This is a genomic window from Streptomyces sp. NPDC005496 (assembly GCF_042872045.1).
Taxonomy (GTDB): Bacteria; Actinomycetota; Actinomycetes; order Streptomycetales; family Streptomycetaceae; genus Streptomyces.
On record NZ_JBIAJQ010000001.1, the window covers coordinates 710,764 to 767,795 of the forward strand.

Annotated in this window: 50 protein-coding genes and 1 pseudogene (2 of these 51 only partly in view); 30 read left to right on the forward strand and 21 right to left on the reverse strand. The window is 73.8% G+C overall.

Annotated features, from left to right (window positions below; all coding sequences use genetic code 11):
* On the reverse strand, positions 1-269 hold the beginning of the coding sequence (locus tag ACFYQQ_RS03285; RefSeq protein WP_355791809.1) for a DUF1707 and FHA domain-containing protein. Its footprint begins 283 nt before the window's first position; the window shows 269 of its 552 coding nt (coding positions 1-269); the start codon lies at positions 267-269; its stop codon lies beyond the left edge, outside the window.
* Positions 270-440: 171 nt separating this feature from the next.
* On the opposite strand from ACFYQQ_RS03285, the gene treZ reads away from it, so the two are divergent.
* Positions 441-2,198 carry a malto-oligosyltrehalose trehalohydrolase gene (gene treZ, locus ACFYQQ_RS03290; protein ID WP_356175701.1) on the forward strand — a complete coding sequence of 586 codons (1,758 nt, stop codon included), beginning with the start codon at positions 441-443 and terminating at the stop codon, positions 2,196-2,198.
* A gap of 181 nt (positions 2,199-2,379) precedes the next feature.
* On the opposite strand, the gene ACFYQQ_RS03295 is transcribed toward treZ, so the two are convergent.
* The 4 genes from ACFYQQ_RS03295 to ACFYQQ_RS03310 all read right to left on the reverse strand — a co-directional run bounded on the left by ACFYQQ_RS03295 (position 2,380) and on the right by ACFYQQ_RS03310 (position 6,470).
* Complete coding sequence (locus ACFYQQ_RS03295) at positions 2,380-3,357, reverse strand: aminoglycoside phosphotransferase family protein (protein WP_356175699.1); 978 nt, start codon at positions 3,355-3,357, stop codon at positions 2,380-2,382.
* Between the two features lie 54 nt (positions 3,358-3,411).
* Positions 3,412-4,533: an aminopeptidase P family protein gene (locus tag ACFYQQ_RS03300; protein WP_355794383.1), complete on the reverse strand. Its 1,122-nt coding sequence runs from the start codon at positions 4,531-4,533 to the stop codon at positions 3,412-3,414.
* Between the two features lie 292 nt (positions 4,534-4,825).
* Positions 4,826-5,536, reverse strand: a complete 711-nt coding sequence (locus ACFYQQ_RS03305; RefSeq protein ID WP_388903161.1) for a PDZ domain-containing protein — start codon at positions 5,534-5,536, stop codon at positions 4,826-4,828.
* Between the two features lie 67 nt (positions 5,537-5,603).
* The gene (locus ACFYQQ_RS03310; RefSeq protein WP_355785558.1) at positions 5,604-6,470 is read right to left on the reverse strand and encodes a LysR family transcriptional regulator; all 867 of its coding nucleotides are present in this window, start codon (positions 6,468-6,470) and stop codon (positions 5,604-5,606) included.
* A gap of 95 nt (positions 6,471-6,565) precedes the next feature.
* Here ACFYQQ_RS03310 and ACFYQQ_RS03315 point away from each other — a divergent pair, with 95 nt between their 5' ends.
* Positions 6,566-7,417 (forward strand): hypothetical protein, encoded by an 852-nt coding sequence (locus ACFYQQ_RS03315; RefSeq protein WP_355785555.1) that lies wholly within the window; start codon positions 6,566-6,568, stop codon positions 7,415-7,417.
* A gap of 61 nt (positions 7,418-7,478) precedes the next feature.
* Here ACFYQQ_RS03315 and cyc2 read toward each other — a convergent pair whose 3' ends face one another.
* Positions 7,479-9,659 carry a germacradienol/geosmin synthase Cyc2 gene (gene cyc2 / locus ACFYQQ_RS03320; protein WP_356237782.1) on the reverse strand — a complete coding sequence of 727 codons (2,181 nt, stop codon included), beginning with the start codon at positions 9,657-9,659 and terminating at the stop codon, positions 7,479-7,481.
* A gap of 257 nt (positions 9,660-9,916) precedes the next feature.
* Here cyc2 and ACFYQQ_RS03325 point away from each other — a divergent pair.
* Positions 9,917-10,687 (forward strand): annotated as a pseudogene (locus ACFYQQ_RS03325) (alpha/beta fold hydrolase); the annotation flags it as partial.
* A 146-nt stretch (positions 10,688-10,833) separates the two neighbouring features.
* On the forward strand, positions 10,834-12,096 hold the full coding sequence (locus ACFYQQ_RS03330) for a cytochrome P450 (RefSeq protein ID WP_355786370.1): 1,263 nt from the start codon (positions 10,834-10,836) through the stop codon (positions 12,094-12,096).
* Positions 12,097-12,141: 45 nt separating this feature from the next.
* Here ACFYQQ_RS03330 and ACFYQQ_RS03335 read toward each other — a convergent pair whose 3' ends face one another.
* Both ACFYQQ_RS03335 and ACFYQQ_RS03340 read right to left on the reverse strand, forming a co-directional pair.
* The gene (locus tag ACFYQQ_RS03335; RefSeq protein WP_355786373.1) at positions 12,142-13,296 is read right to left on the reverse strand and encodes a damage-control phosphatase ARMT1 family protein; all 1,155 of its coding nucleotides are present in this window, start codon (positions 13,294-13,296) and stop codon (positions 12,142-12,144) included.
* A 189-nt stretch (positions 13,297-13,485) separates the two neighbouring features.
* The gene (locus ACFYQQ_RS03340; RefSeq protein ID WP_355786376.1) at positions 13,486-15,288 is read right to left on the reverse strand and encodes a S8 family serine peptidase; all 1,803 of its coding nucleotides are present in this window, start codon (positions 15,286-15,288) and stop codon (positions 13,486-13,488) included.
* A 420-nt stretch (positions 15,289-15,708) separates the two neighbouring features.
* Here ACFYQQ_RS03340 and ACFYQQ_RS03345 point away from each other — a divergent pair, with 420 nt between their 5' ends.
* Positions 15,709-16,659 (forward strand): lytic polysaccharide monooxygenase, encoded by a 951-nt coding sequence (locus tag ACFYQQ_RS03345; RefSeq protein WP_355795270.1) that lies wholly within the window; start codon positions 15,709-15,711, stop codon positions 16,657-16,659.
* A gap of 258 nt (positions 16,660-16,917) precedes the next feature.
* Positions 16,918-18,174 carry a cytochrome P450 gene (locus ACFYQQ_RS03350; protein ID WP_356175673.1) on the forward strand — a complete coding sequence of 419 codons (1,257 nt, stop codon included), beginning with the start codon at positions 16,918-16,920 and terminating at the stop codon, positions 18,172-18,174.
* A gap of 3 nt (positions 18,175-18,177) precedes the next feature.
* Here ACFYQQ_RS03350 and ACFYQQ_RS03355 read toward each other — a convergent pair whose 3' ends face one another.
* From ACFYQQ_RS03355 to ACFYQQ_RS03385, 7 genes are all read right to left on the reverse strand, one after another.
* The gene (locus ACFYQQ_RS03355; protein WP_355794847.1) at positions 18,178-18,537 is read right to left on the reverse strand and encodes a DUF742 domain-containing protein; all 360 of its coding nucleotides are present in this window, start codon (positions 18,535-18,537) and stop codon (positions 18,178-18,180) included.
* Positions 18,534-20,237, reverse strand: a complete 1,704-nt coding sequence (locus ACFYQQ_RS03360) for an ATP-binding protein (protein ID WP_356175670.1) — start codon at positions 20,235-20,237, stop codon at positions 18,534-18,536. Before ACFYQQ_RS03360 ends, ACFYQQ_RS03355 begins: the two co-directional genes overlap by 4 nt.
* A 103-nt stretch (positions 20,238-20,340) precedes the next feature.
* Positions 20,341-21,141, reverse strand: a complete 801-nt coding sequence (locus tag ACFYQQ_RS03365; protein WP_355787677.1) for a VOC family protein — start codon at positions 21,139-21,141, stop codon at positions 20,341-20,343.
* 243 nt (positions 21,142-21,384) lie between these two features.
* On the reverse strand, positions 21,385-21,792 hold the full coding sequence (gene msrB, locus ACFYQQ_RS03370; protein ID WP_355787674.1) for a peptide-methionine (R)-S-oxide reductase MsrB: 408 nt from the start codon (positions 21,790-21,792) through the stop codon (positions 21,385-21,387).
* A 28-nt stretch (positions 21,793-21,820) separates the two neighbouring features.
* Positions 21,821-23,212, reverse strand: a complete 1,392-nt coding sequence (gene murC / locus ACFYQQ_RS03375; RefSeq protein WP_356175667.1) for a UDP-N-acetylmuramate--L-alanine ligase — start codon at positions 23,210-23,212, stop codon at positions 21,821-21,823.
* Positions 23,213-23,298: 86 nt separating this feature from the next.
* Positions 23,299-23,772, reverse strand: coding sequence for an indole-3-glycerol phosphate synthase (locus tag ACFYQQ_RS03380; RefSeq protein WP_355787668.1), 474 nt, complete (start codon positions 23,770-23,772; stop codon positions 23,299-23,301).
* Positions 23,773-23,959: 187 nt separating this feature from the next.
* On the reverse strand, positions 23,960-24,763 hold the full coding sequence (locus ACFYQQ_RS03385) for a pyrimidine reductase family protein (protein ID WP_355787665.1): 804 nt from the start codon (positions 24,761-24,763) through the stop codon (positions 23,960-23,962).
* A 37-nt stretch (positions 24,764-24,800) separates the two neighbouring features.
* On the opposite strand from ACFYQQ_RS03385, the gene zapE reads away from it, so the two are divergent.
* The 15 genes from zapE (at position 24,801) to ACFYQQ_RS03460 (ending at position 40,654) form a co-directional block, all read left to right on the forward strand.
* Complete coding sequence (zapE, locus tag ACFYQQ_RS03390) at positions 24,801-25,928, forward strand: cell division protein ZapE (protein ID WP_388903174.1); 1,128 nt, start codon at positions 24,801-24,803, stop codon at positions 25,926-25,928.
* Positions 25,929-26,075: 147 nt separating this feature from the next.
* Positions 26,076-26,411: a hypothetical protein gene (locus tag ACFYQQ_RS03395; protein ID WP_356175661.1), complete on the forward strand. Its 336-nt coding sequence runs from the start codon at positions 26,076-26,078 to the stop codon at positions 26,409-26,411.
* Between the two features lie 71 nt (positions 26,412-26,482).
* A complete protein-coding gene (locus ACFYQQ_RS03400) occupies positions 26,483-27,061 on the forward strand; it encodes a carbonic anhydrase (RefSeq protein ID WP_356175658.1) in 579 nt (192 codons plus the stop codon).
* On the forward strand, positions 27,058-28,548 hold the full coding sequence (locus tag ACFYQQ_RS03405) for a SulP family inorganic anion transporter (RefSeq protein WP_356237775.1): 1,491 nt from the start codon (positions 27,058-27,060) through the stop codon (positions 28,546-28,548). Before ACFYQQ_RS03400 ends, ACFYQQ_RS03405 begins: the two co-directional genes overlap by 4 nt.
* 137 nt (positions 28,549-28,685) lie before the next feature.
* Entirely contained in the window at positions 28,686-29,516 is an 831-nt protein-coding gene (locus ACFYQQ_RS03410) for a slipin family protein (RefSeq protein WP_355794071.1), read from the forward strand.
* An 88-nt stretch (positions 29,517-29,604) separates the two neighbouring features.
* Entirely contained in the window at positions 29,605-30,987 is a 1,383-nt protein-coding gene (locus ACFYQQ_RS03415; RefSeq protein ID WP_355794070.1) for a PhoX family protein, read from the forward strand.
* A 321-nt stretch (positions 30,988-31,308) separates the two neighbouring features.
* The gene (locus ACFYQQ_RS03420) at positions 31,309-32,145 is read left to right on the forward strand and encodes a PPK2 family polyphosphate kinase (RefSeq protein WP_355795686.1); all 837 of its coding nucleotides are present in this window, start codon (positions 31,309-31,311) and stop codon (positions 32,143-32,145) included.
* A gap of 104 nt (positions 32,146-32,249) precedes the next feature.
* Entirely contained in the window at positions 32,250-33,107 is an 858-nt protein-coding gene (locus ACFYQQ_RS03425; RefSeq protein ID WP_356174501.1) for a polysaccharide deacetylase family protein, read from the forward strand.
* Positions 33,108-33,153: 46 nt separating this feature from the next.
* Complete coding sequence (locus ACFYQQ_RS03430) at positions 33,154-33,351, forward strand: hypothetical protein (RefSeq protein ID WP_356174498.1); 198 nt, start codon at positions 33,154-33,156, stop codon at positions 33,349-33,351.
* Positions 33,352-33,604: 253 nt separating this feature from the next.
* Entirely contained in the window at positions 33,605-34,339 is a 735-nt protein-coding gene (locus ACFYQQ_RS03435) for an aminoacyl-tRNA hydrolase (RefSeq protein ID WP_356174495.1), read from the forward strand.
* A 120-nt stretch (positions 34,340-34,459) separates the two neighbouring features.
* Entirely contained in the window at positions 34,460-35,251 is a 792-nt protein-coding gene (locus tag ACFYQQ_RS03440; RefSeq protein WP_355785826.1) for a DUF4142 domain-containing protein, read from the forward strand.
* A 197-nt stretch (positions 35,252-35,448) separates the two neighbouring features.
* Complete coding sequence (locus ACFYQQ_RS03445) at positions 35,449-36,993, forward strand: DUF692 family multinuclear iron-containing protein (protein WP_388903184.1); 1,545 nt, start codon at positions 35,449-35,451, stop codon at positions 36,991-36,993.
* A gap of 238 nt (positions 36,994-37,231) precedes the next feature.
* A complete protein-coding gene (locus tag ACFYQQ_RS03450; protein WP_355786012.1) occupies positions 37,232-38,023 on the forward strand; it encodes a DUF4142 domain-containing protein in 792 nt (263 codons plus the stop codon).
* Between the two features lie 43 nt (positions 38,024-38,066).
* Positions 38,067-38,837 (forward strand): TIGR04222 domain-containing membrane protein, encoded by a 771-nt coding sequence (locus tag ACFYQQ_RS03455; RefSeq protein ID WP_356174490.1) that lies wholly within the window; start codon positions 38,067-38,069, stop codon positions 38,835-38,837.
* A 122-nt stretch (positions 38,838-38,959) separates the two neighbouring features.
* Positions 38,960-40,654, forward strand: a complete 1,695-nt coding sequence (locus tag ACFYQQ_RS03460) for an alpha/beta hydrolase (RefSeq protein ID WP_388903188.1) — start codon at positions 38,960-38,962, stop codon at positions 40,652-40,654.
* Here ACFYQQ_RS03460 and hemQ read toward each other — a convergent pair.
* Positions 40,603-41,322: a hydrogen peroxide-dependent heme synthase gene (gene hemQ / locus ACFYQQ_RS03465; protein ID WP_355794162.1), complete on the reverse strand. Its 720-nt coding sequence runs from the start codon at positions 41,320-41,322 to the stop codon at positions 40,603-40,605. The genes ACFYQQ_RS03460 and hemQ overlap by 52 nt on opposite strands.
* 4 nt (positions 41,323-41,326) lie before the next feature.
* Positions 41,327-42,802, reverse strand: a complete 1,476-nt coding sequence (hemG, locus tag ACFYQQ_RS03470; protein ID WP_356241957.1) for a protoporphyrinogen oxidase — start codon at positions 42,800-42,802, stop codon at positions 41,327-41,329.
* A 161-nt stretch (positions 42,803-42,963) separates the two neighbouring features.
* On the opposite strand from hemG, the gene ACFYQQ_RS03475 reads away from it, so the two are divergent.
* Positions 42,964-43,974, forward strand: coding sequence for a DUF4349 domain-containing protein (locus ACFYQQ_RS03475; RefSeq protein WP_355792950.1), 1,011 nt, complete (start codon positions 42,964-42,966; stop codon positions 43,972-43,974).
* Between the two features lie 27 nt (positions 43,975-44,001).
* The gene (locus tag ACFYQQ_RS03480; RefSeq protein WP_355792948.1) at positions 44,002-45,411 is read left to right on the forward strand and encodes an FAD-dependent oxidoreductase; all 1,410 of its coding nucleotides are present in this window, start codon (positions 44,002-44,004) and stop codon (positions 45,409-45,411) included.
* 48 nt (positions 45,412-45,459) lie between these two features.
* On the opposite strand, the gene ACFYQQ_RS03485 is transcribed toward ACFYQQ_RS03480, so the two are convergent.
* Complete coding sequence (locus tag ACFYQQ_RS03485) at positions 45,460-45,795, reverse strand: hypothetical protein (protein WP_355786585.1); 336 nt, start codon at positions 45,793-45,795, stop codon at positions 45,460-45,462.
* Positions 45,796-45,919: 124 nt separating this feature from the next.
* On the opposite strand from ACFYQQ_RS03485, the gene ACFYQQ_RS03490 reads away from it, so the two are divergent.
* Positions 45,920-46,735, forward strand: coding sequence for a rhomboid family intramembrane serine protease (locus ACFYQQ_RS03490; RefSeq protein WP_355786587.1), 816 nt, complete (start codon positions 45,920-45,922; stop codon positions 46,733-46,735).
* A gap of 7 nt (positions 46,736-46,742) precedes the next feature.
* On the opposite strand, the gene hemE is transcribed toward ACFYQQ_RS03490, so the two are convergent.
* A complete protein-coding gene (hemE, locus tag ACFYQQ_RS03495; RefSeq protein ID WP_355786589.1) occupies positions 46,743-47,813 on the reverse strand; it encodes a uroporphyrinogen decarboxylase in 1,071 nt (356 codons plus the stop codon).
* Between the two features lie 192 nt (positions 47,814-48,005).
* Between hemE and ACFYQQ_RS03500 the strand changes: the two genes are divergently transcribed.
* From ACFYQQ_RS03500 to ACFYQQ_RS03520, 5 genes are all read left to right on the forward strand, one after another.
* On the forward strand, positions 48,006-48,632 hold the full coding sequence (locus ACFYQQ_RS03500) for a DUF3000 domain-containing protein (protein WP_388903399.1): 627 nt from the start codon (positions 48,006-48,008) through the stop codon (positions 48,630-48,632).
* A 367-nt stretch (positions 48,633-48,999) separates the two neighbouring features.
* Positions 49,000-49,659 carry a response regulator transcription factor gene (locus ACFYQQ_RS03505; RefSeq protein WP_356174473.1) on the forward strand — a complete coding sequence of 220 codons (660 nt, stop codon included), beginning with the start codon at positions 49,000-49,002 and terminating at the stop codon, positions 49,657-49,659.
* A 128-nt stretch (positions 49,660-49,787) separates the two neighbouring features.
* Positions 49,788-51,071, forward strand: a complete 1,284-nt coding sequence (locus tag ACFYQQ_RS03510) for a ribonuclease D (protein ID WP_356241965.1) — start codon at positions 49,788-49,790, stop codon at positions 51,069-51,071.
* A 445-nt stretch (positions 51,072-51,516) separates the two neighbouring features.
* Positions 51,517-52,743, forward strand: coding sequence for an acetyl-CoA C-acyltransferase (locus ACFYQQ_RS03515; RefSeq protein WP_355783915.1), 1,227 nt, complete (start codon positions 51,517-51,519; stop codon positions 52,741-52,743).
* Positions 52,740-54,866 carry a 3-hydroxyacyl-CoA dehydrogenase NAD-binding domain-containing protein gene (locus tag ACFYQQ_RS03520; RefSeq protein WP_355783912.1) on the forward strand — a complete coding sequence of 709 codons (2,127 nt, stop codon included), beginning with the start codon at positions 52,740-52,742 and terminating at the stop codon, positions 54,864-54,866. The genes ACFYQQ_RS03515 and ACFYQQ_RS03520 overlap by 4 nt, the downstream gene beginning before the upstream one ends.
* Positions 54,867-54,964: 98 nt before the next feature.
* Here the strand turns inward: ACFYQQ_RS03520 and ACFYQQ_RS03525 are convergent, their stop codons facing one another.
* On the reverse strand, positions 54,965-55,978 hold the full coding sequence (locus ACFYQQ_RS03525; RefSeq protein ID WP_355783917.1) for a hypothetical protein: 1,014 nt from the start codon (positions 55,976-55,978) through the stop codon (positions 54,965-54,967).
* Between the two features lie 90 nt (positions 55,979-56,068).
* Between ACFYQQ_RS03525 and ACFYQQ_RS03530 the strand changes: the two genes are divergently transcribed.
* Complete coding sequence (locus ACFYQQ_RS03530; RefSeq protein WP_355783910.1) at positions 56,069-56,452, forward strand: NTP pyrophosphohydrolase; 384 nt, start codon at positions 56,069-56,071, stop codon at positions 56,450-56,452.
* On the opposite strand, the gene ACFYQQ_RS03535 is transcribed toward ACFYQQ_RS03530, so the two are convergent.
* On the reverse strand, positions 56,443-57,032 hold the 3' portion of the coding sequence (locus ACFYQQ_RS03535) for a glycosyltransferase family 39 protein (protein ID WP_355783908.1). Its footprint extends 877 nt past the window's final position; the window shows 590 of its 1,467 coding nt (coding positions 878-1,467); its start codon lies beyond the right edge, outside the window; the stop codon is at positions 56,443-56,445. The genes ACFYQQ_RS03530 and ACFYQQ_RS03535 overlap by 10 nt on opposite strands.

The following is a 57,032-nucleotide window of genomic DNA, read 5'->3' on the forward strand; positions in this document are numbered from 1 at the left end:
GCCCTGCGCAGCCGGAGGGGGAAGCCGGACACCGCCTCGACGGTGCCGAACACCAGCCGCGACCAGCGGCTTTCGGTGGACAGGTCGGCGGTGAGCACGGCGAGGTCCTCGGAACGCCGGGCGGCGAGCGCCAGTTCCATGCGCCGGATGAACGTGTCGTGCGAGAGCCGCCCCAGCGCGACACCGTCACGGAGCACCTGCAACGCCCTGTCGCGCTCGGCGTCCGAAGGCCGCGCGGGGTACGTATGGAACTCGAAAGACGACGTCACGCTCGTGATTGTCGGACAGCGGGAGCGGGGTGTCCAGAAAACAGGGGAAAGGAACGCGGCGGCCGGCGGAAGGTCCGGAGCGGCAAAAGGGTCGATCCAAAAGCGAATTGATCTCGCGTGACGCACCATGGACGGACTACGTCACGCTGAGCAGACGAGGGAGAACCGTCCGTGCAGTTCGAGGTGTGGGCACCACAGGCCGACCGGGTCACGCTCCAGTGCGGCGACTCCACGCGCGCGTTGGCGCGCGATCCCGACCGCCCCGGCTGGTGGACGGGAGAGGCCGAAGCGCAGGACGGCACGCGGTACGGCTTCGCCGTGGACGACGGGCCCGTACGGCCCGATCCGCGCTCCCGGCGCCAGCCGGACGGCCCGGACGGGCTGAGCGCGGTCGTCGACCAGGGGCGCTACGTATGGCGCCGGGACTGGGCGGGACGCGGTCTGCCGGGTGCGGTGCTGTACGAGCTGCACGTGGGCACCTACACGCGCGAAGGCACCCTGGACGCGGCCGCCGACCGGCTCGGGCACCTGGCGGAACTGGGGATCACGCACGTCGAGCTGATGCCGCTGTGCCCCTTCCCCGGCCGGCACGGATGGGGGTACGAGGGCGTCTCACTGTGGGCCGTGCACGAGCCGTACGGCGGGCCAGAGGCACTGAAACGGTTCGTCGACCGCGCCCACGAGCTGGGCCTCGGCGTCGTCCTCGACGTCGTGCACAACCACCTGGGCCCCTCCGGGAACTACCTCCCGGCGTTCGGGCCGTACTTCACCGACACCCACCAGACGCCCTGGGGCTCCGCGGTGAACCTGGACGCGCCCGGCTCGGACGAGGTTCGCGCCTTCCTCGTCGACAGCGCGCTGGCCTGGCTGCGGGACTACCGCCTCGACGGGCTGCGCCTGGACGCGGTGCACGCCCTGGTGGACACGCGCGCGCTCCACTTCCTGGAGGAACTGTCGACGGCCGTGGACGACCTCGCCGCCGACCTCGGCCGCCCGCTGTTCCTCATCGCGGAGTCCGACCTGAACGACCCGCGGCTCATCCGCACCCGCAAGGAGGGCGGCCTCGGACTGCACGCGCAGTGGAACGACGACTTCCACCACGCCCTGCACACCACCCTGACCGGCGAGGGCCAGGGCTACTACGCCGACTTCGCGCGGGCCCCGCTCGCGGCGCTCGCGAAGACGCTCACGTCCGGCTACTTCCACGACGGCACCTACTCCAGCTTCCGAGGGCGCCGTCATGGCCGCCCGCTGGACCGCACGCAGGTGTCGGCGCACCGGCTGCTGGGTTACTCCCAGACCCACGACCAGATCGGCAACCGCGCCCTGGGAGACCGGCTCTCCGCCGCCCTCTCCCCCGGCCTCCTCGCCTGCGGGGCCGCGCTGACGCTGACCGGGCCCCTCACCCCGATGCTGTTCATGGGCGAGGAGTGGGCGGCCGGCACCCCCTGGCAGTTCTTCACCGACCACACGGACCCCGAGCTCGCGGACGCCGTACGCCGGGGCAGGCGCCGCGAGTTCGCCGCCCACGGCTGGGCCGAGGAGGAGGTGCCCGACCCCCAGGACCCGGCGACCCGGGAACGCTCGTGCCTCGACTGGTCCGAACTGGAGCCGGGCCCCGACAACGCAGTCCACACGCGCGTGCTTGCCTGGTACCGGGAGCTGATCGCCCTGCGGCACCGCCAGGCCGACCTCACCGACCCCGACCTCGCGGCGGTCAAGGTGGCCTACGACGAACAGGCCCGCTGGCTCGCCCTCGGCCGCGGTGACGTACGGGTGGCCGTGAACCTCGGCAAGGATCCGGCGGTGATCCCCCTGGGTCTGCGCCGCGCCCGCGTACTGGCCGCCTGGGAGCCGGTCACGACCCCGGGCCCGGACGGCCTGCTGAACCTGCCGGGCGAGTCGTGCGTGGTGCTCACGCAGGCGTGAGGGCCGGCGGGGCCGGCGGAGGCGGTGGGAGCACCGGTGGGGGCGCCGGTGGAGACGGTGGGGCCAGTCGGACCGGTTCGACCGGCCCGACCGGCCAGCCCGGTTGGACCCGTCAGCACGTAAGGCTGGTGAGCCCGCCCTCCCCGCCCGCCGCCCCACCCGAGCCCGACACCGAGCCCCCCTACTCCGCCCCCTCCCCCAGATCCGTGACCCGCTCCAGCAGGATCGGCTCCCACGCCCGGTGCAGCCGCGTACGCGACAGCGACGGCGACTCGCCGGAGACCGCATCGGCGGCGCCGCCCCGGAGCCGGGCGGCGAGGCGGATCACGGCGTCGCAGCGGGCCAGCCAGAGGCCGCGCAGGCACGGGCGCGCCCCGTACCCGGCGAGCGTCGCGGCGCGTACGGCGGCCGGGGCGCCGACGGCTACGGCGAGTCCGGCGATGTCCTCGGCGGGGTCGCCGGTCACGGCCCCGCTCCAGCCGAGGACGCCGCGCACGCGCCCGTCGGCGCTGACCACGAGGTGCTCGCCGCCGAGCGCGTGATGGACGAGGACCGCGGCCCCCGGCTGGGCGGCCAGTTGGACCGCGGCGGACCCGGTGAGCCGGCTGAGCGCGGCGGGGTCGAACTCGTCGACGGCCGCGAGCTGCCCGGCGGCCTCCTCGGCGGCGGTGCGCAGCGCGTCCAGTGAGCGCGGCGTCTCCCGGGGGACGCCGAGTGTCTCGGCCTGCCGCACCGGGACGTCGCGCAGTCCGGTCAGCAGTCCCGCGAGGTCGGTCTCGCCGACCGCCGAGACGGTGTGCCCCTCGGCGCTCCCGCCGGGAAGCCTCGCGTCGAGCGTGCAGGTCAGACCGGGTGCCCACTCCCCCTGGGCGACGCTCACCGGAACCGGGACGGGAAGGTGCGGCCGTACGAGGTCGCGCAGGCGCAGTTCGCGGCGCTGCCGTGTGGACGCGTCACGGTCGGGGGCGAGCCGCAGCACATGCCGGGTGCCGACCCACCAGGTGTGTCCCTCCCCGCCCTCGGCGACGGGCCGGACGTCCGGTACGGCTCCGGCGGGCCCCCCGCGCGCCGCCGCACCACCCCCCGCTCCGCCGTCGGTGAGCAGGGAGCGGACCACAGAGCGGACGGTTTCCGCGGTCGGTGTCGATGCCTGGGTCATGGACGCGCCATTGCCGTTCGGGACGTGGACGTGGTGGGGCCTGCCGGGATCCGGTCAGCCGACGATCATCAGTTCGCGGTCGGTGGTGTTGAGACGGCGTCCGCCGTCCTCGGTCACCGTCACGATGTCCTCGATGCGTACCCCGAACCGGCCCGGCAGGTAGATGCCGGGCTCCACGGAGAAGCACATCCCGGGGACGAGGGGCTGTTCCTCGCCTTCGATCATGTAGGGCGGTTCGTGGGTGGTGACGCCGATGCCGTGGCCGGTGCGGTGGATGAAGCGGTCGCCGTATCCGGCGTCGGTGATGACCGCGCGGGCGGCCCGGTCGACGTCCTGGCAGGCGGCTCCCGGCCTGACCGCCCGTACGCCCTCCTCCTGGGCGGCGCGCACGATGTCGTGCACCTTGCGCTCCTCCTCGCCGGGCTCGCCGACGTGCACGGTGCGGGAGGTGTCCGAGCCGTAGCCGTGCTTGAGACCGCCGAAGTCGAGGACGACCATGTCGCCGTGTTCGATGACGCGGTCGCCTGCCTCGTGGTGCGGGTTGGCGCCGTTCGGGCCCGAGCCGACGACGGTGAAGTCGACCTGCGAGTGCCCGTGCTGCCGCAGCAGGGCGGCGAGATCCGCGGCGACGTCCGTCTCCCTGCGCCCGGCGAAGGGGACCTTGAGGATCTCCTCGTACGTGGCGTCCGCGGCCGCGCCGGCGGCGGCCAGCCGTTCGATCTCCGCGGCGTCCTTGACCGCGCGCAGCATCGGCAGGGCTTCGGTGAGGGAGGCGTAGCGGGTCTCCGGCAGGCGTTGCTGGAGGCCGAGCAGGTGCATGGCCCAGGCGTTGTCGCTGACGCCGAAACGGCCGGTGCGGTCGAGGAGGGCGACCGCCGCCTCGTACGGGTCGGTGCCGTCGGTCCAGTCGCGGAGCGTCAGGGCGGGGGCAGCCGCGGCGGCCGCCGCGTCCGGTGCCTCCAGGGTCGGCACGACCAGGACGGGGTCCTCTCCGGGCCTGAGGACGAGCAGGGTGAGCCGTTCGGTCTCGACGGGCCGGTACCCGGTGAGCCAGACCAGGTCGGGTCCGGGTGCGATCAGTACGCCGTCGAGTCCGGCGTCGGCGGCGGTGCTCGCCGCCCTGCGCATCCTCGCCGCGTAGTCGTCCGCGGTGAAGGGCGCGGGTGTGCCGGTCATCCTTTGTCTCCGTTCGTCCGGAGTTCCCCCAGGGGCCTACGGGCAGCATCCTGCCCCTCCGTCGCGGCGGGCGCGAGCCGATCGGGCGCGCGGGATCCGTGTCCGCGGTGCGCGGTCCCCCGGGTGGCGACACCCGAGGTCACCGTGCGCCCCCGCAGACCGCCACCCGCGGCACGCTCAAGGTGACTGCGGAACCGACGCGCGCACTTGCCGCCGCCCGCACGCCGCACCGACGCTCCCGCCACCCGCCACCCGCCACCCGCCCTTGGACGCGCCCCCACGGCCCCCGCCCTCACGTCACGACCCCCGGCCTCGCCGTGAGCCGCTGCTGACCCCCGCCCGCGCGCCGCACGGTCAGGGTGACGGCGGAGCCGGGGCGCGCGTCGGCCACCGCCCGCGCGAGGGCGTCGGCCGAGGCGACCCGGGTCGCCCCGAGCGCCGTGAGCACGTCGCCGCGCACGAGGCCCGCGGAGTATCCGGGACCGGGCACATGGACGCCGACGACGAGCGCGCCCGCGCCACCGGGTGCGTCGACGGCCTCGACACCGAGAGTGGCCCGCGCCGGCTTCTCGGCGGGAGGCGGACTCCCTCTGCCCGCGAGCGATTCCCCGGTCGACATGGACCCCACGGACGGGTCCCGCCCGGTGGACTTGCCCGGCCCGCCCGGGTGTTCATCCGAAGCCGAGGGACCTGCCGACGGACCTCCGGACGGTCCGGACGCTCCCGGCGCACCCGCACCGGCACCGGCCTGCTTCTGCAGCGCGGCCAGTTTGCTCATGCCGATCACCGTGGCGCCCACGGTGCCGAGGCCCACGCCCGACAGCACCAGGGCCGTCCCGACGAACAGGCCGAAGAACAGGGTCATGAGCCGCCTGCCACGGCGCCGGGCGGCGTGCGGGCGGTGGGGCGCACGGCCGCACGGCTTCCCCGCCCCCTCCGTCGGGGGGTCGTCACCCGGCTCCCGGCCCGGCATCGGCTTCGGACGCAACGCAGTCTGTTCCATGGCTCGCCTCCGGCAGATGCTCTACCCAAGGCCTCGGCGCGCGACGATTCACCAACGAGTGAGACTTTCAGCGACGTTCGAGAAGTTTGTCCGCCATGGCCGCCGCGGCTCCCCGCAGCGACGCCCCGTGCACGAGTTCCGTGCGGTGCACGACGCGCGGGTCCAGGAGTGGCACGGCCACCGCGTCCGGGACGCCGGCTGTCGCGGTCCGGGGCAGCAGGGCCAGTCCGTGCCCGGCCGCGGCGAGGGCGACGAGGCAGCGGACGTCGGTGCCCTCGTAGCGCAGGGACGGGCGGAAGCCTTCCCCGCCGTGTGCCGCGCGGAGCTGGGACAGCGGCAGGGCCGCACCGGGGGCGTCCAGCCAGCGGGCGTCGACGAGATCGCCGAGGCGCAGCGCGTCCCGGGCGGCGAGCGGATGCGTCCGCGGCAGCAGTACGCAGACGGGTTCCTCCGCGACGCCGTGGGTCGTCAGCGGGGCGACGTCGGGCAGCCGGAGGGGGTCGCTCGGCGCGGCCAGACCGTCGACCAGACCCAGGTCGGCGCCGCCCGTCGCGACCGCCGTGGGGATCTCGTCCCGGCTCAGGACCCGCAGGGTCACGCCCGCCGGAGGCAGCGCCGCGAGCACCCGGGGGACGAATGCGGTGGGCGAGACCGCGAGCGTCAGGCCGGGTTCGGGAGCCCCCGCCATACGTACGACGTCGGCCCGGGCGGCGTCCAGGCGCAGCAGGAGCGGCTCCGCGTGTTCGAGGAGCCGCTCCCCCACGGCGGTCACGGCGACCGGGCGCCGGGTGAGCAGCGGAGCCCCGAGGTCCTGCTCCAGGGCGGCGATGTGCTGGGACACCGCGGACTGGGTGTAGCCCAACTCCCGCGCGGCCGCCGAGAAGGAGGCGAGTCGGGCCACGGCGACGTACGTACGCAGGAGATGCGGGTCCATGACCCCCAGCATCCCGTACGACATCAGTGACGCTTATCGAGGGTGCGCGGATCATCGTTGGACGTGAACCGGGCGTCCCGCCCAGGATGAACGGCATGACGAACCCCGCAGCCAGCCACCCTCACCCGCCCGCGTCGTCCACTCGGCAGGTCCCCTCCGCTCCGCTCGCCCCGCCCACTTCACCCGCTCCGACCGCCGGGTCGCCCTCGGCCGCTCCGACCGCTCCGACCGCCCGGATCGCGCTCGTGGGCGACCGCTCCCGGAACGTCGTCTCGCACACCCGCCTGCCGCTGCTCCTGGACGCCCTGGCCGACCGCGACCGGCTGGTCCTGGACGCCTACTGGATCTCGTCCGAGGACGCCGAACTGCCGGGAGCCGTCAGCGGTTTCGACGCGGTGTGGGTGGTGCCCGGCAGCCCCTACCGCAGTGAGGCGGGGGTCCTCGCCGCGGTCCGGACCGCCCGCGAGGAGGGCATTCCGTTCCTCGGCACGTGCGGCGGGTTCCAGCACGCTCTGCTGGAGTTCGCCCGCGACGTCTGTGGGCTCACCCGGGTCGCCCACGCCGAGAACGACCCCGGTGCCGACGACTTCCTCATCGAGCCGCTCGCCTGCTCGCTGGTGGGCCACGAGGCGGCCGTCACCGTGGATGCGGGATCACTCGCGCACTCCCTGATCGGTTCGGGGAGGACGGTGGAGCGGTACTTCTGCGCGTACGGCCCCTCCCGCCACCTCGACACCCTGCGCGCGCACGGCCTGCGGTTCAGCGGGCACGACGAGGACGGGAACGTACGGGTGGCCGAACTTCCCGGCCATCCCTTCTTCCTGGCCACCCTCTTCCAGCCGGAACTCGCGGGCGACGGCTCGCAGCCGCACCCGATCGTCCGGGCACTGGCGCGAGCCGCCGTGACGCACGCGGCGACGGTCACCCGGGCCGGTCGGTCCGCCTGACCGGCCGAGCACACCCCGGCGCCCCCGGCGAGGCGCCCGGGAACCCCGACCCTCCCGTGGCTCAAACGGAGATCGGCACCGCGGGCGCCCCCCAGGTGAACGGCAGGGCGGGCACCTGGTCGGGGACGAAGCCGTGGGCGCGGCGGGCCAGGTCCGCGGCGCCGTAGCGGCGGCAGTCCTGGTGCCACTTCAGGATGCCGGCCAGCCAGTTCTCCAGGTCCGTCACGTAGCCGCGCATGATGTCGCGGGCTTCCTCGGAGAGCTTGAAGTCGTCGTACAGGATGGGCAGTTCGTGGGCGGCGACGTGCTGGAACTGCTCCATGCGCTGGGTCATCAGGTCGTGGACGACGCCGAGTGCGGTCGGGTAGTCGCAGCCGAAGAAGTTCTGCACGACGAGGATGCCGTTGTGCACCTCGCCCTCGTACTCGATCTCCTTCTGGTACGAGAAGACGTCGTTGAGCAGCATCGCGTAGTCCATCGCCGCGTTCTCCAGCGAGCGGACCGGGCCGCTGCGGTAGACCTCCGGGGGGACCTGCGGGCCGTGGCCGAGCCGGCATAGGTTCATGGTCAGCTCGGAGCCGAAGGTGGCGCGCCGCATCTCCAGGTAGTCGACCGGGTCCGGGATGCGGTTCTGGATCTGGTTGGCCAGCTCCCACAGCCAGCTCTCCGTCATCACGTCGACGGCGGACTTCAGGGTGCGCCGCGCCTCCGGGGTCATCCCGGCCGTCGTCCGCGTCCACAGGTCGACGAGTCCGCGCTCCATGCCGTTGGTGGGGACGAGGGGCTCCTCGCCGTCCACGGGCATGCAGGCGGAGAGGCGCGCGGTGCACACCCTGGCCGTCGCGAGGTCGCGACGGTGGCCGAAGACGAGGGGGTAGTAGTCGTCGCCGTAGGTGCCCCAGGCGAGCCACTGGGAGGCCAGGTCGAGGCCCTCCTCGGTGGCGTCCGGATGGATGCCGGCGGCACACAACGGCAGGTCGTACGCGGCGAGTTTGTCCTCGTCCCAGACGCCCTCGCGCAGGATGCCCGTCGCGTGCGCCCAGTCGGCGATACGGCGGCGCGCCCCGTCGAGGTGGGGGCTGAGCCGCACCTGGAAGGGCATGTGGAAGTCGGGCAGTTGCGACGGGCCGACCTTCTGGTAGGGGACGTGGGTGAACGAGCGCAGCCGCTCCGCCCCGGCGCCGGACAGCAGGGCGCCGACGTCGGCGGCGGAGGTGCCGGGGCCGGAGGCGCCGTAGGGGTCGGTCGCGAGGGCGCCCTCGTTCATGTACCGGCTGGAGCGCAGGTGCCACTCGTGGCCGCCCGACTGCCAGTCCTGGAGTCCGCGTGTGTACGCGGCGACGGCGGCGACCTCGTCCGGGGCGAGCCCCTGTTCCAGGGCGACCGCGGGCACCTCGGTGAGCGCCGTGTGCTCGAACTGGTGCAGCCGTGAGGTGAGCACGTCGTTGACGATCTCGGCGGCCTCCTGCGTCGTGCAGCCGAAGAAGGTCTCCAGGACGAGGACGCCGTTGCTGAGTTCGCCCTCCTCCTCGACCTCCCGCTGGTAGGAGAAGAGGTCGTTGCGCAGGTGCACACCGTCGGAGAACGTCTCCATGAGGACCCGCAGCGGCCGCGACCCGGCGACGCGGGCGGGTACTTCGGCGGTCGCGTACTCCACGAGGCCCGCCGACCAGGGGGCGCCGCCCACCTTGCGGCGCATCTCGATGTACTCGACGGGGTTGGCGACGCGGCCCTCGTTGATGTTCGACAGTTCCCAGAGCGACTCGTTCAGAAGATGCTCCGTGGAGACGGCGAACCGCCTGCGCCAGTCCAGGGACATCGACGGGACCGTGCGCGCCCACAGGTCGGCGAGGCCCGCCTCCACCGGGTTCTCCGGCTCCGGTACGGGGGTGGCGAGGTCGAGGGGCATGAACAGCGGCAGCCGGTCCAGGTACGCCTTGCCGCCCTCGCGGTCCTGACTGCGTTTGAAGGTCTCCAGGAAGTGGTCGTCGAAGAAGAAGACCCACACGTACCAGTCGGTGATGAGCGAGAGCGCGGGCCCGTCGCAGTCGGGGTGGGTGTAGGCGCACAACAGCCCGTAGTCGTGCGCGTCCAGGTCGGACTGCTCCCAGATGCCGGAGCCCTCCAGCATGCCCATGCCGCGCGCCCACTCGGTCGTGTGGGCGCGGGCCTCGTCGACGTGCGGATTGAGCCGCGCGGCGTACGGCATGTAGAAGTGCGGGAGTTCGAACGGCTGCGTCATGGCCGGGCCCTACCCACGCCCTCGCTGGGGCATCCCCGGGCCCGGACATGATCACACCATCGCGTGAATCGGAGCCGAACAGGCCCGCGCCGGGAACTCCGGAGGCTCCCCCGCCCGCCAGCCGCAACGCCGGGTCCCCGCATGCCCTGAGCGCTCGGCGTACGGCCGGACTCCGGGCAGGGGGCACGCGCCGCCGGTCCGCGTGCGCTCGCGTGCGCGCCCTTGTCCGGCGGCGGCGCGCGGGCCACCGTATGGCCATGACCTCCTTCGTGCTGCCCCATGAACTGCACGGCGACGGCGCCCACAAGGTGTTCGCGGTGCACGGCTGGTTCGCCGACCGGAGCGCGTACGCGCCGGTGCTCGCGGACCTCGACCGCACGGCGTTCCAGTACGCGCTGGTGGACCTGCGCGGATACGGCGCGGCCCGGGACGCGGCGGGCGCGTACACGACCGCCGAGGCAGCCGCGGACCTGGTGGACCTCGCCGACCGCCTCGGCTGGGAGCGGTTCTCCGTCGTCGGGCACTCGATGGGCGGCAGCGTCGCGCAGCGGCTGCTGGCCCTGGCGCCGTGGCGGCTGCGCCGGATCGTCGGGGTCTCGCCGGTGCCTGCCTCGGGGCTGCCGCTGCCCGGGGAGCAGTGGGACCTGTTCGCGGACGCGGCGCACAGCGCGGACAACCGGCGCGCCATCATCGACTTCACGACCGGGAGCCGGCGCCCCGCGGCCTGGCTCGACCGGATGGTGGCACGTTCGTTCGCGGTGAGCGACGCGAAAGCGTTCCGTGCGTGGCTGGACTCGTGGGCCGGGGAGGACTTCCACGCCGAGGTCCAGGGCGCGACGGTGCCGGCGCTGGCCGTGACGGGCGCGCTGGACCCCGCCCTGTCGGCGGCGCTGATGGCGCAGACCTGGATGGGCTGGTATCCGCACGGCTCGCACCACGAACTGGCCTCGGCAGGGCACTACGCGATGGACGAGTCACCGCTCGACCTGCTCGCCGTGGCCGAGGGGTTCCTGCGCGAGGACGGCGCGGGCACGGGCGGCGACACGGGCACGGCCCGGGTGGAGGGGAGCGGGACCGGGGTCGTGTCCGGCGCCGCGACCCGGCCGTCGGAAGGAGGCGTGCCCCGTCCCGCCAGCGAGGGCGGGCACCGTCTCGCGGCCGAGGGCGAGTCCGTGTGAGCGTGCGGGAGGCGCCGCAGGTCCCCGACGTCTTCGATCCGCGGCGGTACGGCGACGGGGTCCCCCACGCCGCCTACCGCGTCCTGCGCGATCACCACCCGGTCGCCCGGCAGGCCGAGCCCGAGGTGCTGGGGTGGCCCGCCGGGCCGGGGTTCTGGGCGGTGACCCGGCACGCGGACGTCGTCCGGGTGCTGAAGGACGCTGCGGTCTTCTCCTCGTGTCTCGGGGCGACCCAGATCCGCGACCCGGACCCGGCCGACCTGCCGTTCATCCGCCGCATGATGCTCAACCAGGACCCGCCGGAGCACGGCAGGCTCCGGCGGCTGGTCAGCCGCGCGTTCACGCCGCACCGCACGGACCGCTTCGAGGCGTCGGCACGCGAGCGGGCGCGCACACTGCTCGCGGGCGCGCTCGAGACGGCCCGCGCGGGTGACGGCACCTGCGACGTGGTCGCCGCGGCCACCGACGACTACGCCCTGCTGAACCTCGCGGACCTGCTCGGCGTACCCGCGGGCGACCGGGGGCTGTTGCTGCACTGGACGCGGCGGGTCATCGGTTACCAGGACCCGGAGGAGGCGGGCGAACAGCTGCTCGACGCACGGGGCAGACCGGTGAACCCGCGTTCCCCCGGCGCGCTGCGGGACATGTTCGCGTACGCCCGGGACCTGGCCGCCCACAAGCGGCGCAATCCGGCCGACGACGTCATGTCCACCCTCGCCGCCGACCCCGAACTCACCGTCCCCGAGCTGGAGATGTTCTTCTTCCTGCTCACGGTCGCGGGCAACGACACCGTGCGCAGCGCCGCGCCCGGGGGCCTCGGAGCGCTCGCGGAACACCCCCGGGTGTACGAGGGCCTGCGCGCCGGTCGACACGAACTCCGGCTCACCATGGAGGAGTTGCTGCGCATGCATCCTCCGGTCCTCAGTTTCCGGCGTACCGCGGTCTCCGACGTGACGCTGGCCGGGCAGCGTGTCCGCGCGGGCGACAAGGTGGTCGTCTTCCACGCCTCCGCCAATCACGACGAGCGGGTCTTCACCGAACCGCACCGCCTGGACCCGGGCCGGGACCCGAACCCGCACGTCTCGTTCGGGGACGGTCCACACGTCTGTCTCGGCGCCCACTTCGCACGGCTTCAGCTGCGCGTGCTGTACGAGGAGACGCTGCGGGCGGTGCCCGAGCTCCGGGTCGCCGGGCCGCCCGTCCGGCTCGTGTCCAACTTCATCAACGGGGTCAAGTCCCTGCCGTTGCGGTTGATGTGAGCACCCGCGCCCGACCCCGGAACCGGCTGGGCCGACGGGGTCCGGTCAGGGCCTGGCCTGGATCAACGCGTGCGTGCCGCTCGTCCGCCAGCGCTGCCCCTCGGCGGCGACGAGATCGGACTCGGCCGACGCGTCGAGGCCGACGACGACGTCGGACTTCAGGGTGCGCAGGGCGGCGACCGGGCCGGGGAAGTACGCCGTGGCCGCGGCGAAGGAGGTGGTGGGCGGCCACAGCCGGTCACCCACCAGGCGGCGGTAGTTGAGGTCGCCCTTGAGGATGGTCAGGTCGGCCCGCGCGAACTCGTCGGCGAGGTCGTCGGGCATGTCGGCGTACGGCAGCGGGGCGCAGGAGAAGGGGTGGGCGCGGATCACGAGGCGCCCGTCGGTCAGCGCGGACCACAGGCGCCGTCCCGACTCGGCGGCGGCCCCGAGTGCCCCGGTCAGCCGGCGCAGGGCGTCGAGCAGGTCGGCGGTCGTGGCGTCGGAGACGTAGTACGGGTACGGCTTCAGGTGCAGCACGGCCCGGTCCGCGCGGCCGTGGCGCAGCAGGTGGTCGACGAGGAGCAGGTCGGGGATCAGCTCCCGGCCCGCGTTGTCCGCGACGACGCACACGGTGCCCCCGGCCGGCAGCGACCGGAGCAACGCGCTTTCGTCGGCGACGAGTTGGCTGTCGCCGGACGGGTCACCGGCGTCGGAGAGACGGAAGCCCAGGTCTGCGCGGTTGCCCCAGAGCGAGCCGTGCAGGAGGGACTGCGCCTGGTCCTCGGCCGACAGGGAGGACAGCTCGTCGAGCGCGGCGAGTTCGGCGTCGGCCTCGGGGGTGTCGAGTTCGGCGAGCTTGAAGGGGCGGAAGGGGTCGACGCCTTGCCACGCTCCGGGACCGAAGTAGCCCACGGCGTCGAGGAGTCGGCGGTAGAAGTAGCTCTCCGCCCAGAGGAAGGGGACGTCGAACCAGGAGCGGCCGGCGTGGGCTCGCAAGCCCCAGTCGTCCCACTGGGCCCGGTCCGCGGCGCCCGGCGCGAGCGGTTCCACGACGCCCTCGGTGGCGCTCCGGAGCAGTGCGTCGAGTGCCCGCCGCTCCTCCGGCCCGTGGGGGAAGGCCTCCCGCACCTTGCGGATGAGGGCGGGGTGCCGCTCGGCCAGCACGCTGTGCGGGAAGGAGCGCGGGTCGCTGCTGACGATCACGGGGGCGTCGGACATGGTGGTGCGTTCCTCCGGGCCGGGGCGGGGGCGGGGCCTCGGGAGGCACAGTAGCGTTCCGGGCCGGGCGCCCCGGGGCGCCCGGCCGGGCATCCGCATCGGATCCGGGGTGCGGTTCCGGGACCGGGGCAGGGCCGGCCGGCCGGCGCCCGTTCGCGCCGGCCGGCCTCCCGTCCGTGAGGGCAGCGGTCAGAAGGTCAGCTTCCAGCTGTTGAGCGTGCCGGTGTCCTGCGCGGCGACGTCCTGCACGCGCAGCTTCCACGTGCCGTTGGCGCCCTCGCTCGACGCGTCGACGGTGTACGTGGTGTTCACGTTGTCGGCGGAGTCCGAGCCGCTGGAGGACTTCAGGCGGTACGCCGAGCCGTCCGGGGCGATCAGGTCGACGACGAGGTCGCCGCGGTAGGTGTGGGTGATGTCGACCCCGACCTTGAGAGTGGACGGCGCGTTGCCGCTGCGGCCGCTGACGGTGATCGGCGACTCGACGGCGGAGCCCGCGTCCGGGACGGCGAGGGGCGAGGTGCTGGTGAAGGTGGTGCCGGTCGAACCGCCGGTGCCGCTCACCGCCTGCACGGTCCTGGTCGCGTCGGCGAGACCGGCGCCGCAGCCGCCCGAGCAGGTGCCGGGCAGGGCACGGGCGTTGGCCTTGAGCGCGGACTCGATCTGGGCCGGCGTGAGCGAGGGGTTCGCCGACTTCATGAGCGCGACCAGGCCCGCGATGTGGGGCGTGGCCATGCTGGTGCCCTGGTAGTAGGCGTACGACTCGGTGCCGGGTGTCTTCGTGCCGGAGTTCAGCGTGGACAGGATGCCGCCCGCGGTCCCGGTGCTGGTCTGGCCGCCGGGCGCCGAGATGTCCACTAGCGTGCCGTAGTTGGAGTACGAGGCGCGGGAGCCGGTCCGGTTGGTCGCGGCGACGTTGACGACGTTGCCGCAACTCGACGGGGAGAAGCCGGAGGTGTTGGAGTTCTCGTTGCCGGCGGCCACGACCACGGTCGTCCCGCGGTTCACGGCGGCGGTGATGGCGCTCTGGGTGGCGGAGGTGCAGGCGCCCGCGCCGCCGAGGCTCATGTTGACGACCTTGGCGACGTTGGTGTTGGCGGGGACGCCGGCGACGGTGCCGCCGGACGCCCAGGTGATGGCGTCGATGATGTCGGAGTCGTAGCCGCCGCACTTGCTGAGGACCCGCAGCGGCGAGATCTTCGCCCCGTACGCGATGCCGGCGACGCCCTTGCCGTTGCCCGTGACCGCCGCGATGGTGCCGGCCACGTGCGTGCCGTGCCAGGAGGAGTTGCCGGCTCCCGTGCCCGCTCCGCACGCGTCGGTGGCGTACCAGTCGCCCGGGTCGGCCGGGTCGGCGTCGCGTCCGTCGCCGTCGACCGAGACCGCGGGGTCGGAGATGAAGTCGTACCCGGCGACGATGTTGGCGGCGAGGTCGGAGTGCGTGACGTAGCCGGTGTCGATGACGGCGACGGTCACGCCGCTGCCGGTCGAGGTGGACCAGGCACCGGGGACGTTCATGCCCGCGGTGGCCTCGAAGAGGTCCCACTGCTTGCCGTACTCGGTGTCGTTCGGGTCGGCCTGCGGGGTGTTGAGCCGGTCCGGGACGACGTAGGCGACCTGCGGGTCGGCGCGGTATTCGGCCATGACGTCGGCGACGTCGGCGCGGCCGAGCCGTTCGCCGAGGTCGACGAGGGCGGCGCCGGTGCCGAGGCGGCGGCGGAAGTCGAGGTCCTCCCCGGCCTCCTTGCCCTTCGCCTCGGCGTCGGCGGAGGCGGCCTTGTCGGATCTCGCCTCGGCGGCGCCGGACTTGTAGCCGACGATCAGGCGCTCGGCGGGGGTGGCCGCGGCGTCTTTGGCGGGGGTGGCGGTCTCCGCCCGGGCGGCGGGGGTCTGGGCGACGGCGGCCGAGGTGGCCGTCGCGGCCAGCAGTGCGGCGGACACCGCGGCGACGGATATCAGCTTCCGTCCGGCGGTGCGGGAGGGGGACGTACGCAAGGGCTTGCCTTTCGTGGCCGGCTCCGGGCAGCGCGGAGCAGCGGTCGATTCGCTTCGTCCTCGAAGCGGCGGGGGGTGAATCGAGACGTGCGCGGCGGCCGGCCGTACGCGAGCGGGCCCACGTGGGGGTTACCTGTGGGTCGGCTGTGCCCGAACGATAGGGAAACGGCTGGTGAGGCGGATACAGGGGAAACCCTCGATCTGGCCGGAAAAGACCCTCGCGGGCGGGCCGCTTCGGCCCCGATCACCGGAAGGCCCCGCTTTGCCCCCGCTCTCGTGTCCGGGCGTCAACCCCGTTGGCCGGAACCCGACTTGGCGCCCGTCCGCGCGCGGGCCGCCGCCTCGATGAACACGCGGCGCGGATCGCGCGTACTGCACGGGGAACGGCCCCCTTCGCGACAGCCCGAGGAGCCCCACCGGATGACCGCACATCGCACCGCCGCCGCGGCCGCCGTCGCCGTGGCGCTACCCCTCCTGCTGACGCCCCTCGCCGCGGGTCCGGCGCGGGCCCACGGCGCGCCGACCGATCCGGTCAGCCGGGTCGTGGCCTGCTCGCCCGAGGGCGGGAGCCGGGCCGGGTCCGCGGCCTGCCGGGCGGCGATCGCGGTGAACGGCGCCCCGTTCACCGCCTGGGACAACCTGCGGGTCGCCGGCGTCAACGGCAGGGACCGCCAGGTGATCCCCGACGGGCGGCTGTGCAGCGGCGGTCTGCCCGCCTACCGGGGCCTCGACCTCGCGCGCGCCGACTGGCCCGCCACCCGTCTCACGGCGGGCGCCCCGCTGACCCTCGCCTACAGCTCGACGATCCCGCACACGGGCACGTTCCGGCTGTACCTGACGAAGCCGGGGTACGACCCGGCGAAGCCCCTGACCTGGTCCGACCTGCCCACGCGGCCGTTCGCGACGGCCACCGACCCGTCCCTGGTCAAGGGCGCCTACCGCATCGCGGCGAAGCTCCCCGCCGACCGGTCGGGCCGCCACGTGCTGTTCACCGTCTGGCAGAACTCCAGCACCGCGGACACGTACTACTCGTGCTCGGACGTGGTGTTCGCGCGGGCGGCGAACGGCGCCGCGAAGGACACGGGGGCGGCAGGCGCGGGCGCCTCGGCGAAGCCGACCAGGGCCGCGAAGCCCGCTCCCGCGAAGACGCCCGAACCCTCGAAGGCGCCGCCCACGACCGAGGCGGCCCCGGCACCCGCCGAGGCCACGACGCCCGCCGGGGACGCCGCGGCCGACCGCTCCGAGCCCGTCGCGGACAGCACCGCCGGCGGTCCGGCGACCCTGCCGCTGGTCGCCGGCGGCGCCGGGGTGCTCCTGCTCACCGCGGGCGTCGCGCTGAGCAGGCGGCGCCGCCGGGGCCGGGTCAGTTGACGAACACCAGCGGGCTGCCCGCCTGGCCGGCGTCCCGGACGGGCGCGTAGCGGGCGGTGAAGAACCCGCCGGCGAAGCACAGGGGAGAGCCGGAGTACTTCGTGAACTGCCGGCCGCTGCCGTCCGGGCTGACGTCCCCGCCCCGCGCGAGGATCTCCGCGTCGGCATTCGGCCAGGCCCGCTGAAGCGCCGGTGCGGCCCGGGCACGGCCGCGTACCGTGCCCAGGCGTAACGGCGTTCGAGTGCCTGGAGGCTGCGATGGGACACCCGCTCCCTTTACCGATCGACGCGACCGGCCGTGACATCCACGGCGAGGCGGCACAGGTCCTCGCCAGAGGCGCGGCGGCCCGCGTCGAACTGCCCGGCGGCGTACCGGCGTGGGCCGTCGGCAGCCCCGCGCTGCTGCGCAGGCTGCTGACCGACCCGCGGGTCTCCAAGGACCCGCGACAGCACTGGCCGCTGTGGATCGACGGCGCGATCTCGCCGGAATGGCCGCTGTTCACGTGGGTCGCGGTGCGGAACATGTTCACCGCGTACGGCGGCGACCACCGGCGGCTGCGGCTCCTCGTGTCCAAGGCGTTCACGGCCCGTCGTACGGCGGCGCTGCGGCCCCGTATCGAGCAGCTCACCGGCGACCTCCTCGACCGGCTCCACGCGGCCGGGCGCGGGGGCGAACCCGTCGATCTGCGGGAGGAGTTCTGCTACCCGCTGCCGATCCAGGTGATCAGCGAGCTGTTCGGGCTCCCGGAGAAGCGGAGCGCGGACCTGCGGGAACTGGTCGACAGCATCTTCCACACCTCCGCGGAACCGGAGGAGGTCACCGGCAACTACGCCCGGCTCTACGCCGTCATGGCCGAACTCGTCGCAGACAAGCGGGAGTTCCCGGGCGACGACCTGACCTCCGGTCTCATCGCGGCGCGCGACGACGAGGACGGCGGCAGACTCAGCGAACAGGAACTGCTCGACACCCTGGTCCTGATGATCAGCGCGGGGCACGAGACCACGGTCAACCTCATCGACAACGCCGTCCACGCCCTGCTGACCCATCCCGAACAGCTCGCGCACGTCCGCGCCGGCCGCGCCTCCTGGGACGACGTCGTCGAGGAGACCCTGCGCGCGGAGGCACCGGTCGCCAACCTGCCCCTGCGCTACGCCGTGGAGGACCTCGACCTCGGTGAACTCGGGGGCCCGCAGGGCACGGTGATCGGCAAGGGCGAGGCCATCCTCGCCGCCTACGCCGCCGCGGGGCGCAGTCCCGAGCAGTACGGTCCCGACGCCGGCCGCTTCGACGTGACCCGCCTCGACAAGGAGCACCTCGCCTTCGGGCACGGCGTGCACCACTGCCTCGGAGCGCCGCTGGGCCGCCTGGAAGCCAGGATCGCGCTCCCGGCCCTCTTCGAGCGCTTCCCCGACCTCGAACTCGCCGTCTCCCCGGACGAGTTGCTCCCGGTGGACTCGTTCATCTCCAACGGCCACCGCTCCCTTCCCGTACGGCTGTCCGGGCGGACGCGCTAGGCATCACCGGCGGGCACGGAGTGCGTCCAGGACCTCCTGGAGCACCTGTGGGTCGGGCGGCCGGGCGGCGGGGACGGGCGCCCGGGTGACGAGGTGGCCGCCGTCCACGAGGTCGGCGACCAGCACCTTCGTGACGCTGACCGGCAGTTCCAGCTCCCCGGCCGCCTCCGCGACCGACAGCGGCCCCGCCCGGAGCAGCCCGACTAGTTCGCGTTCCTCCGGGCTCAGGGGAACTCGCGGGGGATCGTCGACGCCGACCAGCAGCGTGTCCGCGTCGAGGGTGTTGCGGGTGGGCCGGGCCCGCCCCCCGGTGACGACGTACACCCGCACCAGCCGGTCCCCCGGCGGCCGCGGGGCCGTCATACCGCACCACCGGAGCCGGACACCGAGTCGGGCGGAGGCTCGGCCGTCGGCTCGCCGGCGGACTCCGTCGCCGACTCCGGCCCCGCGGACGCGCTGACCCCGGTCGCGGTGGCCCCGGACACGTCCGCCCCGGTCGCGGTGGCCGTCTCGGCCCGGCCTCGGCGGAGTCCGCTCGCGAAGGCGTTCATCCGCAGGGCGTTCCGCTCGGCGGCGCGCACGGCGTCGTCGTCGGCGTCGGCGGCGTCCGCCCGTTCCCCTTCCCGAGCCGATCCCGCCTCCCCGGCAGCCCGGGCACCTCTGTCCCGCCCTGCCTCCCCGGCTTTCCCCGCCCCCGACGCGCTCCGGCCGTCCTCCACCTCGCCGTCACCCCCGGTGCTCTCGACGCCCGACGTGTTCTGAACCCCCACCGTGCTCCCGGTGTCCGCAGCCCCCTCCGCCAGCCCGTTCCCCGCGCCTCCGGGGCCCCTGCCGGTTCCGACCCCCGGCACCGACCCGACGTCCGCAACCCTCGCTCCCCTCCCGCTTCCCTCCCCCTGATCTCCCCGCCGCGTACGCCGCCGCCGTCTCGGCAGGCCCCCCGCCGCGCCGCCTTCCGTCCCCGCCGCACCGGCGTCGCCCGTCCCGGTCGCCGGGGGTTCGAGGAGGGCCGGCGGCAGGAGGACGACGGCGCGCAGGCCGCCGTAGGGGGAGCGGGTGTCCACGGAGACCGCGAGACCGTGCCGGGCGGCGAGCGTGCCGACGACGGCGAAACCGAAGCGGGGCGGATCGCCGAGGCGGGTGAGGTCCACGGGACGGAACCCGGCGAGCAGTTCGGCGGCGTACTGCGCCGCCTCGTCGTCCAGGCCGGACCCGGCGTCGTCGATGACGACGCAGGCTCCGCCGGGGACGGCACGGACTCCGGCCTCGACCGTCGTGCCGGGCGGCGAGTGGCGGGCGGCGTTGTCCAGCAGTTCGGCGACGGCGAGGACCAGCGGGTCCACGACCGGTCCGGTCACCGTCACGTCCGACGCCCCGCCGACGCGTATCCGGCGGTAGTCGCGGATGCGGGAGGCCGCGCCGCGCACGACGTCGGTGAGCGCGGCGGGGTCCCGCCGCCGCTCGGGCGCGGACCCGCCGAGCACGGCCAGGGCACCGGCGCGGCGGGCGAGGCGGGCGTTGGCGTGGTCGATGCCGAGCAGGTCGCCGAGGACGTCCGGGTCGTCGTACCGGTGCTGCATCGCGGCGATGGCGGCCTGCTGCTCGTCGGCGAGGTCGAGGAGTGCGCGCGCCGCCTCCCCGAGGACGGCACGGGCGCCGCCGTCCGCGCGCGCCCCGGCCTGTCCGAGCGCGGCGGTGAACCGCTCCAGCACGCTGTCGAGGCACGCCGCGAGACCGGTGCCGGCGAGGCGCGCGTCGAGGGGCCCGGTGTCCACGAAGGGGCGGGCGGGGCCGGGAGGCGGGGTCGGACCGGAAGGTGCGGTCCCGTCGGCCGGGGCGGGCCGGGGACGTCCCCGGGCCTCCGACAGGGCCTCGGGCCCCGGCAGGCGCACCGCGACCAGGTGCCGTACCTCTTCCTCCCAGGCCCGCAGGCGCTCCGCGAGCCGGGCGGCGCGGTCGCGGTGGTGGGCGGCGGCCCGGCGCAGGCGTACGAGGAGGAAGGTCAGGGTCAGGAGCCCGGTGGCCAGGAGCCCGCACGCCGCGTCGGGTGTCCAAGCGGGCATGGGTCCCCCTCCGCGCCGCCGTGAGGTGCCGTGACCGTGCTCGGTGCGGCACCCACACCTACGTAAGGGAGCGCCGGGCTGCTCACCGCGGGCGGGGCGGGTGTCAGGGGGCCGCGCGCGAGGTCACCGTGAAGCGTGCCCCGTCGGGGTCGCTGAGGAGGGCCTCGTCCACGTCCTGTCCGCGGGCGAGGACGCTGCCCCCGTGGGCGAGGGCGGCCCTGGCGCAGGCCTCCACGTCGGTGACGGCGAAGTGGATCTGCCAGTGCGGTCGCAGGGCGGGGTCGGGCGCGGCGCCGAGCGCTCCGGAGTAGATCCGGGCCACCACGAGTTCCCCGCTGGTCAGGACGACCTCGTCCCCGTCGTAGTGGACCTCGCAGCCGCCGGGGCCGGCGGACGCCCACTGAAGGACCTCGCCGTAGAACATCGCGGCGTCGAGGGCGTCGCGGGTGTGCAGGCGCACGAAGGCGGGGGCGGCCTGGCGCCAGTGCTCCCAGCCGGCCACCAGCGCGCCCTCCCAGACGCCGAAGACGGCTCCGTCCCGGTCGGCGAGGAGGGCGGCCCGGCCGGGCGGGAAGGCGATGGGGCCCACGGCGGTCGTCCCGCCGCGTTCCTGGCTGCGGGACACGGCGGCGTCCGCGTCGGTCACCGCGAAGTACGGCGTCCAGGAGACCGCCATCTGCCACGCGGTGGCGACCTCGGCGGCGCCGGCCACCGGCACTCCGGCCGCCCGTGCGACGCGGAACTGGTCGCCGAGCCCGCCCTGGCTCCACTCCCAGCCGAGCACGGCGCTGTAGAAGGCCTCGGCGGCCCGGAGGTCACGTGCGCTCAGGCTGACCCAGCAGGGCGCGCCGAACACCGAGTGACTGGAGAGCACCTCACCGTGCAGAGTTCTGTCGCTGTTCATCCCCGTACCGTCCCGGTCGCGCCGCCCGCCGTGTGCGGGCCGGGTCCGGATCCGCTCCGGACACGGTGCCCGCCCGGCGGCCGGACGGCCTCTGCCGCGTCTGCTCCGCGCTGGTCGGGATCCAGCATCTCCCGGCGCGGCGCCGGACGCACCGTAGGTCACCCAGGCGGGTCCCCGGTGCTCGACGTCACGGCCCTGAGCTGGGGTTCTTCCGGCCGTGACGCCGTTCGGGCACGGCCCGGGTCACGCCTCGTCGGGCGTCAGCCGCAGCGAGATCGAGTTGATGCAGTAGCGCTGGTCGGTGGGCGTCGGGTAGCCCTCGCCCTCGAAGACGTGCCCGAGGTGTGATCCGCAGCGGGCGCACCTGACCTCGGTGCGGAGCATCCCGTGCGAGCGGTCCTCGATCAGTTCGACCGCATCGGTGTCCTTCGGGTCGAAGAAGCTCGGCCAGCCGCAGTGCGACTCGAACTTCTCACCGGAGGTGAAGAGTTCGGCGCCGCAGGCGCGACAGGAGTAGACGCCCTTGGTCTTGGTGTCGGTGTACTCGCCGGTGAACGCGGGCTCGGTGCCCGCCTTGCGCAGGACGGTGTACTCGGCAGGAGTCAGCTCCGCGCGCCACTGCTCGTCCGGCTTTTCGATGTCGTAGGACATGAAGCTCAACCCCTCAAAAACGCTGTGCCTACCTGGACAGGCGCGCCAGGATCTCGGGGCCGAGATCCGTGACGTCCCCCGCGCCCATGGTGAGAACGAGATCACCGGGCTTCGCCATTCCCGCGACCACGGAGGGCACCTCCGCCTTGTCGTGGACCGGTGTCACGTCGGCGCCGGCGGCGCGGGCCGCCTCGATGATCAGCGTGCTGGTGACGCCCGGGATCGGGTCCTCGCGGGCCGGGTAGATGTCGAGGACCACGGAGGCATCGGCGAGGGCCAGCGCGTCGCCCATCTCCTTGCCGAGCTCCTGGGTGCGGGAGAAGAGGTGCGGCTGGAAGACGACGAGGATGCGGGAGTCGCCGGCCGCCGCGCGCATGGCCTCCAGGTCCGCCGTCATCTCGGTCGGGTGGTGCGCGTAGGAGTCGATGACCTGGACGCCGCCCTCCTCGCCCTTGAGCTGGAGGCGGCGCTTGACGCCGGTGTAGGAGGCGAGGGCCGGGGCGAGCTCGGCGGCCGGGATGCCGAGGGCCACGCCCGCCGCGAGGGCCGCGACCGCGTTGTGCGCGTAGTGCCGGCCGGGCACGGAGACGGCGAAGGTGAGGGTCTCGCCGTCCAGCTCGACGGTGACCTCGCTCTTGAGCCCCTGGGCGACGACCGAGACGACCCGCACGTCCGCGTCGGCGGCCTCGCCGTACGTGACCACGCGCACGTCACGCGTCCGCACGCGGCGGGTCAGCTCGCGGGCGCCCTCGTGGTCCGAGGAGATCACCAGGGTGCCGCCCTCGGTGACGCGCTCCACGAACGTCTCGAAGGACGCGTAGATCTCGTCCATCGAGGCGTAGTTGGCGTGGTGGTCGAGTTCCACGTTGAGGACGATCGCCACTTCGGGGGCGTACTTGTGGAAGCTGCGGTCCGACTCGTCGGCCTCGGCGACGAAGATGTCGCCCTCGCCGTGCAGGGCGTTGGAACCGGGGGCGTCCAGGTCACCGCCGATGGCGTAGGAGGGGGCCAGCCCGAGCGAGGACAGCGACACCGCAAGCATGGAGGTGGTCGTCGTCTTGCCGTGGGTGCCCGCCACCGCGATCGGGCGCAGGCCGTCCATCAGCCGGGCCAGGGCGTCCGAGCGGTGGACCACCGGGATGCCGAGTTCCGCCGCGCGGGCCAGTTCCGGGTTGTCCGCGCGGATCGCCGAGGAGACGACGACGCAGGTGGCGTCGGGGGCGAGATGGCCGGCCGCGTGCCCGATGTGCACCGTCGCGCCGAGGGCGCGCAGGGCCTCGGCGGTCGCGGAGTCCTTGGCGTCGCTGCCGGCCACCGCGGCCCCGCGCTGGGCGAGGATCTTCGCGATGCCCGACATCCCGGCTCCGCCGATCCCGATGAAGTGCGGTCGGTCCATGGCGGTAGGAAGGCCGGGTGCCATGCGTGTTCTCCCCAAGCGGTGCGGTGTGACGACGAGCGACAGGACGGCAGCGGGGGCGGAAGCCCCGGCGGCTGCGCGGGCCCAGCCTATGCCTTGCTGTGCGAGAACAGTTTCAGCACCGGGACACCCACCTTGTGCCGGGCCCGGGAGGCCCAGTCGCGGTGGAAGAACTCCTCCACGTAGTGCGGGTCCGTGAGCACGATGACCTCGTCGGCGTCGATCTCGTCGACCAGTCCCTTGAGCGCGTCCAGGGGATGGTCCTCGATGAGACGGCCCGCCGCCTCGCTGCCGGCCGCGCGCAGGGCGACCAGGGAGATGTCGAGCGCCTGCTGTCCCTGCCCGGCCGCGTCCGCGCCCTCGGGCGTCTCGTCCTCGCGGACCGCCTCGTCCAGCTCGCCCAGGGCGACGTCGTCGATGGCCCGCAGCAGCCGGTCGGCCTGGTCGCCGCGGGGCTGGAGCAGGACGTGGAAGGAAACCGCCTCGTCGCCGTGCAGGGTGGTGACGAACTCCACGTCGGCGGACGTCAGGGCCTTCTCGATCATCAATACGCTTGTGAACACGACAGGCGCCCTTCTCCTCCGAGGGCCGTCTTGGGCCCTGTCTCCTGCGGGGCCGCACGGCCCCTTCTGCTGCGTCTCGCGCACGGGTCGTCCCACGACCCTGCGGAAACCATCCTGCCCCGTAACCGCACGGGTACCGCGGAGATCCAGTGTGCCCGGCGGAAGCCAACCGGAACGACACATTCCGTCACCCTGTGTGCTGCCGACGGTATCGGCTGAACAGGAACCCGGCCTCCTCCAGCAGCGACGCGAGTTCGAAGCGCCTAGGGACCTCCACCGGCGGGCCCGAGGCGATCCGCTGCGCGCCGCCCGCCGTCAGCATCGGGGAGAGGGTGAGGCACAGCTCGTCCAGGACCCCGGCGGCGATCAGCTGCCCCAGCAGGCGGGGCCCGCCCTCGGTCAGCAGCCGGTTCATCCCGCGCTCGGCGAGGGCGGCCACGGCGCGCACCGGATCGACGCCCGCGCCGTCCCCGGCGATCACCACCTCCGCGCCGGCCTTCCCGGCGGCGGTGATCCGGTCGGCGGGCGCAGCGGCCCCCGTCAGCACGAGCGTGGGCACCAGCGGCGAGGTGAAGAGCGGCAGCGAGAAGTCCAGGTCGAGACGGGCGCTCACCACCGCGATGGCCGGCGCGGGCCCCTGTCCGGCCGCCTCCCGCAGCGCGGCGAAGTCCTCCCGCGCGCGTGCCGGGCGGTACCCCTCCTGGCGTACCGTCTCGGCCCCCACCACGATCACGTCCGCGAGGGCGCGCAGCGTGCCGAAGATCCGCATGTCGGCGGCGCAGGAGATGGGCTGCGAGCGTCCCTCGTGCTGGGCGGCGCCGTCGAGCGTGGACACCATGTTGGCGCGCAGCCACGGCCCGCGGACGTCGGGGTAGGCGTACGCCCGCGCCAGCTCCCCGAGACTCCAGTCCCGGTCCGTCACGTCCGCCCCGGGGGCCTCGCCCGAGGCCTGGGCTGCTGTTTCTTCGGTCACAGGGAACAGGCGTCGCATGTCGTGCAGTGTGGCACGGCCCTTAGAGTGGGGAACCGTGTCGTCCTCCCCCGCCGCCCATGGCCTCAGCCCGATAGCCGAAGCGGCTCCGCAGTCCCTGTGCGCCCGCGAGCCGCACGTCCCCGCGGACCGGCTCGTGGCCGAGATGGTGCCGCCGCCCCGCTTCGACTCGGTCCGCTTCGATACGTACATCCCGGACCCGAACCAGCCGAGCCAGACCGAGGCCGTGCGCGTCCTCGGCGACTTCGCGGCCGGTCTCGGCGCGGCGCACGGCGCCGCCTCGGGCCGGCGCAGGCTGTTCGGCCTCGGCCTCGGCCGGGCGCCGAAGGCCCCCACCGGGCCGCGCGGTGTCTACCTGGACGGCGGGTACGGCGTCGGCAAGACCCACCTGCTGGCCTCCCTGTGGCACGCGACCCCGGCCGAGCCCGCCCTCAAGGCGTTCGGCACCTTCGTCGAGCTGACGAACCTGGTCGGCGCGCTCGGTTTCCAGAAGACCGTGCAGACGCTCTCCGGCCACCGGCTGCTGTGCATCGACGAGTTCGAGCTGGACGACCCGGGCGACACCGTCCTGGTCTCCACGCTGCTGGGCAAGCTGGTCGACGCGGGTGTGGCGCTCGCCGCCACCTCGAACACGCTGCCGGGCAAGCTCGGTGAGGGCCGGTTCGCCGCCGCCGACTTCCTGCGGGAGATCCAGGGCCTGTCCGCGCACTTCCGTCCGCTGCGCATCGACGGCGAGGACTACCGCCACCGCGGGCTGCCCGAGGCGCCCGCGCCGTTCTCCGACGAGCAGGTCACGAAGACCGCGTACGCCACCGAGGGGGCGTCCCTCGACGACTTCCCGCACCTGCTGGAGCACCTCGCACGCGTCCACCCGAGCCGGTACGGCGCGCTGACCGACGGCCTCGCGGCCGTCTGCCTCACCGATGTGCGGCCGGTGCCGGACCAGTCGACGGCGCTGCGGCTCGTCGTGCTGGCCGACCGGCTCTACGACCGCGAGGTGCCGGTCCTCGCCTCCGGAATGCCCTTCGACCGGCTCTTCAGCGAGGAGATGCTGAACGGCGGCTACCGCAAGAAGTACTTCCGCGCGATCTCCCGGCTCACCGCCCTCGCCCGGGACGCCGGACCCCTGGTGCGGGACGGGAATTCGGACGCCGACCGAACGTAAAACGTCTTTTGTAGGCAGTATCCCGCCACCTGCCCCCACCGCCCGTTTCAGGCCCTCTTCAGGGTGCAACGTTAAGTTAACCCAGCAAACAACTTGCCGCGCTAGCGTGCCGGTTGACGTGCGGGAGGCGGTGCGGGAGGGGGGCGCATGACACGAGTTACGACGGTCCGGGCGCTGCTGTCCGCCCTCGCCGCCGTTCTGCTGGTGCTCCAGCTCCTCGCGTCCGCCGAGGCGTTCGCTTCCGTACACACGAGCGAGGTCGTCTCGTGCGGGGAGACCGAGGAGCCGCAGAAGGCGGCGCCGCCGGCCGCCGCGCGCGACCGGGGCCGCGCCGAGGACCGGACTCCCGGGGTGCCCCCACGCACCGCGCCGGACCGCCGCACGTTCCCGTGCCCGCCGCCGGTACGCACCGGCCCGCACGCGCGCGCGCCGAGATCCTCGGCCGCGCACTCCCCCGCGACACTCCAGGTCTTCCGCTGCTGACAGGGGCCGTGACCCCCCACACCACGTTCTGTCAGCCGACGCGCCGTCGAGGCGCGCCAGGAGGAACCGACATGCAGCCCCTCATCGATCACGCCCGTGCGCACGGACAGCGCCCGCAGGACTTCGCCCGGCTGGCCGCGGGCCAGTCCCCGCAGGCCCTGTTCATCACCTGTTCGGACTCCCGGGTCGTCCCGGCACTGATCACCGGCGCCCGTCCGGGCGAGCTCTTCGAGCTGCGCACCGCGGGCAACATCGTCCCCCCGTACACCTCCGCCCGCCCCACCGGCGAGGCGGCCACCATCGAGTACGCCGTGAACGTGCTCGGCGTCACCGACGTCGTCGTCTGCGGTCACTCGCACTGCGGCGCGGTCGGCGCGCTGGTGCGCGGCGACGACCTGACCGCCGTGCCCGCCGTGCGCGACTGGCTGGCGCACGCGAGCGAGCGCCCCAGGGGCGCTGCCGGGGACCCCGCCGTGGCCGAGGCGGTGCAGAGCCACGTCCTGACCCAGCTGCTGCGGCTGCGCTCGTACCCGTGCGTGGCCGACAGGCTGACGGACGGTCGGCTGCGCCTGCACGCCTGGTTCTACGAGGTGCACACCGGCGTCGTACGGGAGCACCGCCCGGACACCGACACCTTCGAGGCGCTGTGAGCGCCGCGACGGAGCCGGCGCGGTCGCGTCCGGCGCGCTTCCCTCATCTGCGGCAGGACTTCGCCGCCTCGGTCGTCGTCTTCCTCGTCGCCCTCCCGCTGTGCGTGGGCGTCGCCGTCGCCTCCGGGGTGCCGGCCGAACTCGGCCTGGTCACCGGCATCGTGGGCGGTGTCGTCACCGGCATGATGCGCGGCAGCAGCCTCCAGGTGTCGGGGCCGGCGGCCGGGCTGACGGTGCTGGTCTTCGAGGCGGTGCGGGAGTTCGGGCTGCCGGCCCTCGGTGTGATCGTGCTGGCCACGGGCCTGCTGCAACTCCTCATGGGCGTCCTGAGGCTGGGCCGCTACTTCCGGGCCATCTCGGTGGCCGTCGTCGAGGGCATGCTCGCCGGCATCGGTCTCGTGCTGATCGCGGGCCAGCTGTACTCGGCGGCGGGACTGACCGCGCCCGCCTCGGGGCTGGACAAGATCACCGGTCTGCCGGGGGCGCTCGCCGGGGCCGCCGGGAATCCCGAGGCGCTGGCGTCGCTCGCCCTCGGCGCGGGCACCGTCGCCGTCCTCGTGCTGTGGAAGCGGCTGCCGAAGCGGGTACGGGCGGTGCCGGGTCCGCTCGGCGCGGTCGTGCTGGCCACCCTCACCGCGCTGGTGTTCTCCCTGCCGGTCGCCACGGTCGAGGTGCGGGGGCTGCTGGGCTCGCTGCAGCCCCCGCCCCTGGAGGCCTACGGCGAACTGGCGAGCGTGGGCCTGCTCGGCACGGTCCTCGCCTTCGTGCTGATCGCCTCGGCGGAGAGCCTGTTCAGCGCGGCGGCCGTGGACCGGCTGCACGACGGTCCGCGGACCCAGTACGACAGGGAACTGGTGGCGCAGGGCGCGGGCAACACCGTCTGCGGGCTGCTCGGCGCGCTGCCGATGACCGCGGTGATCGTCCGCAGCGCGGCGAACGTGCAGGCGGGGGCGCGGACCAAGGCGTCCCGGGTGCTGCACGGCGTCTGGCTGCTGCTGTTCGCCGCGCTGCTGCCCGCGGCGCTCGGGATCATCCCGCTGCCCGCCCTCGCAGGCATCCTGGTGTACGCGGGCTGGAACCTGATCCCGCTGCGGGCGATCGCGGAGCTGTGGCGGGAGCACCGCGGCGAGGCGCTGATCCTCGTCGTCACCGCCGTGTCCATCGTCGCCGTCAGCATGTTCGAGGGCGTCCTGATCGGCCTCGCGCTGGCCGTCGTGAAGACGGCCTGGGAGGCCTCGCACGTGCGGCTGGAGGTCATAGACAAGGGCGCCGGACCCGTCCAGGCCCACCTCTCGGGCAACGCGACCTTCCTGCGGCTGCCGAAGATACTCGACAGTCTGGAGGCGCTGCCCCAGGACCGCCCGGTCGAGGTGAACCTGTCCGGGCTGCACCATCTCGACCACGCCTGCCGGGTCGCGCTGGAGAACTGGGCGTCCCGGCACAGCACGACCGGCACCGAGCCCGTGAAGGTCACCCCGGTGCCCTGACCGGCCCCTCGCGCACTGCCCCGGCCGGGTCCGCCCTCGCGGCGGACCCGGCCCTTCGTTGCGCGGCCCCGGTACCGCCGACGCGGCGGCGTAAAGTGGACTTTCCAGGCATGTCTGGCGGATCGAAGGGGGTCGTCGTGCTAGAGGAACTTCTCGTCGCCGGTGCGGCGGTCGGCGGCGCCACGCTCGTGTACCTCTCGGCGGCGGCGCGGATCGTCAAGCAGTACGAGCGCGGGGTCGTCTTCCGCCTGGGCCGGCTGACCGGCGGGGTACGCGGGCCCGGCTTCACCGCGGTGATCCCCGTGATCGACCGGATACGCAAGGTGAACATGCAGATCGTGACGATGCCGGTGCCCGCGCAGGACGGCATCACCCGGGACAACGTCACGGTCCGGGTGGACGCCGTCATCTACTTCAAGGTCGTCGACGCCGCCGACGCGGTCGTCCAGGTCGAGGACTACCGCTTCGCGGTCTCCCAGATGGCCCAGACCTCCCTGCGCTCCATCATCGGCAAGAGCGACCTGGACGACCTGCTGTCCAACCGCGAAAAGCTCAACCAGGGACTGGAGTTGATGATCGACAGCCCCTCCATCGGCTGGGGCGTGCAGATCGACCGCGTCGAGATCAAGGACGTCTCACTGCCCGAGACCATGAAACGCTCCATGGCCCGCCAGGCCGAGGCCGACCGCGAACGCCGCGCCCGCATCATCAACGCCGACGCCGAACTCCAGGCGTCCAAGAAACTCGCGGAAGCCGCCGGTGTCATGTCCGAGCAGCCCGCCGCCCTCCAACTGCGCCTCCTGCAGACCGTGGTGGCCGTCGCCGCCGAGAAGAACTCCACCCTCGTCCTGCCCTTCCCCGTCGAACTCCTGCGCTTCCTCGAACGCGCCCAGAACCAGTACCCGGCACCCCAGGACCCCGCCGCGCAGCCCCCGCCGGCCACGAGGCCTCCGGTGACCGACGAGTGACACGTGCTACGCGCGTGGTTCCGGTAGCCCGTACCGCGTGATACCACAGCGGGGTCACAGTCCTGTCCGCCAGCAGGAGGGTTGCCCCATGTCCGAGACCGCTCGATCAGCGACACGACGTCAGGTCCTCGCCCGCACCGGCGCGTTGGGCGCCTCGATCGCGTTCGCAGGAAACCTCTCCGAACTCTTCGCGGGCACCGCCGCCGCGCAGGACCTCGGCCACCACGGCTACGGCCCCCTCGTCCCCGACCCGGACGGACTGCTCGATCTGCCGGAAGGTTTCCGCTACCGGGTGCTGTCCCGCGAGGGCGACCCGCTGCGCTCCGGCGAGGGCCCGGTACCCAGCAACCACGACGGCATGTCGGCGTTCCCCGGACGCCACGGCCGGGTCCACCTCGTCCGCAACCACGAGAACCGCGTCACCGCGAAGATCCCGGTCCCCACCATCGAGGGCCTCACCTACGACCCGGCGGGCAAGGGCGGGTGTACGGCGCTGACGGTGGACAGGCACGGCGAGGTCCTCTCCGAGCGCGTCGCCATCGCCGGTACCGCCGTCAACTGCGCGGGTGGGCCCACCCCTTGGGGGACCTGGCTCACCTGCGAGGAGACCGAGGACAGGGCCGGCACCAACGGCTACACCAAGGACCACGGCTTCATCTTCGAGGTCGACCCGGTGGACCCGCGCCGCACCGGCGCCGTGCCGCTCACCGCGATGGGCCGCTTCCAGCACGAGGCGATCGCCGTCGACCCCCGGCGGGGCATCGTCTACGAGACCGAGGACGCGTTCCTCAAGCCCTTCGGCCTCTTCTACCGCTTCCTGCCCAACAAGCCCGAGGGCGGCCGGGGTTCGCTGCGCGCCGGCGGCAGACTCCAGGCGATGCGCGTGCCCGGCGTACCCGACCTGTCCGCCATCCAGGAGACGGGCGCCACCTTCGACGGCGTCGAATGGGTGGACGTGCCGGACCCGCTGGCCGTTCAGACCCCCGTCCGGCTCCAGGACTTCGGCCCGAAGGGCATCACGCACGCCCAGAAGCTGGAGGGCTGCTACTGGGGCGGGAAGTCCGTGTACTTCGTCTCCTCCTTCGCCCACAGCGCGGAGGGCTCGGCGGCGGACCACTACGGGCAGATCTGGCGCTACGACCCGTCGTCGCGCCGCCTCACCCTCGTGATCGTCTTCGGCCCGGCCACCGACGTCCAGCTCCCGGGCGAGTCCCCGGACAACATCTGCCTCGCCCCGAGCGGCGGCCTCATGGTCTGCGAGGACGGCAACGGCGCGCAGCACGTCTTCGGCGTGACCCGGCGCGGCGAGGTCTACGCGATGGCCCGCGGCGCCCAGAACATCGGCACGCCCGAGGCCCCGGAGTGGGGCGAGTTCGCGGGCGTCACCTTCTCGCCGGACGGCCGGACGATGTACGTCAACTGCTACACCCCGGGCACGACGTTCGCGGTCACCGGGCCGTGGCGCCGCTGACCCCGGCGGGCTGACGGCCGACTCACGCCGGTGGGGCCCCGGGGCGGGTGCCCCGGGGCTCCGCCGTGCCGTCACCCGGGGGCGCCCCGGGCTCTGGCGGTCCGCCGAGTCGAACCGCGAGTAGCGGGCACCCGGGCCCCGGCGGAAGATCGAGGAACACGGCGGTTGAAGGGGTGCGTGGTGGCGAAGACCAGGACCGGGGCCGGGACCGACACCGGGAAGAAGGCGGGGTCCGGAAAGAGAGCGGAGTCCGGGAAGAAGGCCGGGTCCGGGAAGGACCACAAGGGCGGCAAGAAGCGGGACGCGGCCGAGGCGACGCCGCTGCGCGAACTGCTGCGCGTCCCCGCCGGGGCCCGGGTCGACCTCTCCTCGTACGACACGAAGGGCGGCGCCGGCGGTCCTTCGGACAAGGCCGCGGGCCTGGAGGACATGGCCCGCATGGGAGAACGGCTCGCCGACCTCCAGGAACGCCTGTACGCCTCGGCGACGGCGGGTGACCGGCGCCGGGTCCTGCTGGTGCTCCAGGGCATGGACACCAGCGGCAAGGGAGGCACGGTCAAGCACGTCATCGGGCTGTTCAACCCCTCCGGCTGCCGTATCCGGGCGTTCAAGGCTCCGACCCCGCAGGAGCGCAAGCACTCCTTCCTCTGGCGGATCAGGAAGGCGCTCCCGCAGCCCGGCGAGATCGGCATCTTCGACCGCTCGCACTACGAGGACGTCCTGATCGGCCGCGTCCGCGAACTGGCTCCGCGGACCGAGATCGAGAGCCGCTACGGCCAGATCGACGACTTCGAGAAATCCCTCGCGGACGACGGCGTGACCATCGTCAAGTGCTTCCTGCACATCTCGTACGAGCAGCAGCGCCGGCGGCTGCTGGCCCGTCTCGACAACCCGGACAAGCACTGGAAGTTCAGCCCCGCCGACATCGACGAGCGCGGTCTGTGGCCCGCGTACCAGGAGGCGTACGAGACCGCCCTCGAACGCTGCTCGTCCGTTCCCTGGCACGTGATCCCCGCCGACCGCAAGTGGTACCGCAACTGGGCGGTCAGCAAGCTCCTCCTCGAACACCTGGAGGCCCTGGACCCGCAGTACCCGAAGGCCGACTTCGACGTGGCGGAGTGCCGCGAGCGGCTCCTGGGGCAGACACCGGGCGCCTGACGGCGGGACCGGACGGACAGCCGGGCGGGTGACTTCCCCGCCCGGTCCGCACGGCACGTACCGTAACGGACAGATAGTCACATTTACGTAGTTATTGTCGTCCGGTGATCATTCCTGTACGACGCATCGCCGCCGTCTGCGCGCTGGGCGCCGCCCTCGCCGCCTGCGGATCGGCCGCGGGCCCGCGGACCGCCGAGCCGCCGGCGCGGTCCGCCCGCCCGTCGGCGGCCGGTCCCGCGCTCCCCCCGACCCTCGCCCCGGGCCCCGCCGGACTCACGCCCGTCTTCGAGAACGGCCCCCGCACGCGGGACCGGACCGTCGCGCTCACCTTCGACGCCGACATGACCGCGGACCAGGGGGCGCGCGCCGCCTCCGGTGAGCGCTTCGACAACCCCGGGCTGATCACCGCGCTGCAAGAGCTGAAGGTGCCGTCCACGGTGTTCATGACGGGGCGGTGGGCCGACGAGTACCCGGGCGAGGCCAGGTCCATCGGACGGGACCCGCTCTTCGAGGTCGCCAACCACTCCTACAGCCACCACGCCTTCACCGGCGACTGCTACGGCCTGCCGACGGTGCCGGAGGACCGGATGCGGTCGGACGTGGAGCGGGCCTTCGCCGCGTTCCGCCGGGCCGGCGTGCCGGACCCCAAGCCGTACTTCCGGTTCCCCGGCGGGTGCTACGACCGGCGGGCCCTGCGTGCCCTGAGCGGGGCCGGTGTCACCGCCGTGCAGTGGGACGTCGTGAGCGGGGACGCGTTCGCGACGGACGCCGACGCGGTGGCCCGGCAGGTGCTCGACGGGGTGCGGCCCGGTTCCGTCGTCGTCATGCACTGCACCCGCAGCGCCGCCCCGACGACCGAGCGGGCGGTCCGGACGATCGTGCCCGAGCTGCGGAAGAAGGGGTTCAGGTTCGTCCGGGTGTCCGAACTGATCGGCGCGGCGACGGGCGCGCACCACTCCTAGGTCCGGCCCCCGCCAGCAGGTGCCGGGACCGTTCTACGCTGGAGGGATGAGCGACTACTGCGGCACCGGAGCGGACTCGGAGACGGCACCCGGCGCGGCCCCGGCCGAGGCGGCGGGCGGACCGCCGTTCGCCGAGTGCGTGCAGTGCCGGAAGCCGACCGAGTACCCGGAGTCGTACCGCGGGATCACGCTGTGCCCGGTCTGCGAGTGGCAGGAAGCACAGCGCGCCGCCTGTTCCGGCTGACGGCAGAGGAGCCGGTCGGAGCGGGCCGCCGTGAGGTGCGCGCACCGGACCGTGGCCGCGTACGGAGCCGGGACGGCGTGACCCCGTCCGGCGCGGACGCCCTCGCACCGGCGTTCCGGAGCCCCCGTCCCTCGTGCCGGGGGCAGTGGCCGGACGCCCCAAGGTGGCGGTGCGGGTCGCGCGAACGGCGTCCGCTCCCCCGGGCCCGACCGCCCACCGAGGTGCCGATCTTGCGCCTGGCAGACTGGAGGGCGTGACCAGTGACCCGCGCCCAGCCGAACCCACCCCCGCCGGCGACAGCCCCTTCCGCTCCGAGCGCACCGCGCGCGACGAGGCGCCGCAGTTCGTGCTGCCCCTGGTCGTCCGCATCGAGAAGACCGCGCCCCCGGCCCGCACCGACGCGCTGGAGACCGCGGCGCGCGCCGTGCTCACGATCCTCGGCGACGAGCGGTCGCTCGGCGACGGGGAGTGGGCGCAGCTCATGCGGGACTGGCAGGACGCCCGGATCCGCAAGGTGGTGCGGCGGGCGCGCGGCGCCGAGTGGCGGCGAGCCGAAACCCTGCCCGGCATCACGGTGACCGGCAAGTCCGCCGAGGTCCGCGTCTTCCCGCCGGTGCCGCTGGACGGCTGGCCCAAGGACCTGGCCCGCCTCCAGGTCTCCGGCACCGACCTCGACGACCCGGAACCGCCGTCAGGCGCCGACCCGACGGCGCCCGTGCTGTGGCTGAGCCCCGACCTGGACATGTCGGCCGGCAAGGCGATGGCGCAGGCGGGGCACGGGGCCCAGCTGGCCTGGTGGGAGCTGTCGGACGAGGAGCGGGCGGCCTGGCGGGACAGCGGGTTCGCGCTCTCGGTCCGCACGGCCGCGCCCGCCGACTGGAGCCGGCTCACCGCGTCCGGGCTGCCGCTGGTGCGCGACGCGGGCTTCACGGAGATCGCGCCGGGGTCGTGCACCGTGGTCGCCGACCACCCCGCGCTGCGCCGCTGACACACCGGCCCGAACGATCGGCCGAGTCGACTGAACAGCACGGCCGTCCCGTACGTACCTCCTGACACTGGCCAAGCACAGGTTCCCAACGACCAGTTGGCATGTTCCCGGGAGGTTCATTTGCGGCGTATCAACGGTACGGCCCTCGTCATCGCGGCCCTCGTCGCCACCGTCGGCGCGCTCGCGTTCCCCGTGTGGTCGTACGCCGACCGCTCCGGCACGGGTCCGGCGAATCTCGCCGCCGGGACGGTGAACACCCAGTGGGGCCCCCTCTCCGCCTCCGACCGCGACCTGATCGTGCGCGTACGCCTCGCCGGGCTGTGGGAGCTCCCGGCCGGGCAGCAGGCGATCGAGCGGGCCCCCACGAAGGCGATCAAGGAGGCGGGCGACCACCTCATCGTCGGCCACACCGACCTCGACAAGCGGGTGCGGATCATCGCGGCCCAGCTCGGCGTCGAACTGCCGAACCAGCCGAACGAACAGCAGCAGGGCTGGCTCGACGAGCTGACGGCCGCTCAGGGCAAGGACTACGAGCGCAAGTTCGCGAACCTCCTGCGGTCCGCGCACGGCAAGATCTTCCCGGCCATCGGAGCGGTACGGAACAGCACCCGCAACACGCTGGTGCGGCAGCTCGCCTCGGACGCCAACCAGACCGTGCTCGATCACATCACGGTGCTGGAGAAGACCGGCGAGGTCGACTTCGACGCCATCGCCAACGACACGGCGGCCGGGGCGACCGCCAGCCCGACGGGGCCGCCCCCGCCCACCGTCGGGTCGTCCCCGGCCTCGGCGCCGCCCGCGGTGCCGTCCGGTGACGTCGACGTGTCGTCGAGCCCGTCGCCCGCGGCGCCCGGCGAGGTCAACACGAGCCGCCCCGACCCCACCGGCGACCCCGCCGGCGAAGTGCGATGACCGGGCGCTGATGCCCGCCGGGGGGCCCTCGGAACCTCAAATGTTGCTCTGAAGGTCCCCCCGGACGGGTTGGGCCCCGGTTCCCGGGGCCATCACCCCGTCACGCCGGAACAACCGGCCGGTGGTGGGGAACCGTCGCAGTCGACGGCACACGGGGTCCGGCCGGACGGGACGTGAACGCACAGGGGGGCAGGGACATGGAGCAGCTGGGGACGGGAATCGGCTGGCGTCCGGAGATCGCGGACGCCGTGGAGCGCATGCCCGGCATCGACTGGGTCGAGGCCGTGGCGGAGAACGTGTGCCCCGGGCACCTCCCCGAGTCGCTGCTCCGGCTGCGCGAGCGCGGTGTCACGGTCGTGCCGCACGGGGTCTCGCTGGGGCTCGGCGGCGCGGACCGGCCCGACGAGTCCCGCCTCACCGCCCTCGCCGAGCGGGCGCTGGCGCTGGGCGCGCCGCTCGTCACCGAGCACATCGCCTTCGTCCGCGCGGGCGGCCCGCTGACCGCGTCCCCGCTGCTGGAGGCCGGGCACCTGCTCCCCGTCCCGCGCACCCGGGACGCGCTGGACGTGCTGTGCGAGAACATCCGGATCGCCCAGGCCGTACTGCCCGTCCCGCTCGCCGTCGAGAACATCGCGGCGCTGGTCTCCTGGCCCGGCGAGGAGATGACCGAGGGGCAGTTCCTGTACGACCTCGTGGACCGCACCGGCGTACGGCTGCTCATCGACGTCGCGAACCTCCACACCAACCACGTCAACCGGGGCGAGGACCCCGCGAAGGCGCTGGACGAACTGCCGGTGGAGGCCATCGCCTACGTCCACGTCGCGGGCGGGTTCGAGCGCGACGGCGTGTGGCACGACAGCCACGCCCACCCCGTCCCCCGGCCCGTGCTCGACATCCTCGCCGACCTGGCCTCCCGGGTGTCGCCGCCCGGGGTGCTGCTGGAGCGGGACGAGAACTTCCCCGCCCCCGAGGAGCTGGAGCGGGAACTGACCGCGATCCGCGACACGCTGCGGACGGCGGCCCCCGTCGCATCGGGCGCCGGGGCGACCCGCGTCGCGGTCGGCGCCGGGGCGACCCGGACTCCCGCACCCCTCGGACCCACGGCCCCAACCCGGCCGACCTCGCCGACCTTGCCCCTGCCGTCCCCCGAGCCCGCCGTCGTGCCCGAGCGCGTCTCGACGGCCGGTCCCGTCTCCGCGCCGGAGCCGGTCTCCGTGGCCGAGCGCACCGCCGTGGCCGAGCCGGTCTCCGCACCCGAGCCGGTCTCCACGTCCGTAACCGAGCCGGTCGCCGTGCCCGTCACGGTCGGCGCGGGCGGGGTCGGCGGGCCGGCGCGGCAGCGGCTCGCGCTCGCCCAGGCCGCGCTGCTCTCCGCGCTCGTCGCGGGCACGCCGGTCCCGGAGGGCTTCGACCGGGTCCGCCTCGGCGTGCAGGCCCGGGCGCTCGCGGCCAAGCGCGCGGACGTGGTCGCCAAGGTGGCCCCGGAACTGCCCGGGATCCTCGGAGCGGCGTACCGGCCCGCCTTCCTCGCCTACGCGCAGCGGCACCCCATGACGGGCGGCTACCGGCAGGACGCCCTGGAGTACGCCGAGCACCTGCTGCTCGCCGGGCGCCCCGAGGACGCGGAGACCCGGCGCCGGCTGCGCGACTGGTGGCTGGACCGGTCCGGGCCCGCCCCGCGCTCCGCGCGCCCGGCGGCCCGTATCGCGCGGGCCACCCGCCGGGTCCTGCTGCGCCGCTGAGCCGGTCCCGGGCGCCGAGCGATGTGCCCGGGCTAACACCACCGGCGGCTCTCACGTGGCCCGTCGACGACTTGTGCCGGATTGCGGTGTTCTGCGGATGGACATATCCACCGCATCCGGCGTCCGCGCACCCCCGCTGAACCCGTTTTCCCTGTACGGCAGTTGGCGTATGGACCGCAGTAATATGCCAATCCGCACCCGAAGCGCACTAGCGTGCGGTGCCGCAACAGGAGGCACCATGCGATCCATCAACCGAAAAGGACTGGTCAGTGGAACCGGGCTCGTCATCGCGGGCCTGACGGCGACACTCGTCGCGCTGCTCTTCCCGATCTGGTCCTACGCGGACCGCTCCGGCACCGGGCTGGACACCCTGAACGCACAGACCGTGTCGACGCGGTTCGGGCCGCTGTCCGGGCTGGACCGGGAGTTCATCACCAAGGTCCGGCTGGCCGGCCTCTGGGAGCTGCCCGCCGGCCAGCAGGCGCAGGAGCGCGGCACCACCCAGGCCGTACGGACCGCCGGCGAACACCTCATCGAGGGCCACACCTTCCTCGACGCCCGCGTGCGCAACGTCGCCGCGCGGCTCGGACTCGAACTGCCCAACCAGCCCAACCCGCAGCAGCGCGAGTGGCTGGCGACGCTGGCCGCGGCCCACGGGACCGACTGGGACCGGGAGTTCGCGAACATCCTCCGCAAGGCCCACGGCAAGGTGTTCTCGGTCGTCGCGCAGGTCCGCGCGAGCACCCGCAACAGCCTCGTGCGCGACCTGGCCGACGACGCGAACACCACCGTGCTCGACCACATCAAGGTCCTCGAAGCCACCGGTTACGTCGACTTCGACGCCCTCGCCGAGGACGCGGCCACCGCCGCCCCGCCGCCGCTCACCAACTCCCCCGCCCCGCCCGGCCCCACGGCCTCCCCCAGCCCGCCGGTCCCGGTGACGCCCTCCCCGGGCTACCCGCTGCCGCCGGCCGCCTCCAGTCCCCGGTCACCGGAGGACTCCGAGGACGGCACACCGTCCACATCGTGAATACGGTGTGGCGCTCCCGGCCCGTGTCGCATAGAAATCCGCCATGTTCTGGGTCCTCCTCCTGCTCCTCGCCTGGGTCGCGACCGGCTCGGCCTGTGCCCGCCTGTGTCTGGTCGCCGTGCGCGCCGCCGCCGTGGACGAGCAGGCGGGCCGCGGACACGATCTGACGCTGTACGAGGCCGCTTTCCTGTCCGGCGGCCCCGCGCGGGTCGCCGATCTCACCCTGGTGTCGATGGCGCGCCGGCGCCGGCTGCTGCTCGCGCACACCGGCTGGGTGACCGTGGTGGACCCCGACGGGCGTGACGACATGGAGCGTTCGGTGCTGGGCGCGATAGGTCCGCGGGGGCAGTCGGAGATAGCGCCGGTGCGCAGGACCGCGGCGACGGCCGAGGCGGTGCGCCGGCTCGCCGACCACCTCGTCGCGGCCGGGCTCGCCGTGCCGGACGGGGCGCGCACGACGGTCGCCGGCGCCGTCCGCCAGGTCCGGGCCGCCGCCGCGGCCGTCCTCGCGCTGGGTGCCGTCGCCCTGCTGCTGCCCGGTCAGGACCCGGGCGACCGGGGGCTGGTCGCCCTGTGGTTCGCGTTCCCCCTCGTGCTGGCCCTGAGCTGCCTGGCCATCGCCCGCATCGAGGTCCACCCGTACACCCGCTGGGCCTCCCCGGCCGGTCAGCGGCTGTTGGGCGGCCTGTCCCGGCACTCCTCCGCCACGGGCGACGACCGTACGTACCTCACCGCCGTGGCCGTCCGGGGCGTCCGCGCGATCGGCGAACCGGAGCTGCGCGCGGCCTTCGCCCACCGGGAGCGCCCCCGCTAGGCGTGTCCCCGAGGGGGCGCATCGGGGGCATCGGGGCCGACACCGGCCGGGCGGTGCTTTACTTCGCCGTCCGCCGACCGAAACATCCCTTCTGTCGCTGCCGCGCACCGAAGGGATACGCGATGAGAGCCACCGCCCTCTGTTCCGCCGCCGGGTCCGTGCTCCTGACCGCCCTCGCCTCCGCACCCGTCGGCGGCCTGCCCGCGGACGCCGGGTACCGCCCGGCCCTCGCGGACTCCGCCGAGACCCGCGGCACCGCGCTGGCCGCCCGCCGCGCCGCAGCCGCCGGCATCCGCTTCGGCTCGTGCTCAGGCGACCAGGAGATGCCCGGCGCCCTGCGGTGCGGCACGGTCACGGTGCCGCTGGACTACGCGCACCCCGACGGCAAGCAGATCAGACTGACCGTCAGCCGCGCCGAGGCCACCGCCAGGGACCCGCGCGACCCGAAGCGCCCGGTGCCGCGGCAGGGGGCACTCGTCTTCAACCCCGGTGGTCCCGGCGCCTCGGGCATGTACTTCCCGCTGGTCGGTCTGCTCCCCGAGTGGAAGCGGATCGGGGCGGCCTACGACCTCGTCGGCTACGCCCCGCGCGGAGTCGGCCGTTCCGCGCCGCTCTCCTGCCGGGACCCCCGGAAGCTCTCCCGGGGCCCCTCGCAGGCACCGACGTTCCCCTCCGAGTCGTACAAGAAGGAGCGCGTCGCGGAGGCGAAGGCGTACGCGCGCGGCTGCGCCCGCAAGGGGGGCGCCGGGCTGCGCCACTACACGTCGCTGAACAACGCCCGTGACCTGGACGTGCTGCGCGCCGCGCTCGGCGAGAAGAAGCTGACCTTCATGGGGGCCTCGTACGGCACCTACTTCGGGGCGCTCTACGCGACCCTGTTCCCGTCGCACGTGCGCCGCATGGTCTTCGACTCGGCGGTGAACCCCGATCCCGAGCAGATCTGGTACCGCACGAACCTCGACCAGTCGGCCGCCTTCGAGAGCCGCTGGGCGGACTTCCGCGCCTGGATCGCCCGGCACGACGAGGTGTACGGCCTCGGCCGCACCGCCCGGGAGGTCCTGCACAGCTACGAGAAGGCCCTCGCGCGCCTCGCCGCCGCACCGGCGGGCGGCAAGGTCGGCCCCGGGCAGCTCCAGGGGGCGTTCCTCCAGGCCGGGTACTACGACGACTACTGGCCGCAGCGCGCCCTGGCCCTGTCCGCCTACCTGAAGGGCGATCCGAAGCCGCTGGTCCAGCAGGCGGGACCGTATCCGGAGGCGGCCCGCGAGCAGGAGAACGCCCGCGCGGTCTACACCGCCGTCGAGTGCAACGACGCCCCCTGGCCGACCGACTGGCGCGTCTGGGACCGCGACAACACGGACCTCGCCCGCGTGGCGCCCTTCGAGACCTGGGACAACGTGTGGGCGAACCTGCCGTGCGCGTACTGGAGCGGACCCCGGCAGCGGCCGCTCGACGTGCGCACGCTCCCCGGTGAACTGCCGCCCACGCTGATCCTGGCGGCCGAACTCGACGCGGCCACGCCGTACGAGGGTGCCCGGGAGCTGCGCCGGCGGCTGTCCGGCTCGGCCCTGGTGACCGAGCGGGGCGCGGGCACGCACGGCATCGCGGGCGGGCCCAACCGGTGCGTCAACGGCCACCTGGACGCGTATCTGCTGGAGGGCCGGCTCCCGCTGTACGGCGCCGACTGCGCCCCCCGTGCGGAGCCGAGGCCGGTGGCGCCGGGCAACCGCGCGAAGGCGGCCCCCGGCGTCCCGTGGCGTGCCGGTCAGGCCAGGCCGGCGACCAGTTCGGCGACGTCCTTGCGGCGGCCGGTGTAGAACGGGACCTCTTCGCGGACGTGCATCCGGGCCTCGGAGGCACGCAGGTGACGCATGAGGTCGACGATGCGGTAGAGCTCGTCGGCCTCGAAGGCGAGGATCCACTCGTAGTCGCCCAGGGAGAACGAGGCGACGGTGTTGGCGCGCACGTCCGGGTAGCCGCGCGCCATCTTGCCGTGGTCGGCGAGCATGCGGCGCCGGTCCTCGTCGGGCAGCAGGTACCAGTCGTAGGAGCGCACGAACGGGTAGACGCTGATGTAGTTCCGGGGCGTCTCGTCGGCGAGGAACGCCGGGATGTGCGAGCGGTTGAACTCGGCGGGGCGGTGCAGCGCCATGTTCGACCACACCGGCTCCAGGGCGCGGCCCAGGCGGGTGCGGCGGAAGAGGTTGTACGCCTCCTGGAGCTGGTCGCTGGTCTCGGCGTGCCACCAGATCATCAGGTCCGCGTCGGCGCGCAGCCCGGACACGTCGTACGTGCCGCGGACGGTCACGTCCTTCGCGGCGAGCTGGTCGAACAGCTCCTGGACCTCTTCGGCGTAGCCCGCGCGGTCGTCGGGGAGGACGTCACGGAGCTTGAAGACGGACCACAGCGTGTAGCGGATGACCTCGTTGAGGTCCTTGGCCAGCTTGCCCTTGTTCGGGATCTTGGCGGGGGCGTCGTCACTCATGGGGCTATTCTCCCGCGCCGCCGTGCAGACTCTGCACCGGGTTCGCGCTCAGCGCGTCCAGCCCGCCGCGGTCGCCGCCGAGCGCGTCGACGGCGGCGTGCGCGCTCGCGATGCAGGCGGGGATGCCCACTCCGTCGTACGCGGCGCCGCAGACGGCGAGGCCGGGGAGTGCGGCGACGTGCTCGCGGACGCGGGCCACGCGCGCGTGGTGTCCGACGGGGTACTGCGGCAGGCCGTCGTACCAGCGCGTGACGCGGGTGGCGACGGGCGCGGCGGACAGACCGGTGGCCTCCCGCAGGTCGTGCCGGGAGACGTCGACGAGGTCCGCGTCGTCCCGGTCGAGCACCTCGCTCTCCCCGTACCGGCCGACGGAGGTCCGCACGACGAGCAGGCCGGGGTTCTCCTCGTCGATCCAGGCCCACTTGCGGGAGGCGAAGGTGGACGCCTTGATGGTGCGCCCGTCGACGGGCGGCACCAGGAAACCGCTGCCCTCGGGCAGTGCGGCGTCCCGGCGGCGGTAGGCGAGGGTGATGAGCGCCATGGAGGCGTACTCGACGGCGGCCAGCTCGGCCGCGGCGGCGGGCGCCTCGGTGCGCAGCAGGGCGGCTGCCGCCGGCGCGGGCAGGGCGAGCACGACGGCGTCGGCGTGCAGGACCCGGTCGCCGGCGACGATCCGCCAGCGGGCTCCCGGCCGTTCCAGCGGGCCGGTGCGGCGCAGCTCCGTCACCGGTGCGCCGGTGACGATGTCACCGCCCCGGGCGCGGACCGACTCGGCGACCGCGAGCGGCAGTTGCCCCACCCCGCCGGTGACGCCCATGAACACCGGCCCGGTCTGCGGGCCGCGGGCGGCCTTGTCCTGGATGTCCCGGACGGCCTCGGTCAGCGAGTCGTGGGCACGGGCGGCCCGGAAGAGCTGCGGGACCGCGGAGCGCATCGAGATGCGGTAGGCGTCGCCCGCGTACACCCCGCCGAGGAGCGGTTCCACGAGGCGGTCCACGACCTCCCGGCCGAGCCGTTCGGCGACGTACGCGCCCACCGCCACGTCGTCGCCGATCTCCGTGCGCGGCAGCTCGGCGTCGCGTTCGATGCGGCGCAGTCCCTCGTCCGACAGCAGTCCGGCGAGGGCGGAGGCGGTGCCGGGGACGCCCATGACGTGGCCCTTGGGCATGGGCCGCAGGGCGCCGCGGGTCCAGATCGAGGCCGTGGCGGTGGCGGGCGGTGCGAGCCGGTCCGCGAGGCCCACCTCGCGGGCCAGCGCGACCGCCTCGGGGCGCCGGGCGAGCATGGACTCGGCGCCGAGGTCGACCCGGGCGCCCGCGATCTCGCCGGGCAGCAGCTTCCCGCCCAGCCGCTCGGAGGCCTCCAGGACGGTCACCTCCACGCCGGCGGCCAGCAGCCGGTGGGCCGCCGCCAGTCCCGCGATGCCGCCGCCGACGACGACGGCCCGGCCCGAGCCCGTACGAGTGTCCTGTGCACGCATGCCCCCACCCTCTCAGACCCCGCGGACGGTCCCCGCGCGAGCCCGGTGTCCCCCGCGAGTCCTTTCCGTGACCGCATCGGAACCGGATCCGGCCAACGTCCCGGCCCGCCCGGGCGTCGAAGGAGCGTCAGTCGTCACGACGCCCCCGGGGGGATGCCCACATGCAGACACGACGCTCGGTACGACCTGTCCAGGCTCTGGCGGGAGTCCTCCTCGCCGCCGCTCTCGCGCTGACGGGCTGCGGCGGCGCCGACTCCGCCGACGGCGGCTCCGACGCGGGCGGCAAGGCGTTCGACTCGGGTGCCCGGGAGCAGGACGCGAAAGCCGCGGACGGCGGCGGGAGCGGCAGGGGCAGCGCCGGCGCGCAGTCCAGGCCGACCGCCGCGCCGAAGGCCGCCGCGAGCCACATCATCCGCACGGCCTCGCTGACCGTGCAGGTCAAGGACGTCCCCGACGCCCTGGCCGACGCCCGCACCACCGCGGAGGACGCGGGCGGCTTCGTCGGCAGCGAGACGACGAGGCGGGACGAACGCGGCCACGAGCGGACCCGGGTCGTCCTGCGCGTGCCCGTCGAGCGGTACGAGGAGGTGCTCGACGACCTGGAGGGGTCGGGCAAGCTCCTCGCCCGCACCGGCAAGGCGCAGGACGTCACGGAGCAGGTCGTCGACGTGGAGAGCCGCGTCAAGTCGCAGCGTGCCAGCGTCGCCCGGATCCGCGAGCTGATGGACAAGGCCACCAAGCTCGCCGACGTGGTCACCCTGGAGGGCGAGCTGAGCAGCCGTCAGGCCGACCTGGAGTCCCTGCTCGCCCAGCAGGCCTCCCTGAAGGACCGCACGAGCCTGGCCACGATCACCCTGTCCCTGACGCAGACCCCGGTGAAGAAGGCCGGCACGGAGGACGAGGACCCGGGCTTCCTGGACGCGCTGGCGGGCGGCTGGCACGCGTTCGTCACCACGCTCCGCTGGATCGCGGTCGCCTTCGGCGCGGTGCTCCCGTTCCTCGCGGGCGCGGCGCTGCTCGTCCTGCTGTGGGCGCGCCTGGTGCGGCCCCGGCTGTCGCGCCGGACGGCGCCGGCCCCCTCGGGCGGTGCGCTGCCCGTCGCCCCGCCCGTCCGTCCGCAGGCCGGGGGCCGCGCGGAGGCACGCGGGGAGGGGGCCCGGGAGCAGGACTGAAATGCCGTGTCCCCGTAGCGTGTTCACATGAGCATGAGCCCTGTGAGCGGTACCGGCGGGAAGAAAGAGCGACTGGTCGTGATCGGCGGCGACGCGGCGGGCATGTCCGCCGCGTCGCAGGCACGCCGGCTGCGGAGCGCGGACGAGCTGGAGATCGTGGCGTTCGAGCGGGGCCACTTCACCTCCTACTCGGCGTGCGGGATCCCGTACTGGGTGGGCGGTCAGGTCGCGGGCCCGGACGAGCTGATCGCGCGTTCCCCGCAGGAGCACCGGGAGCGCGCCATCGACCTCCGGATGCGGACGGAGGTCGTGGAGATCGACGTCCCGGGCGCCCGGGTCCGCTCCCGGCACGTCGACTCCGGCGCCGAGGAGTGGACCGGGTACGACAAGCTCGTGATCGCGACCGGGGCGCGCCCCGTCCGCCCCGACCTGCCCGGCGTGGACGCCCCCGGGGTGCACGGTGTGCAGACCCTGGACGACGGCCAGGCCCTCCTGGACACGCTGGCCGGCACCGAGGGGCGGCACGCGGTGGTCGTCGGCGCCGGCTACATCGGCGTGGAGATGGCCGAGGCGCTCATCAACCGCGGCTACGAGGTGACGGTCGTCAACCGCGGCAGGGAGCCGATGTCCACGCTCGATCCGGACATGGGCCGCCTGGTGCACACGGCCATGGAGGGCATGGGCATCACCATGGTGAACGACGCCGAGGTGACGAAGATCCTCACCGGTGACGACGGCCGGGTCCGCGCGGTCGCCACCCAGGACGCCGAGTACCCCGCGGACGTCGTGGTGCTCGGCATCGGCGTACGCCCCGAGACCGCGCTGGCGCAGGCGGCCGGGCTGCCCGTCGGTGAGCACGGGGGGCTGCTCACGGACCTGGCTATGCGGGTCCGCGGGCACGAGGACATCTGGGCGGGCGGCGACTGCGTCGAGGTGCTGGACCTGGTCTCCGGACGCGAGCGGCACATCGCGCTGGGCACGCACGCGAACAAGCACGGGCAGGTCATCGGCAGCAACGTGGGCGGCGGGTACGCCACCTTCCCGGGGGTCGTCGGCACGGCGGTGAGCAAGGTCTGCGAACTGGAGATCGCCCGCACCGGGCTGCGGGAGAAGGACGCGCACCGCGTCGGGCTGCGGTTCGAGTCGGTCACCGTGGAGTCGACGAGCCGCGCGGGCTACTACCCGGGCGCGGCGCCGATGACGGTGAAGATGCTCGCCGAGCACCGCACGGGACGGCTGCTGGGCGTGCAGATCGTGGGCCGCGAGGGCGCGGGCAAGCGGGTCGACATCGCCGCGGTGGCGCTCACCGCGGGCATGACGGTGGAACAGATGACGGCGCTGGACCTCGGGTACGCGCCGCCGTTCTCCCCGGTCTGGGACCCGGTCCTGGTGGCGGCCCGCAAGGCGGTGGCGGCGGTGCGCGACGGCGCCCGCTGAGCGGGGTACCGGCGGCGCGGCGGCGTCCGCCGCGCCGGACCCGCCGCGTCAGGCGGACTCGTGCTGCCCGGTCCCGTTGATCCGCTCGATGGCCTGCCGGGCCTGTTCAGCGGGCGGGCGCCCCGGCAGCGAGGAGACGGAGCCCGATACAGGCACCGTCGAGGCCGGCGCGGTGGCCGGTTTCGCGTGGGCGGCCGGGCGGGCCGAGCGCAGCCGGTGGCTGACGGCCTCGTCGAGGGTGACCGGGCGCTGCATGCGCGCGGCGAGCCGGCCGGCCTCCTGGCCGAGCGCGGCGAGGTCCTCCCAGGGCAGGTGCAGCACCAGGGCGATCTCGGCCTCGCCGTCGGGCAGGGCGTGCATCGGAGGAGTAACTCGCTCGTTCATCGCCTGTGTCCTCACGTCTTCCTCGCCGCGGCTTCCTCGCGCCACGGGCGGTCGAGGAGTCATACGCGGGCGCGGACGGGCCCGTTCACCGATTCGGCCCACGGATCGAGGGCAGTAATCCGGTGTGGTCATCCCCGTCCATGACGTGAATCCGGCGCGCCGTACGCCGTACGTGACGTACGCGCTGATCGCGGCCGGCGTCCTCGTGTTCCTCTTCACGCCGGGCATCGCCGGTTCGGTGGCGGGCCAGAGCGAACTGGCGCAGCTGTGCCACCTCCAGGCGTTCCTCGACCAGTACGCCGTGGTGCCGCGGGAGCTCGTCCACCACCGGATGCCGGACCTCGTGCCGACCGGCGCGATCGGCGTGGGCCCGCAGGGGCCGGGTTGCCTGGTGGGCCCGCCGGACTACGACAAGTCGCCGGCGCTGTCGGTCCTGTCGGCGATGTTCCTGCACAGCAGCTGGCTGCACCTGCTCGGCAACATGCTCTTCCTGCTGATCTTCGGCAACAACATCGAGGACCGGCTGGGGCACGTGCGGTTCGCACTGTTCTACGTCGCCTGCGGCTACGCGGCGGCGTACGGCTTCGCGCTGCTGAACGACGACTCGGGGGACCCGCTGATCGGCGCCTCCGGGGCGATCGCCGGGGTCCTCGGCGCGTATCTGGTGCTCTATCCGAAGGCCAGGGTCTGGGTGCTCGTCCCGTTCCTGGTGTTCCTGCCGCTGCGGCTGCCCGCGTGGATCGTGCTGGGCTTCTGGTTCGTGCTCCAGGCGGTGTACTCGTCCGGCGGCGGGGTCTCCGACGCGGGGACGGTGGCGTACGCGGCCCACGTGGTCGGCTTCCTGGCGGGCATGCTGCTGGCCTGGCCGCTGCGTCCGGGCACCCCGCCCCCGCCGGAGCCGCGCAGCCTGCTGTGGGGCAGGCAGGCGCGGCACGCGTGAGGATCCGTCAGCGGGCGGTGTGCGTGTGGACGTGCTCGACGAGGCGGGTCAGCGCGTCCGGGTCCGTGGTCGGCAGGACACCGTGGCCCAGGTTGAAGATGTGGCCCTCCAGACCGGCGGCGGCGTCGAGCACCTCGCGGGTCTTGGTCCGCACGGCGTCGGTCGTGGAGAACAGGACGGCCGGGTCGAGGTTGCCCTGGAGCGCCTTGCCGGGGCCGACGCGGCGGGCGGCCTCGTCCAGCGGGACGCGCCAGTCGACGCCGACGACGTCCGCTCCGGCCTCGCCCATCAGGCCCAGCAGCTCGCCGGTGCCGACACCGAAGTGGATGCGCGGGACGCCGTATCCGGCGACGGAGTCGAACACCTTCGCCGAGGCGGGCATCACCGAGCGGCGGTAGTCGGCCGGGGCCAGCGCGCCGACCCAGGAGTCGAAGAGCTGGACGGCGCTCGCGCCGGCCTCGATCTGCACCTTCAGGAACGCGGAGGTGATCTCGGCGAGACGGTCGAGCAGGTCGGCCCACAGCTGCGGGTCGCCGTACATGAGCGCCTTGGTGTGCTCGTGGTTCTTGGACGGGCCGCCCTCGACGAGGTAGCTCGCGAGGGTGAAGGGCGCGCCCGCGAAACCGATGAGCGGGGTCTCGCCCAGCTCGGCCGTGAGCAGCTTGATCGCCTCGGTGACGTAGGAGACGTCCTCGGGGGTCAGGTCGCGCAGCTGCGCGAGGTCGGCGCGGGTACGGATCGGGTTCTCGACGACCGGGCCGACGCCCGGCTTGATGTCGAGGTCGATGCCGATGGCCTTGAGCGGGACGACGATGTCGCTGAAGTAGATCGCCGCGTCCACGCCGTGCCGGCGGACCGGCTGGAGGGTGATCTCGGCGACCAGCTCGGGCCGCATGCAGGACTCCAGCATGGGGATGCCCTCGCGCACCTTCAGGTACTCGGGGAGTGAGCGCCCGGCCTGCCGCATGAACCACACCGGCGTGTGGGGCACGGGCTCGCGCCTGCACGCCTTGAGGAAGGCGGACTCGTACGTGGCTGTCGGCTGCTGGCCCGTCGGGCGGCGATCGTTGGCACTCACGACGGAAAGTCTCGCACGGTCCGCGGGCGGTCCCGTCCCGGGCACGGGCGCCCGCGCCGGGGCGCGTTCGTACGGCGTGATCCGGACAGTGGCGCCGTCCACGGGTGTCCTTCCCTGCGCGGAGGCCCCGTTCCCCTTAATCTTCCCCGCATGGCTGCGGCTCAGGGACGACTGTCGGACGGCGCTGGCGGGATGGACGACTCGAAGGAGGGGGAACGGGATGCGGGGGACGCGGCTCCGCTGCCCTTCCGGGCCGCCGTCGAGGCGCTGAGAGCCGCGCGGCCGCGGCCGGAGATCGAGATCGACCCGACGCGCCCGCCGCAGCGCCTGGCTCCCTACGCGTACGCGCTGGAGGCCGCGGTCGTCCAGGACGACGAGGACCTGGCCGACGGCCGGCTCGTCCTGCTGCACGACCCGGCGGGGCACGACGCCTGGCAGGGCTCCTTCCGTCTGGTGACGCTGGTCCGGGCGGAGCTGGAACCGGAGATGGCGGCCGACCCGCTGCTGCCCGAGGTCTGCTGGTCCTGGCTGACCGGCGCGCTGCAGGCCCGCGGCCTGTCGTACGGCGAGCCGAGCGGCACCGTCACGCGCGCGAGTTCGCACTACTTCGGCGGTCTCGCCGAGCGCCCCTCCGCCTCCCAGATCGAGATCCGCGCGTCGTGGACGCCGCGGGAGGGCCTCGGCGGCGTCCCGGACACCTCCGCCCATCTCGCCGCGTGGTGCGATCTGCTGTGCCAGGTCGCGGGGCTGCCGCCGGCGGGCCCGGGTGACGCGTCGGTGGTGACCCTCCCGCAGCGCCGGGGCCCACAGTCCCGCTGAGCCCCGTACCGACGACCTCTCCCTCACGAGCGCACCGGCCTTGCGGCCGGTGCGCTTTCGCATGTGCCGGCCGGCCCTCTCCCGTCCGTGCGACCCGCGTCGCGACGGCCCCGGTCAGGACCCGCGGCTGATCGTCCCTTTGTCGATACGACCACTTTCGGACGCGTAATGACGCGGATCGACTCGGTTCGATCTTCGGATGATCGATCGCGTGTCCGAATTGCACGGATTGTTACTCACTAAATCGTGATCATTCTCTAAAGGCGCACGGGTTTGATGCCGAAGACGTCTGTGACCTTCCAAGCACGGTTCATCCCGGCTTCATCCCCCCAGCCGGTCCCCCCGTCCCCGCACCCCAGGAGGCCTGGTGTCCGTTCTCCTTGAGCAGCCCGCAAGCCTGGTCGCCTACCGCCCGAACAAGCCGACCGCCATGGTGGTCGTGGCAGACCCACGGGTCCGTTCCACCGTCACACGCCACCTGTGGGCGCTCGGAGTACGCGACGTCATCGAGGCGTCGTCCGTCGCGGAGGCCCGTCCCCGAATCGGCAACCCGCGCGACATCTGTGTCGCCGAAGTCCACCTGCCCGACGGCAGCGGGCTCACCCTGCTGTCCGAGACCAGAGCCGCGGGCTGGCCCAACGGCCTCGCCCTCTCCGCCGCCGACGACATCGGTGCCGTGCGCAACGCCCTCGCGGGCGGCGTCAAGGGCTACGTCGTCACCGGTACGCGGACGAACCTGGGACTGCCCAACCGCCCCGGCGCCGCCCCCCTCGGCGGCGCGGCCCGTATGCACCGCCGTCCCCCGGGTGCCCCGAGCCACCCGGGCGGCTACCGCGAACTGTCCGGCCGCGAGGTCGAGGTGCTCCGCCTCGTCGCGGAGGGCCAGTCGAACAAGGCCATCGGCGTCTCGATGGGCCTGTCCGCGCTGACCGTCAAGAGCCACCTCGCCCGCATCGCCCGCAAGCTCGGCACGGGCGACCGCGCCGGCATGGTCGCGGTGGCGCTGCGGACCGGCATCATCCACTGACCCCCCGAGGGGTCCTCCCCGAACGTGAACCGGAACTTTCACCCCCCTGTCCGGTTTACGACCCCCAGACGCCCGCCGACGGAACGTTCCGTCGGCGGGCGTCGTCCATACACAGATACTCTTGACAGGTGACCGACGCCCAAGAGACCGCAGCAGACAGCTCACTGCGAACCACCGGAGGCGCCCCTCCGGACGACGTCGAACTGGCGCCGATCCCTTTGCTCGAGCCCCGCGAGGGCATTCCGCCCGTGATCGCCGACGACGCCTCGCTCGCCGAGATGATCGCCGCCTTCGCCGCCGGGACCGGCCCCGTGGCCGTCGACGCCGAACGCGCGTCCGGGTACCGATACGGCCAGCGCGCGTATCTGGTGCAGCTGCGCCGCGAGGGGGCCGGCACCGCGCTGATCGACCCCGTGGCCTGTCCCGACCTCTCGGGACTCGGCGAGGCGATCTCCGGTGTCGAGTGGGTGCTGCACGCCGCCACCCAGGACCTGCCGTGCCTGCGGGAAATAGGCATGATCCCCACCAGCCTGTTCGACACCGAGCTGGCCGGCCGCCTGGCCGGGTTCCCCCGGGTCGGGCTCGGCGCGATGGTCGAGAGCGTCCTGGGCTACGTCCTGGAGAAGGGCCACTCCGCCGTCGACTGGTCGACACGCCCGCTGCCCGAACCGTGGCTGCGCTACGCCGCGCTCGACGTCGAGCTGCTCGTCGACCTGCGGGACGCGCTGGAGAAGGAACTGGACCGGCAGGGCAAGCTCGACTGGGCCCGCCAGGAGTTCGACGCGATCGCGCAGGCCGACCCGGCGCCGCCGCGCAAGGACCCCTGGCGCCGTACGTCGGGCATGCACAAGGTGCGCAGGCGCCGGCAGATGGCCGTGGTGCGGGAGCTGTGGCAGGCCCGGGACCAGGTCGCGCAGCGCCGGGACATCTCGCCCGGCAAGGTGCTCGGGGACGCGGCGATCGTCGAGGCGGCGCTGTCCCTGCCCGCCAACGTGCACGCCCTCGCCGCGCTGAACGGCTTCGGGCACCGCATGGGCCGCCGTCAGCTGGAGCAGTGGCAGAGCGCCGTGGACCGCGCGCGGGCGCTGCCGGACTCCGAGCTGCCGCAGCCCGGGCAGCCGGTCACCGGTCCCCCGCCGCCGCGCGCCTGGGCCGACAAGGACCCGGAGGCCGCGGCACGGCTGTCCGCCGCGCGGGCCGCGGTCTCGGCGCTCGCCGAGCGGCTGAACATGCCGCAGGAGAACCTGATCGCGCCCGACACCGTGCGCCGGGTCTGCTGGGAGCCGCCGGCCGCGCCCGACGCCGACTCGGTCGCCGCCGCGCTCGCCGCTCACGGGGCGCGCGCCTGGCAGGTCGAGCAGGTCACGCCGGTCCTGGTGGCCGCGCTGCGGTCCGGGACGGCCAAGGCCTGACGGTCCGCCCGACGGCGCCGGTCGGGCAGCCGTCGCGGACGAACGCCGTGCGGTGAGCGGCGGTGAGCGGTCAGGACGATCGGGGCCGGGAGGGGACGAGTGTCCCGGCCGGGGTCGTCCGACGGCACCCGCCCGCGGCCGTCCGCGCCCTCCGGCGGCCCCGGCACGGCGGAACGGCGACGTCGAGTTCACGCCAAGATCCCGGGCGGCCGTCCGCTGCACCCCTGGCGGCGGTAGCGGCGTCCCGGGGTGCGGTGCGGGACTGCCCACCGCTCCCCCGGGCCCTCGCGGGACGCCTCGGCGCCGCGCTCCGTGTGTGACCTTCGCCGCTCCCGGCCGGGGGACTGGGCAGCATGGTTACCCGCAAGTAGCATGAAGGGGTGAGCGCGCGCTCAGGCGTATGCGCCGCGCAGCAGTGCCATCCCGCATCTGGAGGAGAGCCATCGTGCCTCGTACCGTCAGGGACGTCGTCTTCGTCGACGGCGTCCGCACCCCGTTCGGCAAGGCGGGCCCGAAGGGCATCTACCACGAGACCCGCGCCGACGACCTCGTCGTGAAGGCCATCCGGGAGCTGCTGCGCCGCAACCCCGGCCTGGACCCCAAGCAGATCGACGAGGTCGCCATCGCCGCGACCACGCAGATCGGTGACCAGGGCCTGACGCTGGGCCGCACGGCCGGCATCCTCGCCGGGCTCCCCCAGTCGGTCCCCGGCTACTCCATCGACCGCATGTGCGCGGGCGCGCTGACCGCCGTCACGACCACCGCGGGCTCCATCGCCTTCGGCGCGTACGACGCCGTCATCGCCGGTGGTGTCGAGCACATGGGCCGCCACCCGATGGGCGAGGGCGTGGACCCGAACCCGCGCTTCGTGTCGGACAAGCTGGTCGACGAGTCGGCCCTGTTCATGGGCATGACCGCGGAGAACCTGCACGACCGGTACCCGCACATCACCAAGCAGCGCGCCGACGAGTACGCCGTGCGCTCGCAGGAGAAGGCCGCCAAGGCGTACGCCAACGGCAAGATCCAGGCCGACCTGGTGCCGATCTCGGTGCGGAACACCAACGCGGAGGTCGGTGAGACGGGCTGGGGCCTGGTCACCGCCGACGAGCCGATGCGCCCGGGTACGACGCTGGAGAACCTGGCCGGCCTCAAGACGCCGTTCCGCGTCCACGGCCGGGTCACCGCGGGCAACGCCGCCGGTCTGAACGACGGCGCCACCGCGTCGATCATCGCGTCCGAGGACTTCGCGCGCGAGCACGGCCTGCCGGTCAAGATGCGCCTGGTCTCCTACGCCTTCGCGGGCGTCGAGCCCGAGGTGATGGGCTACGGCCCGATCCCGGCCACCGAGAAGGCCCTCGCCAAGGCCGGCCTGTCGATCGAGGACATCAACCTCTTCGAGGTCAACGAGGCGTTCGCCGTCCAGGTCCTCGCCTTCCTGGACCACTACGGCATCGCGGACGACGACGCGCGCGTCAACCAGTACGGCGGCGCCATCGCGTTCGGCCACCCGCTCGCCTCCTCCGGCGTCCGTCTGATGACGCAGCTGGCCCGCCAGTTCGAGGAGCAGCCGGAGGTCCGTTACGGCCTCACCACCATGTGCGTCGGCTTCGGCATGGGCGCCACGGTGATCTGGGAGAACCCGCACCACAAGGACGCCGGAGGCGACAAGTGACCACCGCTGAACTCCTGAAGGGCGCAGCCGAGCTGTTCCCTGACGAGGTCGTGACCTCGGCGCACGTACGCCACCTCGACCTGCCGTTCAACGCCGGGCGCTTCGCGCTCGTCACGCTGGACAACGGCTTCGACCACACCAAGCCGACCACCTTCGGCCCGCAGTCGCTGGCGAACCTCGACGCCGCGATCGACCAGGTCGAGCGGGAGGCCGCGGCGGGCGAGATCGTCGGCGTCGGCCTCACCGGCAAGCCGTTCATCTTCGCGGTCGGCGCCGACCTCAAGGGTGTCGAGCTGCTGAAGAACCACGACGACGCGCTCGCCATCGGCAAGGGCGGCCACGAGGTCTTCAAGCGCCTGTCCGGCCTCGCGGTCCCCACCTTCGCGTACTACAACGGCGCGGCGATGGGCGGCGGCGTCGAGGTCGGCCTGCACTGCAAGTACCGCACGGTCTCCGCGTCCATCGCGGCCTTCTCGCTCCCCGAGGTCTTCCTCGGCCTGGTCCCCGGCTGGGGCGGCTGCGCCCTGCTGCCGAACCTGATCGGCGCCGACAAGGCCGTCTCGGTGATCATCGAGAACTCGCTCAACCAGAACAAGCAGCTCAAGGGCCACCAGGTCTACGAACTGGGCATCGCCGACGCCCTGTTCGAGGGTGCCGACTTCCTGGAGCAGTCCCTGCTGTGGACGGCGTCCGTCCTCAAGGGCGAGATCGTCGTCGAGCGCCCCGAGGTCGACCGCGGCGAGGCCTGGGACCAGGCCGTCGCCAAGGGCCGCTTCGTCGCGGACTCCAAGGTGCACGGCGCCGCCCCGGCCGCCTACCGCGCCCTGGACATCATCGCCGCCGCCAAGAACGGCGACCTCCAGCAGGGCTTCGACGCCGAGGACACGGCGCTCGCCGACCTGATCATGGGCGGCGAACTGCGCGCCGGCATCTACGCGTTCAACCTGGTGCAGAAGCGCGGCAAGCGTCCTGCGGGTGCCCCGGACAAGTCGCTCGCGCGTCCGGTCACCAAGGTCGGTGTCGTCGGCGCCGGTCTGATGGCCTCCCAGCTCGCGCTGCTGTTCCTGCGCCGCCTGGAGGTCCCGGTCGTCCTCACGGACATCGACCAGGAGCGCGTCGACAAGGGTGTGGGCTACGTCCACGCCGAGATCGAGAAGCTGCTCGGCAAGGGCCGCATCAACCAGGACAAGGCCAACCGCCTCAAGGCCCTGGTCACCGGTGTGCTGGACAAGGCCGAGGGCTTCTCCGACGCCGACTTCGTCATCGAGGCCGTCTTCGAGGAGATCGGCGTCAAGCAGCAGGTGTTCGCGGAGGTCGAGGCGGTCGCCCCGGCGCACGCGATCCTCGCCACCAACACCTCCTCGCTCTCCGTCTCGGAGATGGCGTCGAAGCTGAAGAACCCCGAGCGGGTGGTGGGCTTCCACTTCTTCAACCCGGTCGCGATCCTGCCGCTGCTGGAGATCGTGCGCGGCGAGCAGACCGACGACGCCTCGCTGGCCACGGCCTTCGCCGTCGCCAAGAAGCTGAAGAAGACCGCGGTCCTGGTGAAGGACGCCCCGGCGTTCGTCGTGAACCGCATCCTCACCCGCTTCATGGGCGAGATCCAGAACGTCATCGACGAGGGCACCCCCGTCGAGGTCGCGGAGAAGGCGGTGGAGCCCCTGGGCCTGCCGATGTCTCCCCTGGTCCTGCTGGAGCTGGTCGGCCCCGCGATCGGCCTGCACGTCTCGGAGACCCTCAACCGGGCCTTCCCGGACCGCTTCACGGTCTCCCCGAACCTCGCGGCCGTCGTCAAGGCGGGCAAGCGCGGCTTCTACGTCTACGACTCCGGGAAGCCGGAGCTGGACCCGGAGGTCGCCGCGCTGCTGAAGCAGGGCGACGTCGTCCTGACCGAGGAGCAGGTCCGGGACCGCGTGCTCGACGCCGTCGCCCAGGAGATCGGACTCATGCTCGACGAGGGTGTCGTCGCCGAGGCGCAGGACATCGACCTCTGCCTGATCACCGGCGCCGGCTGGCCCTTCCACCTGGGCGGCATCACGCCGTACCTGGACCGTGAGGGCGTCTCGGAGCGGGTGAACGGCAAGAAGTTCCTGGCGCCGGGCGTGGCGAGCGTTCCCGCGTAACCGCCGCCCGAGTCACCCGTTGCCCGGCACGCCGACTGGTGTGCCGGGCAACGGCGTTCACGGGGCCGGACCCGAACTCCCCGGCCCGGTCACGGCGTTCACACCGCCCGCCATGCCTCCAGGGCGAGGCCCGGTTCGTCCTTGCGGCGGGTGACGAGGAGTTCGCCGGACGGGGCGAGGCTCGCCGCGACCACGCGGTCCTCCTCGTCCCTGGTCAGCGACACCACGGCGCCGTCGGGCAGCCGGGGGCCCGAGGGCGCCCACCAGGCGCCCGCGGCCTCCTCCTCGGTCGGATAGGCGGCGAAGGCGACCCGGCCGTCGGCCGCGATCTGGGCGAGCAACGTGCAGTCGTGGCCGTCCAGTTCGGTGCGGACGGCCGCGACGGGGCCCGGTCCCGCGGCGGCGAGCAGCGCGACGGGATCGGTGCCCGGGCGCCAGACGCACAGCGCGTCCGACTCGTCCGTGTAGAAGAGCGAGGTGGACTCGGCGGAGGTCGCGAGCGCGCGGAGCGTGCCGGGCCGTACGGGGGCCTCCACGGTCTCGTGCAGGACCGGCTGGGCGCCGGGCTCCTCCTGCCGCCAGTGCAGCAGCACGCCCGGGGCGCAGGCGTACAGCTCGACCCGGCCCGACTCCCCCGTCACGGCGGCGAGGCCGGTGTGGACGTCCTGTCCCTTGAGGTCGCGGAAGGGTCCCCAGCCGCCCTTCTCCTTCTGGCCGAGCATGCTCACCCCGCCGCTCCCGTTGCGCACGAAGACGTGGGCCCGGCCCTGCGCGTCGACGGCGACGGCCGGGATGCCGGTGCGGTCGCCGGTCCTGTCCGGGTGTCCGAGCGGGACCCAGTCCAGGGCCGCGAGACGGGCGCGGAAGTGCGTGGAGTGGACGAGGCCCGACTCCTTGGGGACCGTCGGCCGCCAGGACACCAGATGGGCGTAGCCGTCCGCGCCCTGGCCGACGGCGAGCACGGGATGCAGGCGCTGGTCGCCGCCGACGACCCGCGCCGGGTCCCAGGGGCCCCCGGGCCCGCGCTCGGCACGGCACAGGACAGCGGCGTCGGACAGCAGGTACACGCTCAGCCTGCCGTCGCGCCCGCGCAGGAACCAGTCCCCGTTCACCACCGTCGACACAGGCTCACTCTAATTCGGCGGTCCTGGCGGGCGTGGACGGGGCCTCCCGGGCGGCGGGCACTCTGGCAGGGTGGCCCCATGACGACCGTGACGACCCTGCTCATCGTGGACGGCGCGAACGTGGTGGGTTCCGTGCCCGACGGCTGGTGGCGCGACCGCCGGGGTGCCGCCGTACGCCTGCGGGACCGGCTCGCCGGCCTCGCGGAGCACGGGCTGCCCGGCCGGCCCGGCCCTGTGGAGATCGTCCTGGTGCTGGAGGGCGCGGCCCGCGGCGTGGAGTCCGTCCCGGGGGTGCGCGTCGAGGACGCCCCGGGCAGCGGCGACGACCGGATCGTGGAACTGGCGTCGGCGTCACCGGACCGCGCCCGTCTCGTCGTCACCGCCGATCGCGCACTGCGGGACCGGGTGACCGCGGTCGGCGCGGAGGTCGTGGGTCCGCGCGCGGTGAACGGTCAGTCCTGACCCCGGGCGGGTACGTAGAGCACCGCCCCGGCGACCTCGCCGACGGCCACGTACCGCTCGGCCAGCAGCCGCCGCAGTGAGGGCACCCGCTCGGGGCGGTACGGCCGGCCGCGCGAGTCGTCGACGATCAGCGCCGGCGGGCGGGCGGCCATCTCCTCGCGGAACACCGGCCAGGTGCCCTCCACGCCGTACCTCTCGCCCACCCGGGGGCCGTCGCGCCCGCCGCTGTAGTTGGTGAGCAGACCGGCCGTCAGATAGCGGCTGGCGGGCTCGCGGTGGGCGAGCCAGTAGACCTCCGGGTGTATGCCCCACACCAGGACGCGGTCGCCCGGTGCCGTCCGGCGGGCCACCGTGTCGGCGAGGCGCTGCGCGTGTGTGAGGTCGGACCGGGGGGCGAGAGCGCCCCAGGAGAGGAAGAGCGCGCAGCAGCAGGCCGACGTCAGCACCGCCGTCACCAGGCGCTCCCGCGGCAGGATCTGGAGCGCCGCCGTCGCCAGCAGCGCGATCGGCGGGAGGAGTTGCAGGTAGTAGTGGCCGAAGAAGTGGAACCCCGCGGACACCGCCACGACGGAGGTGCCCA

Excerpts from the sequence above, each read along its gene's own strand:
- cyc2 (WP_356237782.1), bottom strand. The coding sequence starts at position 9,659 with ATGACGCAGCCGTTCGAACTCCCGCACTTCTACATGCCGTACGCCGCG.
- ACFYQQ_RS03335 (WP_355786373.1), bottom strand. The coding sequence starts at position 13,296 with ATGTCCGACGCCCCCGTGATCGTCAGCAGCGACCCGCGCTCCTTCCCG.
- ACFYQQ_RS03485 (WP_355786585.1), bottom strand. The coding sequence starts at position 45,795 with ATGAACGAGCGAGTTACTCCTCCGATGCACGCCCTGCCCGACGGCGAG.
- ACFYQQ_RS03445 (WP_388903184.1), top strand. The coding sequence starts at position 35,449 with ATGGAGCAGCTGGGGACGGGAATCGGCTGGCGTCCGGAGATCGCGGAC.
- ACFYQQ_RS03360 (WP_356175670.1), bottom strand. The coding sequence starts at position 20,237 with ATGCCCGCTTGGACACCCGACGCGGCGTGCGGGCTCCTGGCCACCGGG.
- ACFYQQ_RS03475 (WP_355792950.1), top strand. The coding sequence starts at position 42,964 with ATGCAGACACGACGCTCGGTACGACCTGTCCAGGCTCTGGCGGGAGTC.
- ACFYQQ_RS03350 (WP_356175673.1), top strand. The coding sequence starts at position 16,918 with ATGGGACACCCGCTCCCTTTACCGATCGACGCGACCGGCCGTGACATC.
- murC (WP_356175667.1), bottom strand. The coding sequence starts at position 23,212 with ATGGCACCCGGCCTTCCTACCGCCATGGACCGACCGCACTTCATCGGG.
- ACFYQQ_RS03385 (WP_355787665.1), bottom strand. The coding sequence starts at position 24,763 with ATGCGACGCCTGTTCCCTGTGACCGAAGAAACAGCAGCCCAGGCCTCG.
- ACFYQQ_RS03530 (WP_355783910.1), top strand. The coding sequence starts at position 56,069 with ATGACGACCGTGACGACCCTGCTCATCGTGGACGGCGCGAACGTGGTG.
- ACFYQQ_RS03295 (WP_356175699.1), bottom strand. The coding sequence starts at position 3,357 with ATGACCCAGGCATCGACACCGACCGCGGAAACCGTCCGCTCTGTGGTC.
- hemG (WP_356241957.1), bottom strand. The coding sequence starts at position 42,802 with ATGCGTGCACAGGACACTCGTACGGGCTCGGGCCGGGCCGTCGTCGTC.
- msrB (WP_355787674.1), bottom strand. The coding sequence starts at position 21,792 with ATGTCCTACGACATCGAAAAGCCGGACGAGCAGTGGCGCGCGGAGCTG.
- hemQ (WP_355794162.1), bottom strand. The coding sequence starts at position 41,322 with ATGAGTGACGACGCCCCCGCCAAGATCCCGAACAAGGGCAAGCTGGCC.
- ACFYQQ_RS03415 (WP_355794070.1), top strand. The coding sequence starts at position 29,605 with ATGTCCGAGACCGCTCGATCAGCGACACGACGTCAGGTCCTCGCCCGC.
- ACFYQQ_RS03480 (WP_355792948.1), top strand. The coding sequence starts at position 44,002 with ATGAGCATGAGCCCTGTGAGCGGTACCGGCGGGAAGAAAGAGCGACTG.
- ACFYQQ_RS03460 (WP_388903188.1), top strand. The coding sequence starts at position 38,960 with ATGAGAGCCACCGCCCTCTGTTCCGCCGCCGGGTCCGTGCTCCTGACC.
- ACFYQQ_RS03395 (WP_356175661.1), top strand. The coding sequence starts at position 26,076 with ATGACACGAGTTACGACGGTCCGGGCGCTGCTGTCCGCCCTCGCCGCC.
- ACFYQQ_RS03310 (WP_355785558.1), bottom strand. The coding sequence starts at position 6,470 with ATGGACCCGCATCTCCTGCGTACGTACGTCGCCGTGGCCCGACTCGCC.
- ACFYQQ_RS03345 (WP_355795270.1), top strand. The coding sequence starts at position 15,709 with ATGACCGCACATCGCACCGCCGCCGCGGCCGCCGTCGCCGTGGCGCTA.
- ACFYQQ_RS03400 (WP_356175658.1), top strand. The coding sequence starts at position 26,483 with ATGCAGCCCCTCATCGATCACGCCCGTGCGCACGGACAGCGCCCGCAG.
- ACFYQQ_RS03430 (WP_356174498.1), top strand. The coding sequence starts at position 33,154 with ATGAGCGACTACTGCGGCACCGGAGCGGACTCGGAGACGGCACCCGGC.
- ACFYQQ_RS03455 (WP_356174490.1), top strand. The coding sequence starts at position 38,067 with ATGTTCTGGGTCCTCCTCCTGCTCCTCGCCTGGGTCGCGACCGGCTCG.
- ACFYQQ_RS03355 (WP_355794847.1), bottom strand. The coding sequence starts at position 18,537 with ATGACGGCCCCGCGGCCGCCGGGGGACCGGCTGGTGCGGGTGTACGTC.
- ACFYQQ_RS03500 (WP_388903399.1), top strand. The coding sequence starts at position 48,006 with ATGGACGACTCGAAGGAGGGGGAACGGGATGCGGGGGACGCGGCTCCG.
- ACFYQQ_RS03315 (WP_355785555.1), top strand. The coding sequence starts at position 6,566 with ATGACGAACCCCGCAGCCAGCCACCCTCACCCGCCCGCGTCGTCCACT.
- ACFYQQ_RS03450 (WP_355786012.1), top strand. The coding sequence starts at position 37,232 with ATGCGATCCATCAACCGAAAAGGACTGGTCAGTGGAACCGGGCTCGTC.
- ACFYQQ_RS03300 (WP_355794383.1), bottom strand. The coding sequence starts at position 4,533 with ATGACCGGCACACCCGCGCCCTTCACCGCGGACGACTACGCGGCGAGG.
- ACFYQQ_RS03305 (WP_388903161.1), bottom strand. The coding sequence starts at position 5,536 with ATGGAACAGACTGCGTTGCGTCCGAAGCCGATGCCGGGCCGGGAGCCG.
- ACFYQQ_RS03365 (WP_355787677.1), bottom strand. The coding sequence starts at position 21,141 with ATGAACAGCGACAGAACTCTGCACGGTGAGGTGCTCTCCAGTCACTCG.